The organism is Micromonospora sp. M61 (genome assembly GCF_018070245.1).
GTDB classification, from domain to species: Bacteria; Actinomycetota; Actinomycetes; order Mycobacteriales; family Micromonosporaceae; genus Micromonospora; species Micromonospora zamorensis.
Genome location: NZ_JAGPYA010000037.1, coordinates 1 through 57,671, shown reverse-complemented (window position 1 = coordinate 57,671; position 57,671 = coordinate 1). Strand labels below are relative to the sequence as shown.

49 protein-coding genes (1 of these 49 running past the window's edge) are annotated in these 57,671 nt (G+C 70.7%); 21 read left to right on the top strand and 28 right to left on the bottom strand.

Annotated features, from left to right (window positions below; all coding sequences use genetic code 11):
- The 3 genes in view from KBX34_RS21180 to KBX34_RS21170 are tightly spaced (at most 7 nt apart) and all read left to right on the top strand, a layout consistent with a single transcriptional unit that may run on beyond the window.
- Positions 1–132, top strand: partial view of an ABC transporter ATP-binding protein gene (locus tag KBX34_RS21180; RefSeq protein WP_088951676.1) — the 3' portion only. The gene continues 612 nt to the left of window position 1, outside the view; the window shows 132 of its 744 coding nt (coding positions 613–744); its start codon lies off the left edge, out of view; its stop codon occupies positions 130–132.
- A complete protein-coding gene (locus KBX34_RS21175) occupies positions 132–929 on the top strand; it encodes an ABC transporter ATP-binding protein (RefSeq protein ID WP_141909064.1) in 798 nt (265 codons plus the stop codon). The genes KBX34_RS21180 and KBX34_RS21175 overlap by 1 nt, the downstream gene beginning before the upstream one ends.
- Before the next feature lie 7 nt (positions 930–936).
- A complete protein-coding gene (locus KBX34_RS21170; RefSeq protein WP_210926474.1) occupies positions 937–1,740 on the top strand; it encodes a bifunctional 2-polyprenyl-6-hydroxyphenol methylase/3-demethylubiquinol 3-O-methyltransferase UbiG in 804 nt (267 codons plus the stop codon).
- 56 nt (positions 1,741–1,796) lie between these two features.
- Here the strand turns inward: KBX34_RS21170 and KBX34_RS21165 are convergent, their stop codons facing one another.
- The 4 genes from KBX34_RS21165 to KBX34_RS21150 form a co-directional block, all read right to left on the bottom strand.
- On the bottom strand, positions 1,797–4,172 hold the full coding sequence (locus KBX34_RS21165; RefSeq protein WP_307871456.1) for an acylase: 2,376 nt from the start codon (positions 4,170–4,172) through the stop codon (positions 1,797–1,799).
- 192 nt (positions 4,173–4,364) lie between these two features.
- Positions 4,365–5,306: a hypothetical protein gene (locus tag KBX34_RS21160; RefSeq protein WP_210926470.1), complete on the bottom strand. Its 942-nt coding sequence runs from the start codon at positions 5,304–5,306 to the stop codon at positions 4,365–4,367.
- Between the two features lie 257 nt (positions 5,307–5,563).
- Positions 5,564–6,175: a dihydrofolate reductase family protein gene (locus KBX34_RS21155; RefSeq protein ID WP_210926468.1), complete on the bottom strand. Its 612-nt coding sequence runs from the start codon at positions 6,173–6,175 to the stop codon at positions 5,564–5,566.
- 11 nt (positions 6,176–6,186) lie between these two features.
- Positions 6,187–6,765, bottom strand: coding sequence for a DinB family protein (locus KBX34_RS21150; RefSeq protein WP_210926467.1), 579 nt, complete (start codon positions 6,763–6,765; stop codon positions 6,187–6,189).
- A gap of 168 nt (positions 6,766–6,933) precedes the next feature.
- Here KBX34_RS21150 and KBX34_RS21145 point away from each other — a divergent pair, with 168 nt between their 5' ends.
- The 3 genes from KBX34_RS21145 (at position 6,934) to KBX34_RS21135 (ending at position 9,397) form a co-directional block, all read left to right on the top strand.
- Positions 6,934–7,401, top strand: coding sequence for a MarR family winged helix-turn-helix transcriptional regulator (locus tag KBX34_RS21145; RefSeq protein WP_210926465.1), 468 nt, complete (start codon positions 6,934–6,936; stop codon positions 7,399–7,401).
- A gap of 191 nt (positions 7,402–7,592) precedes the next feature.
- Entirely contained in the window at positions 7,593–8,573 is a 981-nt protein-coding gene (locus tag KBX34_RS21140) for an ATP-binding cassette domain-containing protein (protein ID WP_210926464.1), read from the top strand.
- Positions 8,570–9,397 (top strand): ABC transporter permease, encoded by an 828-nt coding sequence (locus KBX34_RS21135; RefSeq protein WP_210792815.1) that lies wholly within the window; start codon positions 8,570–8,572, stop codon positions 9,395–9,397. Before KBX34_RS21140 ends, KBX34_RS21135 begins: the two co-directional genes overlap by 4 nt.
- A 96-nt stretch (positions 9,398–9,493) precedes the next feature.
- Here the strand turns inward: KBX34_RS21135 and KBX34_RS21130 are convergent, their stop codons facing one another.
- Together KBX34_RS21130 and KBX34_RS21125 are read right to left on the bottom strand one after the other, a co-directional pair.
- Positions 9,494–10,138: a dihydrofolate reductase family protein gene (locus tag KBX34_RS21130; RefSeq protein WP_210926463.1), complete on the bottom strand. Its 645-nt coding sequence runs from the start codon at positions 10,136–10,138 to the stop codon at positions 9,494–9,496.
- 92 nt (positions 10,139–10,230) lie between these two features.
- The gene (locus KBX34_RS21125) at positions 10,231–13,458 is read right to left on the bottom strand and encodes a BTAD domain-containing putative transcriptional regulator (RefSeq protein ID WP_210926462.1); all 3,228 of its coding nucleotides are present in this window, start codon (positions 13,456–13,458) and stop codon (positions 10,231–10,233) included.
- 112 nt (positions 13,459–13,570) lie between these two features.
- On the opposite strand from KBX34_RS21125, the gene KBX34_RS21120 reads away from it, so the two are divergent.
- The 6 genes from KBX34_RS21120 (at position 13,571) to KBX34_RS21095 (ending at position 20,545) form a co-directional block, all read left to right on the top strand.
- Positions 13,571–14,404: an ABC transporter ATP-binding protein gene (locus tag KBX34_RS21120; protein ID WP_210926461.1), complete on the top strand. Its 834-nt coding sequence runs from the start codon at positions 13,571–13,573 to the stop codon at positions 14,402–14,404.
- Positions 14,405–14,436: 32 nt separating this feature from the next.
- Complete coding sequence (locus tag KBX34_RS21115; protein ID WP_210926460.1) at positions 14,437–15,420, top strand: ABC transporter substrate-binding protein; 984 nt, start codon at positions 14,437–14,439, stop codon at positions 15,418–15,420.
- Between the two features lie 5 nt (positions 15,421–15,425).
- Complete coding sequence (locus KBX34_RS21110) at positions 15,426–17,525, top strand: iron ABC transporter permease (RefSeq protein WP_210926488.1); 2,100 nt, start codon at positions 15,426–15,428, stop codon at positions 17,523–17,525.
- 28 nt (positions 17,526–17,553) lie between these two features.
- Positions 17,554–18,459: a siderophore-interacting protein gene (locus KBX34_RS21105; RefSeq protein WP_210926459.1), complete on the top strand. Its 906-nt coding sequence runs from the start codon at positions 17,554–17,556 to the stop codon at positions 18,457–18,459.
- Between the two features lie 102 nt (positions 18,460–18,561).
- Positions 18,562–20,022: an SDR family NAD(P)-dependent oxidoreductase gene (locus KBX34_RS21100; RefSeq protein ID WP_088947777.1), complete on the top strand. Its 1,461-nt coding sequence runs from the start codon at positions 18,562–18,564 to the stop codon at positions 20,020–20,022.
- A 46-nt stretch (positions 20,023–20,068) separates the two neighbouring features.
- Positions 20,069–20,545 carry a heme-degrading domain-containing protein gene (locus tag KBX34_RS21095; protein WP_210926458.1) on the top strand — a complete coding sequence of 159 codons (477 nt, stop codon included), beginning with the start codon at positions 20,069–20,071 and terminating at the stop codon, positions 20,543–20,545.
- A gap of 63 nt (positions 20,546–20,608) precedes the next feature.
- Here the strand turns inward: KBX34_RS21095 and KBX34_RS21090 are convergent, their stop codons facing one another.
- Positions 20,609–21,985 carry an NAD(P)/FAD-dependent oxidoreductase gene (locus KBX34_RS21090; protein WP_210926456.1) on the bottom strand — a complete coding sequence of 459 codons (1,377 nt, stop codon included), beginning with the start codon at positions 21,983–21,985 and terminating at the stop codon, positions 20,609–20,611.
- A gap of 351 nt (positions 21,986–22,336) precedes the next feature.
- Here KBX34_RS21090 and KBX34_RS21085 point away from each other — a divergent pair, with 351 nt between their 5' ends.
- Positions 22,337–23,605 carry a serine hydrolase domain-containing protein gene (locus tag KBX34_RS21085; RefSeq protein ID WP_307871455.1) on the top strand — a complete coding sequence of 423 codons (1,269 nt, stop codon included), beginning with the start codon at positions 22,337–22,339 and terminating at the stop codon, positions 23,603–23,605.
- A gap of 88 nt (positions 23,606–23,693) precedes the next feature.
- Positions 23,694–25,025 carry an alpha/beta hydrolase gene (locus KBX34_RS21080; protein ID WP_210926454.1) on the top strand — a complete coding sequence of 444 codons (1,332 nt, stop codon included), beginning with the start codon at positions 23,694–23,696 and terminating at the stop codon, positions 25,023–25,025.
- A 27-nt stretch (positions 25,026–25,052) separates the two neighbouring features.
- Here the strand turns inward: KBX34_RS21080 and KBX34_RS21075 are convergent, their stop codons facing one another.
- A complete protein-coding gene (locus KBX34_RS21075; protein ID WP_210926452.1) occupies positions 25,053–26,279 on the bottom strand; it encodes an MFS transporter in 1,227 nt (408 codons plus the stop codon).
- Positions 26,280–26,320: 41 nt separating this feature from the next.
- Between KBX34_RS21075 and KBX34_RS21070 the strand changes: the two genes are divergently transcribed.
- On the top strand, positions 26,321–27,415 hold the full coding sequence (locus KBX34_RS21070; RefSeq protein ID WP_210926451.1) for an ROK family transcriptional regulator: 1,095 nt from the start codon (positions 26,321–26,323) through the stop codon (positions 27,413–27,415).
- Between the two features lie 30 nt (positions 27,416–27,445).
- Here the strand turns inward: KBX34_RS21070 and KBX34_RS21065 are convergent, their stop codons facing one another.
- Positions 27,446–27,898 carry a hypothetical protein gene (locus KBX34_RS21065; protein ID WP_210926449.1) on the bottom strand — a complete coding sequence of 151 codons (453 nt, stop codon included), beginning with the start codon at positions 27,896–27,898 and terminating at the stop codon, positions 27,446–27,448.
- Between the two features lie 57 nt (positions 27,899–27,955).
- A complete protein-coding gene (locus tag KBX34_RS21060) occupies positions 27,956–29,206 on the bottom strand; it encodes an Ig-like domain-containing protein (protein WP_210792805.1) in 1,251 nt (416 codons plus the stop codon).
- A gap of 217 nt (positions 29,207–29,423) precedes the next feature.
- Here KBX34_RS21060 and KBX34_RS21055 point away from each other — a divergent pair, with 217 nt between their 5' ends.
- Together KBX34_RS21055 and KBX34_RS21050 are read left to right on the top strand one after the other, a co-directional pair.
- The gene (locus KBX34_RS21055) at positions 29,424–29,966 is read left to right on the top strand and encodes a hypothetical protein (RefSeq protein WP_210926447.1); all 543 of its coding nucleotides are present in this window, start codon (positions 29,424–29,426) and stop codon (positions 29,964–29,966) included.
- Positions 29,967–30,223: 257 nt separating this feature from the next.
- Positions 30,224–31,369 carry a DUF1996 domain-containing protein gene (locus KBX34_RS21050; protein WP_210926445.1) on the top strand — a complete coding sequence of 382 codons (1,146 nt, stop codon included), beginning with the start codon at positions 30,224–30,226 and terminating at the stop codon, positions 31,367–31,369.
- A 190-nt stretch (positions 31,370–31,559) separates the two neighbouring features.
- Here the strand turns inward: KBX34_RS21050 and KBX34_RS21045 are convergent, their stop codons facing one another.
- The 14 genes from KBX34_RS21045 to KBX34_RS20980 form a co-directional block, all read right to left on the bottom strand.
- Entirely contained in the window at positions 31,560–32,537 is a 978-nt protein-coding gene (locus KBX34_RS21045) for a hypothetical protein (protein ID WP_210926443.1), read from the bottom strand.
- A 32-nt stretch (positions 32,538–32,569) separates the two neighbouring features.
- Positions 32,570–34,096 carry an OmpL47-type beta-barrel domain-containing protein gene (locus tag KBX34_RS21040; RefSeq protein WP_210926441.1) on the bottom strand — a complete coding sequence of 509 codons (1,527 nt, stop codon included), beginning with the start codon at positions 34,094–34,096 and terminating at the stop codon, positions 32,570–32,572.
- 8 nt (positions 34,097–34,104) lie between these two features.
- On the bottom strand, positions 34,105–38,040 hold the full coding sequence (locus tag KBX34_RS21035; RefSeq protein WP_210926440.1) for a ThuA domain-containing protein: 3,936 nt from the start codon (positions 38,038–38,040) through the stop codon (positions 34,105–34,107).
- Positions 38,041–38,058: 18 nt separating this feature from the next.
- Positions 38,059–39,063 (bottom strand): multicopper oxidase domain-containing protein, encoded by a 1,005-nt coding sequence (locus tag KBX34_RS21030; RefSeq protein WP_088947765.1) that lies wholly within the window; start codon positions 39,061–39,063, stop codon positions 38,059–38,061.
- 296 nt (positions 39,064–39,359) lie between these two features.
- Complete coding sequence (locus KBX34_RS21025; protein WP_210926438.1) at positions 39,360–40,199, bottom strand: amino acid ABC transporter ATP-binding protein; 840 nt, start codon at positions 40,197–40,199, stop codon at positions 39,360–39,362.
- 4 nt (positions 40,200–40,203) lie between these two features.
- A complete protein-coding gene (locus tag KBX34_RS21020; RefSeq protein ID WP_088947763.1) occupies positions 40,204–40,998 on the bottom strand; it encodes an amino acid ABC transporter permease in 795 nt (264 codons plus the stop codon).
- 76 nt (positions 40,999–41,074) lie between these two features.
- Positions 41,075–41,893, bottom strand: coding sequence for a basic amino acid ABC transporter substrate-binding protein (locus KBX34_RS21015; protein WP_088947762.1), 819 nt, complete (start codon positions 41,891–41,893; stop codon positions 41,075–41,077).
- 174 nt (positions 41,894–42,067) lie between these two features.
- Entirely contained in the window at positions 42,068–42,739 is a 672-nt protein-coding gene (locus KBX34_RS21010; RefSeq protein WP_210926436.1) for a hypothetical protein, read from the bottom strand.
- Between the two features lie 107 nt (positions 42,740–42,846).
- On the bottom strand, positions 42,847–43,725 hold the full coding sequence (locus KBX34_RS21005) for a sulfite exporter TauE/SafE family protein (RefSeq protein WP_210926435.1): 879 nt from the start codon (positions 43,723–43,725) through the stop codon (positions 42,847–42,849).
- Positions 43,722–44,321 carry a rhodanese-like domain-containing protein gene (locus tag KBX34_RS21000; protein ID WP_210792796.1) on the bottom strand — a complete coding sequence of 200 codons (600 nt, stop codon included), beginning with the start codon at positions 44,319–44,321 and terminating at the stop codon, positions 43,722–43,724. Before KBX34_RS21000 ends, KBX34_RS21005 begins: the two co-directional genes overlap by 4 nt.
- A 95-nt stretch (positions 44,322–44,416) precedes the next feature.
- Positions 44,417–45,817, bottom strand: a complete 1,401-nt coding sequence (locus tag KBX34_RS20995; RefSeq protein ID WP_210926434.1) for a rhodanese-like domain-containing protein — start codon at positions 45,815–45,817, stop codon at positions 44,417–44,419.
- Positions 45,818–45,947: 130 nt separating this feature from the next.
- Positions 45,948–46,217 (bottom strand): metal-sensitive transcriptional regulator, encoded by a 270-nt coding sequence (locus KBX34_RS20990; RefSeq protein ID WP_091406954.1) that lies wholly within the window; start codon positions 46,215–46,217, stop codon positions 45,948–45,950.
- A gap of 167 nt (positions 46,218–46,384) precedes the next feature.
- Entirely contained in the window at positions 46,385–48,661 is a 2,277-nt protein-coding gene (gene katG, locus KBX34_RS20985; protein ID WP_210926433.1) for a catalase/peroxidase HPI, read from the bottom strand.
- Positions 48,658–49,113 carry a Fur family transcriptional regulator gene (locus tag KBX34_RS20980; RefSeq protein ID WP_269458571.1) on the bottom strand — a complete coding sequence of 152 codons (456 nt, stop codon included), beginning with the start codon at positions 49,111–49,113 and terminating at the stop codon, positions 48,658–48,660. Before KBX34_RS20980 ends, katG begins: the two co-directional genes overlap by 4 nt.
- Positions 49,114–49,312: 199 nt before the next feature.
- Here KBX34_RS20980 and KBX34_RS20975 point away from each other — a divergent pair, with 199 nt between their 5' ends.
- The 3 genes from KBX34_RS20975 to KBX34_RS20965 all read left to right on the top strand — a co-directional run bounded on the left by KBX34_RS20975 (position 49,313) and on the right by KBX34_RS20965 (position 52,319).
- On the top strand, positions 49,313–49,720 hold the full coding sequence (locus KBX34_RS20975; RefSeq protein ID WP_088947759.1) for a YciI family protein: 408 nt from the start codon (positions 49,313–49,315) through the stop codon (positions 49,718–49,720).
- Positions 49,717–50,859, top strand: coding sequence for an RNA polymerase sigma factor (locus KBX34_RS20970; protein ID WP_210926432.1), 1,143 nt, complete (start codon positions 49,717–49,719; stop codon positions 50,857–50,859). The genes KBX34_RS20975 and KBX34_RS20970 overlap by 4 nt, the downstream gene beginning before the upstream one ends.
- Before the next feature lie 428 nt (positions 50,860–51,287).
- The gene (locus KBX34_RS20965) at positions 51,288–52,319 is read left to right on the top strand and encodes a glycoside hydrolase family 11 protein (RefSeq protein ID WP_088947757.1); all 1,032 of its coding nucleotides are present in this window, start codon (positions 51,288–51,290) and stop codon (positions 52,317–52,319) included.
- Positions 52,320–52,447: 128 nt separating this feature from the next.
- Here the strand turns inward: KBX34_RS20965 and KBX34_RS20960 are convergent, their stop codons facing one another.
- The gene (locus tag KBX34_RS20960; RefSeq protein ID WP_247672047.1) at positions 52,448–53,827 is read right to left on the bottom strand and encodes a serine/threonine-protein kinase; all 1,380 of its coding nucleotides are present in this window, start codon (positions 53,825–53,827) and stop codon (positions 52,448–52,450) included.
- 193 nt (positions 53,828–54,020) lie between these two features.
- Positions 54,021–55,004 carry an NAD(P)-dependent alcohol dehydrogenase gene (locus tag KBX34_RS20955; protein ID WP_210926430.1) on the bottom strand — a complete coding sequence of 328 codons (984 nt, stop codon included), beginning with the start codon at positions 55,002–55,004 and terminating at the stop codon, positions 54,021–54,023.
- A gap of 113 nt (positions 55,005–55,117) precedes the next feature.
- Here KBX34_RS20955 and KBX34_RS20950 point away from each other — a divergent pair, with 113 nt between their 5' ends.
- Complete coding sequence (locus KBX34_RS20950; RefSeq protein ID WP_210926428.1) at positions 55,118–55,831, top strand: TetR/AcrR family transcriptional regulator; 714 nt, start codon at positions 55,118–55,120, stop codon at positions 55,829–55,831.
- A gap of 64 nt (positions 55,832–55,895) precedes the next feature.
- Here the strand turns inward: KBX34_RS20950 and KBX34_RS20945 are convergent, their stop codons facing one another.
- Together KBX34_RS20945 and KBX34_RS20940 are read right to left on the bottom strand one after the other, a co-directional pair.
- Positions 55,896–56,789 carry an SGNH/GDSL hydrolase family protein gene (locus KBX34_RS20945; protein WP_088947753.1) on the bottom strand — a complete coding sequence of 298 codons (894 nt, stop codon included), beginning with the start codon at positions 56,787–56,789 and terminating at the stop codon, positions 55,896–55,898.
- A gap of 132 nt (positions 56,790–56,921) precedes the next feature.
- Positions 56,922–57,536 carry a dihydrofolate reductase family protein gene (locus KBX34_RS20940; protein WP_210926426.1) on the bottom strand — a complete coding sequence of 205 codons (615 nt, stop codon included), beginning with the start codon at positions 57,534–57,536 and terminating at the stop codon, positions 56,922–56,924.
- Between the last annotated feature and the right edge of the window lie 135 nt (positions 57,537–57,671).

Here is a 57,671-nt window from a genome sequence, read left to right as displayed (position 1 = left end):
CTGGACCTGGTGTACGCGCTCTCCGACACCGTCACCGTCCTGCGCGACGGTCGGACGTTGGCCGCCGGCACGCCGGACGAGATCCGCACCTCGCCGCTGGTGCGGCAGGCGTACGCCGACGGGGTGGCCTGATGCTGTCGGTGGATCGCCTGTGCGCCGGCTACGCCGGGGGGATCGTGCTGCACGAGGTCAGCCTGCGGGTCCGCCCGGGCAGCATCCAGGCCGTGGTGGGTCGCAACGGCGCGGGCAAGAGCACGCTCGTGCACACGATCGCCGGGCTGGTGCGAGCCTCCAGTGGTCGCATCGAGATCGGCGGTGTGCACGTGGCCGGTCGGCAACCGCATCGCATCGCCCAGTCCGGCGTCGGTCTCGTCCCGCAGGGCCGGCGGGTCTTCTCCCGGTTGACCGTGGCCGAGCACCTGCACCTGGCGGCCGCGCCGTGGCGGGCACCCGTCTCCGGTGGCGAGGGCTGGACGGTGGCTCGGACCCTCGAACTGCTGCCCAGGTTGGCGGCGCGGCTGCGACACCGCGGTTGCGAACTCTCCGGCGGCGAGCAGCAGATGCTGGCGATAGCGCGGGCGCTCCTCGGCCAACCACGGGTGCTGCTGCTCGACGAGCCGTGTGAGGGCCTCTCACCTGATCTGGCGGCGCGGGTCCGTGAGCTGGTCAACGGTCTCGCCGCCGACGGCCTGACCGTGCTGCTCGTGGAACAACAGCTCCAGCACGCGATCGACGTCGCGGACCGGGTGGCGGTGCTGGAGTACGGCCGGGTGGTCTACGACCGTCCGACGGCCGAGGCGCGCGTCGACCCGGCCCCACTGGCGGCGATGTTGAGCGTCGCCGCCGCCCCACCGCCGCCGCCACCCAACCGACCGGCCCCTCGGCTCTGGGCCGACACCCCCACGTCACCCGACCCCTCGGAGAGGTAGACACCCGATGGCAACCGCTACCAGCGATGGCACGTACACGTTCGACAACGGCCAACCGGATGCCGTTCCCCAGATGCAGGCGCTGGAGTCCTTCCTGGACCCGATCACGACGCGTCGACTGGCCCAACCGGTGCTGCGACCGGGAGCGACCTGCTGGGAAGTGGGGGCGGGCGGCGGCTCGATGGCCCGGCGGATCGCCCGCGCGGTCGGCGACGACGGCCGCGTGCTGGCCACCGACATCGACCCCACGCACCTCGCGGCGGAGGGCAACCTGCACGTACGCCGGCACGACGTGCGCACCGAACCGCCACCCGGGGACGCGTTCGACCTGATCCACGCCCGGCTGGTGCTGCTGCACCTCCCCGACCGGCGACGGGTCCTGCGTACGCTCACCGGCGCGCTGGCTCCCGGCGGGTGGCTGGTGGTCGAGGAGTTCGACTGCACCGCGCCGCTGCGGGTGCTGACCGCGCCGACCGACGACGCCGCGAAGCTCTTCGCGCAGGTCATGGACGCCATGATGGGTGTCCTGGCGGACCACGGCGCCGACCTCGGGTGGGCGCAGGACGTGCACACCGAGATGGCCCTCGCCGGTCTGACCGACCTGGACACCATCACCCACTCGCAGAGCTGGGCTGGCGGCTCGACCGGAGCGTCGCTCTACGAGACGAACTCCCGCCAGTTGGAACCGGACCTGCTCGCCGCGGGGTTGTCACCGAACCAGCTGAACGCCTTCCGGCGGCTGGTCCGCGATCCCGGGTTCGCCGTCATGTCGTACCACTTCGTCTCCACGCGGGGTCGCCTGCCGAAATGAGCAACCGCACCGGCCGGGCTCCCCGCCAGGGAGCCCGGCCTCCGCGTGCTCGCGGGTCAGTGGTGGCGGCCCTCCACCACCCGGTAGGTGCGCAGGTTCGGGTCCGCCTTGATCTGCGCCTCGGTGTATTTGATCGTGTCCCAGCCCTTGCCGGAGTAGAGCGCGGTCTGGTCGCCGTACCAGGGTGAGTTCGGGTTGGTCGACTGGGAGTAGGTGAGGATCTGGCGCCCGGACGGCCCGTGCGGGCCCAGCTCCACGGCCATCACGAACGACGAGCCGTGCACCACCTTCGGGTAGCCGACGCCGGGCACCCGGTTGTTGACGATCATGTTGAAGATGCCGGCCTCGGCGCGCCCGCCGTGAATCGGAATACGCCGGTCGCCGCGCTGCTCGGTCTGGACGTCGCCGAGACGCGCGTCGAGCGGGATGCCAGCGAGCCGCTGTACGGCGTCGGCGAGCGCGGTACGTACGCCCGGGTTGGCGGTGTCGAGCCGGCGTGGCGTGTGCACCGGGTCGCTGACGGCGAAGGGCTCCGCGAAGCGCAGCCCGTTGGCCAGGGCGAACTCGGTGAACAGGTGTGCGCCGCGGCTGTCCAGGTCGGCGTGCAGATCCCAGCGGGCCAGTGTCGTGCAGGCGGCGCGCAGGTCGACCGTCGCGCCGTTCGAGGCGGTCCCGGTCGGCTGGGCGGTGCAGAGCGCCACCAGGTCGTCGCGGACCAGTTCGCCGCCGTACACCCGGTTGCCGAAGACGGTCCGCCACAGACGGTCGGTGGTGAACCCGCGGCCGGGTAGCCCGTCGGTGCCGTCGAGGCGCTGCTGCACCTGGTCGAGGCCGAGACGGGTACGCAGGCTGCGGGGGGTGCGTTCGTCGCCGATGATCCGCGCGTAGCCCTCCAACGGGGCCTCGGGGTTGGCGAGCCAGAAGCTGTCGTTGGAGTTGGTGACGTAGTCGGTGCGGAAGCGGACGGGCAGGTTCGCGGGGCCGAGGATCCCGGGCACGGCGGCGTCCGGGTCGGCGCCGAGCGCGCACGCCGACCGGGAGCCGTCCAGGACAGCCTGGCCGCTGCTGGCGTAGAGCGGCTGGAACGGTGCCGGAATGCAGGCGGCGGCGAGGGCGTCGGTCACCCGGGGCACGACCGAGTGGTCGGCGTAGAGCGCCTCGCCCCTGGCGTCGGCGGCGATCACGTTGACCCAGGGCAGGAATTGGTAACGGTCGAGGACGCGCTTGAGGTCCCGGACCGTCTCGGCGCGGCCCATCTGCAGCCAGCCGTCGAAGGCCCGGTTGTTGGTCGCGTTGATGTCGGTGATGGCGTACGCGGTGCTGGCGGTCCAGTCGAAGCTGCCGGGTACCACCACGACCGGCCCGTAGTGGGTGTCGTGGAAGGTCCGGCTGACCGGCACCGTGCCGCCGTTCGGGCCGGCCACCCGCACCGTGACGGTGCGGGTGGTCATCTTCCGTGGTTGACCGTCCACGTAGTAGGAGGTGGGATCGCCGGGAACCAGCGCGAGGCGGTGCCAGACGAACCGGCGAGCGGTGGAGACGGTGTGGCTCCAGGCGAGGGTGCGGTTGTGCCCGATCTCGATGATCGGGTCGCCGATCAGCGCGGCGCCCTCGACGTCGTAGCGACCGGGCACCTTGAGGTGCATGCGGTAGAAGCGTTCCGCGCCCTCCCACGGGAAGTGCGGGTTGGCCAGCACCATGCCGCCCCGGTTGGCGGTCGCCGCCTCGCCCAGCCCGTACGCGTTGCTGCCCACCCCGGCGGGTGCGCCGTCGACCGACGCGAGCACGGCGGCCGCACCGGTCGCGTCCTGGACGGCCGCCGGGCCGGTGGCGGTGGGCGGGGCGGCGGCGACGATCCCGTCGAGCAGCGCCCCTGAGCCGGCCCGGATCATGCTGTCCCAGGTGGTACGCCAGATGTCCAGCTCGGTCAGCGGGCGAACCCACGGCTTGGCCCGGCATGCCGGGTCGGTGAGCCTCGCCGCGCCGGTGCGGCGCAGGTAGGAGTTGTAGCCGGCGACGAATCCGCGAATCTGGTCACGGACGTCGTTGGACGGGGAGTGCACGCCGTCGCGGCGACCGTCGAGCAGCCGCTCCACCGTCCGATCCTCGATGGCCTTGCGGAAGAACAGGTCGCTGCGCACGTTCGCGTCGGTCGGGCCGGTCGCGCCGAAGTAGCGGGAGCGCTCGCCGCTGACCGTGACCGCCTTCTCCGCGATGACGCACAGGTTGTCCTCCGCCTGAACGTACCCGACCCCGAAGCCGAGGTTGGCGTAGCTCGTGGCGGTGATGTGCGGGACGCCGTACGACGCGCGTCGGATCTCGGCCGAGTAGCCCCGGTCGCGCTGGTGCGCGCCGGCCGGGGGCCCGCTCAGGCCCACCAGGACCAGGCCCAGGACCACCCCCGCCGCGCCGAGGCGTGCTGATGCTGTCACCGGTTCTCCCCCCGTCGCCCCCGGGCGCCGCTGCCCGAGGGACATTCACGTTGGTCGCCATTCTCGTCACTGCCGTGCCATCTCGTACACCCCCGGCGCGCCGACCGCGCGCCGAGCTGCGGCCAGCGGCCGTCCGCCGCGAGGTCGCACGGGCTCGGCCGCCTCAGCTAGCCGACTCAGCCGGGCCCTCACTCATCGAGGAAGCGACTCCTGATCGGCCAGGACGATCAGGTCGTCGGCGCGGACCGCCAGCGGCGCCGTCGTCGCGTCGGGCCACACGAGATAGCCCACCGGGGGACCCGACGACCCCCACGTGGCCTCGATGATCGTGGCCAACCCCACGTCGTCCGGATGCCTGCGCAGACGTACCCGGGTGCCCGGCGCGTGTCCGTCGTCGGCGACGATGAGCAGCGCGTCGAGGATCTGCCGGACGCCGGCGACGGGCAGCCCCGGCACGTACGGCTCGCCCGCGTAGCCGATCCGCGGCGTCATCATCGTGCGGAGAAGCGCGGCCTGCCGGATCGCTTCCTGGCGGATCTGCCAGTCCGCGGTGTGCTCGGCGACGGCCAGCGCCGCCTCGATGACCGACCAGAGCGCCAGGGGCTCCCGATCGAGCACCCGGCGGGCCTCGCGGTCGACCTCGGCGCAGGCTGTGTCGAGCGCGGTGTCCTCGCCGAGCTCCGCGATCCAGACGAGATCCCCCACCTCGGGCAGCAGCCCCGGGGACTCGGCCGCGATCACCACGTACACCATCGCGAGCAGTTCCACCCGGCCCTCGCCGTGATAGAGCGCGCCCACCCCGCTGCCGGTACGACCACGGCTGGGCGGGAACCGCTCGACGAGGTGCTGCGCGCGGCCATGAGGCAGGACCGCGGCCCGCCTGGTGTCCGGCACCCGTTCCTCGAACGACCGCCGCTCACGGCGTTCGACGAGCAGTTGGCGATGCGGATCGAACCCGATCGGATAGATCGTCCGCCCGTACGTGGCGAGGATTTCGCCGGGTCGCAGCCCCACCGACTCAAGGTGGCGGGCAGCCACCGAGTAGGCGACACCGGCCTGGGCGGCGTGCTCCCGGATGGCGCGCTTGCGAGCACGTCCCGGGGTGGGGGTCCGCCGTGGTTGGTGATCAGACATGACGCCTCCGGTGCAGCCCCACGCACTCCACCGAGCAGGCGGCATGACCGGCACGCCGGGAGTCGACACAGCGGCGCGGAGTCGGAGACTCTTGGCCCCAGCATGCGGTCGGGCGTGGGCCACCACATCGGGCGCGGGCAGGCGCTCTGCCGCCGCCAGCATATCGCGACTTCGACCACTGGTGCGGCAGCGCAGGCGTCGGTCGGCCTGCACGGCGGAAGTCGAGTCCGCACCGCGGGCCGGCCGACGCCGAGCGGTCACCTCGGGACGTGGAAGCGCAGGTGCGTGACGTGCGGTGATTCGATCACCGCGGTGCGTTCGAGTTCGATGTGGTCGGTGCCGAGGTGGTCGAACAGGCGCGTGCCGGTGCCGAGGAACACCGGCACGAGTTGCACGTGGATCTCGTCCACCAGCCCGGCCCTGACGAACTGTTGTCCTGTGGTGGGCCCGCCCATGATGAGGACGTTCCGGTCGCCTGCTGCCTGTCGCGCCTGGCGCAGCGTGCTGTGGAGGCCGTCGTTCACGAACGTGAAGACGTCGCTCCTCATCCGCAACGGGTCGCGCGACTCGTGCGTGACCACGAAGCACGGCACCGGAAACGGAGTGTCCTGCCACAGGTCCACACCGACATCGAACGTCCGTTTGCCGATCACCACGGCGCCGGTCGTGGCATGACGCTCTCGTACCTGCGCGGCGTCGACCCCGACCGGGGTGACGCCGTCAGCCGCAACAGCGCGATCCCCGTCGGCCTGGAACAGCCACTCGTGCAGCCGCTCGCCGCCTCTGCCCATCGGTTGTCCGGCGGTGACCTCAGGGCCGGCGGCGAAGCCGTCCAACGACACGCTCATGCTCAACACCGTGCGGCCCATCGGTTCCCTCCTCAACGTTGAAGCTGCGCCATCTTGGAACCGACCCCGCCGTCCTGCCAGCGGTAGAGGTCGCGCAGCAGGGAAATCTCGGCGCCGTGATGGATCAGCTCCCTGTTGACGTGCAGGACGATGCCCTCCATCGGAAACCGTTCGGGACCCACGGTGGGCGGATTCTCCAGGTCGGCGTCCGAGAGCTCGCGGACCCCCGCGTTCCATCTCCCGTACATCTCATCGAGCTGTTTCAGCGCCTCGTCAGCGGTCCCCGCGTAGGCGAATGTCCGGGAGTCCACATCCTGGCCGCCGAAGTGCCATCCGACCCGATAACCCAGGCAGGAGACGATGATGTGCGCCAGCCGCCAGGCAATCGTGGTCACCGGCGCCGGGACCGGGTCAGGGGACGCGGAGTCCATCGCCCATTCCCCCGAACCTGCCGACATCGGCGTGGCCGACGTGCCACGTGGACGGATGCTCCAGCAGTCACGCACCGGCTCCCAGAAGTACTCCTCATCGGCAAGACCGTGCAGCCGCGGCCGCAGGTTCTTCTGCCAGTGCCGGTCCAGCTGGTCCGCGATTCGCTCGCTTCTTGTCACTTCCGCAACCTACACACAACGGAGACCGGGCTACGACCCTCGCGAACCCCGTCGCCGGCCCGTCTGCGCCGTAGCGGCTCGTGCACGGGGACAGCCGGGTGACCTCATTGACCTCAACATGACTTGAGGTTTTAGGGTCGCTCAGTCGAACACTCCCAGGAGGCACCCGTGGCAACCCAGCGCCTGTCCGACGCCGAACTCGCGACGCAGCCCGCCGCGTACTGGACCGGCGTGGCCTACGAGGCCCTCATCGCCTTCACGCGGGCTCGCCACGCCGAGTTCGGCTTCACCCAGCCCCAGTTCTGGTTGCTCCGCAACCTGTCGGGCAACGACATCTCACCCGACGGGCACGGCATGACCATCGCCGAGCTTGAATCGGCCATGAGCACCTACCTGAGGTCCGAGGACGATCTGGAGGCCGAGGCCGACGTTCTGCTGGATCGGGGTTGGCTCACCCGGGACGACCACGAGCGACTGTGGATCACCGAGGCGGGTGAGGCGGCCCGCGTCGACCTCAAGCAGCATGCTCCGGCGATCCGCGCCCGCATCCATCAGGGAATCGACGACGCCGACTACGTGACGGCACTGAAGGTGCTCCGGCAGATGATCCGGAACACGGACGGCCCGGCGGTCTGACCAGGCCCGGTGCGCACGCGGCTTGATCGACTCGGTTTTGCTGATGTCGGGGCGTCGCGGGCGTGTGGATACCGCGCCTTTGCGAAAGTCGAGTCGATCACTGCCCTCGCCGTGACCGCTCGCAGCGCCCGTGTCAGCCGGTGTCGGTGGCTTGTCAGGGCGGTGTCAGCCGACCCGCGCAGGCTGCACGCATGACAGCTGACCTGGTGATCGAGGCCGAGGGCCTCGTGAAGAACTTCGGGAAGACGAGGGCGCTGCAGGGCGTGGACCTCACCGTTCCCCGCGGGACGGTGCTCGGGGTGCTCGGCCCCAACGGCGCCGGCAAGACCACCGCCGTGCGCATCCTCTCCACCCTGCTGACCCCGGACGGCGGGACCGCCCGAATCGGCGGTTTCGACGTGGTACGGGACGCCGAGCGCGTCCGGCAGAGCATCGGCCTCACCGGCCAGTACGCCTCGGTCGACGAGGACCTGACCGGGCGGCAGAACCTGGAACTGTTCGGCACCCTGCTGGAGCTGGGGCGCACAGGCGCCCGGCGGCGGGCCGCCGAACTGCTCGACTGGTTCGACCTGACCGACGCCGCGAACCGGCAGGCCAAGACCTACTCCGGTGGCATGCGGCGGCGGCTGGACCTGGCCGCCAGCCTGGTCGGCTCTCCCGACGTGATCTTCCTGGACGAGCCGACGACAGGGCTCGACCCGGCCAAGCGCGAGGACATGTGGGACGTGGTCCGCTCGCTGGTCGGCAACGGCTCGACGGTCCTGCTCACCACCCAGTACCTGGAGGAGGCCGACGCGCTCGCCGATGCGATCACGGTGATCGACCACGGCCGGGTCATCGCGCACGACACCCCCGAAGGGCTCAAGCGGGTGGTCGGCGGGCAGACCCTGGAGGTCCGGCCGTCCGACTCGGCGCAGCTGGCCCGCACCGCGGCGATCCTGACCCAGGTCGGCTCCGGCGCGCAGGCCGACGAGATCCGCAAGGGCGTGCTCGCGGTGTCGGTCACCGACGACGCGGCCCTGACCGAGAGCGTCGCGCGCTTCGCCGCCGCCGGCATCGCGGTCACCGAACTCTCCCTGCACCTGCCGAGCCTCGACGAGGTGTTCTTCACCCTCACCGGGCGTACGGCATCCGACGACGACACCACCCGCCCCACGGAGGTCGCGGCATGAGCACTCTGATCGACACGGCACCCACGAGAAGCCGCGCGCTCTCGACAACGACCCCGAACCCCCGCCCGTTCCGGCTGGTCCGGCACTCGTTGGCGCTGGCCAAGCGCAGCCTCATCAAGACCTGGCGCACGCCCGAGGCGCTCATCGACGTCACGCTGCAACCGGTGCTGTTCCTCATCATCTTCGTGTACATCTTCGGCGGCGCGGTCGCCGGATCGACCCACGACTACCTGCAGTTCCTGCTGCCCGGCATCCTGGCGCAGACCATCGCCACCGGTGCCATCGCGATCGGCGTCAACCTCAACACCGACATCGCCAAGGGCATCTTCGACCGGTTCCGGTCCCTGCCGATCCCCCGCTCCGCACCACTGGTCGGTGCGGTCCTCGGCGACGTCGTCCGGTACGTGATCGTCACGGTCTCGACCCTCGCGATCGGCTACGTGATGGGTTTCCGGATCGACACAGACCCGTTCCGGGCGATCGCCGGGTGTCTGCTCGCGGTGCTGTTCGCGCTCTGCCTGAGCTGGCTGCCGGTGCTGGTATCGATGAAGGTGCGCACCCCGGGTGCCGTACAGGGTCTGATGTTCGCGCTGATCATGCCGCTGAGCTTCGCGTCGAACGTGTTCGTCGGCGCCGACACGCTGCCGGGCTGGATGCAGGCGTTCGTGGACGTCAACCCGATGACCCACCTGGTGGCGTCGGTACGCGGACTGTTCCTCGGCACGCCGGTCGGCAACCACGTCTGGTGGACGCTCGCCTGGTGCGCCGGCTTCGTCGCGGTGTTCATGCCGCTGGCGCTGCGCGCGTACCGCAAGAAGATCTGACCTGGTCACGGCGTCGGCACCTCGACCTGCCGACGCCGTGGCCGAATGCTGGCCCGGCTGGATGCAACGCCGACGGCAGCAACACCCCGGACGGCGTCAGTCGTCGCGCCCGACACCACGATCGGGCGCGGACATGTCGCCCGTCCGGGGTGTGCCGTCGGCGATCCCGTAGCGCAGGTGAACGGTGCCCTTCGGACTCGCGACCGGCGGTTCGAGGAGCGTCACGTTGGTGGGCACCGCGCCACCGTCGAACACCTTCTTTCCGACGCCGAGCACGATCGGGTGCACCCAGAGGTCGAGTCGGTCGAAGAGTTGCTCGCGCAGCAGGGTCTGCACCAGGTTCAGGCTGCCGACGACCTTGATGTGCTGGTGCCGGTCACGGATCTCGCGCACCGCGCCCGCCAGATCCGGGCCGAGCTGTGTGGAGCCTTCCCAGGAGAGGTCGGGTGCGCCCCGGGAGGCCACGTACTTGGGGATGCGGTTGAAGAGGCTGGCGATGGCGTTGTCCTCGCCGCCCTCCTGGTGCGGCCAGTAGGCGGCGAAGATGTCGTAGGTCCGCCGACCGAGCAGCAGGGCGTCCGTGCCCTCGTACGCGGCGGCGACCTGCGCCCCGGCGACCTCGTCGAGCAGGGGCGCCTGCCAACCGCCGAACGCGAACCCCTCCGGGTCCTCCTCGGGGCCGCCAGGCGACTGCCCGACCAGGTCGAGGGTGGCGAACAGCTCGATGTGGATGAGGCCCATGCCCTGCTCCCGATGATTTCGTCGGCCGGCCGGAAGGTGGACCAGCGGCTCACCAGCACACCGGTCCGGGACGCCGCACCGTCACTTCCCGCTCACGATAGACCAGGGTCCGCGCCCAGCTGCGACTTCGACACAGGCCCTTGGGCGAGCAGTTCGTCCATCAGCTCGCGGACCCGGGCGACGGTCGCGGAGACCGACCGACCGCGCCACACGGCCACCAACGACTCGCGTTGCTCCTCGTCCCCGAGGGCGGCGTTGAGTCGTTCGGCGTCGCCGGGTGGGAAGAACGTCCCGGCGTGGGTGCCGATGCGTGTCGCGAGCGCGAACAACTCGCGAGCCGCCGCCACGTCGCCCCGGTGCGCGGCGAGTTCGGCGCCGCCCTGCGCCCATGCCCCGATGACCGGCAGGTCCCGTGAGGAGAGCGCCTCGTCGCTGGCGAGGGTCAGTGCGGCGGCCGCACGCGCGTCGGCGTTCTCTCCCGGCACCGGTCGCACCTGCGCCACCCGCAGGTGCAGGACCGCCACCGCGACCCGGAGCATGGCGCGGGGCTGCGGCGGCGGGCCGGTCCAGCCGGCCAGGATGCGGATCACCCCGTCGCCGTACGCCCGGGCCTCGTCGTACCGCTCGCGCTGCCACGCCACGTGGGCCAGCCCGAGGCACGCTACCGCAGCGTCCACGGCCTCGGCCTCGCCCGGCGCCGCCGTCTCGACCAGTCGCCGCTCGGCGTCCGGGTCGCCGGCCAGGGCGAGCTGCACGTCCAGCCGCACCCGGATGGACCGGGCATCCTGCGTGGCACCGATCAGCTCCATGTGGCGGACGCTGCGCGCCAGCCACTCGGCGGACCGCGCACCCTCGCCCGGCACCAGGAACTGCCCGACGGCACCCGCCGCCATCGCCATTCCCCACTGGTCACCGGCCACCTCGAAACGACGGTAGGCCTGCTCGGCGTCGACGACCGACGCCTCGTACATGCCACCGTTCTCCCGGACCGCGGCGCGGGCGAACAGGCCGAGCCCCTGCACGTACGGGTCGGGATGCCCGACCATGCCGACGGTGCCCTGCATGCTCTCCTCCGGGTCGACGGCGTCGAACAGGGGTAGCGCAGTCGCGATAACGGTCAACCGGGACGACACCTCGTCCGGCCGTTCGGCGAGGACTGTCCGAAGTGCCCGACGGGCGAGCACGGCGAGCCGGAGGTCGCCGCTGATGCCGGCGTTGACCCCGATCAACAGGCACATCCAGGCCAGCCGGTCGGCGTTGGGCAGCGGTCTGCCACTGCGACGACCCTTGGTGATCGCGGAGTGGAGCCGTCGCTTCGGGTCCTCGACGTGCAGCAGACCCGCCGCCCACCCGGACACCTCCAGGTGCAGTCCGCGAACCGCCCAGAGGTGGAACAGCGCGGTGGCGATCTCGACGGCGGCCGGCTCGTCGTCCTGCCCGAGTGCCCAGCGCAGACCCGCGAGCAGGTTGTCCTGCTCGTCGGCGCAGCGGGTGAGCGCGTCGATCTGGCCAGGGCCGACGAACTGGTCGGCGAGCGCGACCGCCTGCTCCCGCGCCCACTCGACCAGGCCGTCCATGGCCAGACCCCGTGCACCCACCGCGTCGAGGCGGGCTTCGCCGTACTCACGGACCGTTTCGAGCATGCGGTAGCGCGGTGGACCGTCCCCCTCGACCAGGGTCAACAGGGACTGTTCCACGAGTGTCGCCAGGCCACGACGGACGTCCGGGGTCTGGGCGACCGCCGCGGCGAGGTCCGCGGTGAACGGCGCGGGGACGACCGCGACCCGCTGGAGCAGGTCACGGTCGTCCTCGGCGAGCAACTCCCTGCTCCAGTCGACCATCGCCCACAGGCTCGCGTGCCGCTCCGGCAGGCCACGCAGGGCGTCGTCGAGCAGCGCGAAGCGGTCGCTCAGACCGGCGAGGACGTCGTCGATCGGCATGCTTCGCAGTCGCGCGGCGGCGAGTTCGAGTGCCAGCGGCAGGTTGTCGAGCCGGTGGCACAGTGCGAGTGCCCGCGTCGTGTCCCAGGTGGGCACCGCGCCACCGGCCCTCGCCCGGGTCTCGATCAGGGCGAGCGCGTCGCTGTCCGGCAGGGCGGTCAGCCGGTGGACCAGTTCGCCGGCGAGGCCCAGCGGTGCCCGGCTCGTCGCGAGCACGGTGACCTCGGGCGAGGTCACCGCGACCAGGTCCGCGACGACGGTGGCCACCGCGTCGAGGACGTGTTCGCAGTTGTCCAGCACCACCAACCCGTCGAGGTCGGGTGCCACGGCGCGAAGCCGTTCCTCGGGGCTGAGCACCCGCCGCTCCAGGCCCAGGTTGCCGCCGGTCGCCGAGGTGTCCGCGCCCCCGAGGGCCGCGAGCACCGTGGGCAGCACCTCGTCGGACGAGCGCAGGCCGGCCAGTTCGATCACGCGTACCGACCGTCCGGCCGCCGCCGTGCGACGCGTCACCTCGGCGGCGAGACGGGTCTTGCCCGCGCCGCCGGCTGCCACGATCGTCACCAGAGGCGCGTCGGCGAGCCCTTCCACCACGGCCGCGACGTCGCGTTCCCTGCCGACGAGGGCGGTCATCGGCCGGCGCCACGCGGCGGGCAGGGCGATCCGCATCGGCTGCCGGGGCGAGGGCCCGACGGCCGGGGTGGTCAGCTCGCCGCGCAGCAGCGCCAGGTGGGCCTGTGTGATCACGGGTGACGGGTCGGTGCCGTACCGGTCGGCGAGTTCGGCCCGGAGTCTCTCCACCACCTCCAGCGCCTCCGCCTCCCGCCCCTGAGCGGCGAGGATCCGGACGAGCAGGGCGGCGGACGGCTCGTCCGGCGGTGTGCGCGCGACGAGCCGACCCAGGTCGACCTCGTCGAACGGGCCCGCGCCGGCGAGTGCCGCCTGTGCGCGCAGCGCGGCGACGTCCGCGAACAGGCGGGTGTCCTCTGTGGTGTCGAGTTCGGGGACCTCGGGGAACAGGGCTCGCGCCTGATCGGCAGCGCTGCGGGCGGCACCGGCGTCGCCGGCCTGGAGCGCGGCCCGCGCCCGGTCGACGAGCGCGCGCGCCTCGACCGCGTCGACGGTGATCTCGTCGGCGGGCAGCCGGTATCCGCCCGGCACCGCGACCACGGGCAGACCGAGACGACGTACCCGGGACACGAGCGCCTGGACGGCACCGGTCGCGTCGTCGGGTGGCGCGCCGTCCCACACGGCGTCCATGAGCAGACTCGTCGACACCGCCCGTCCACGCGCGTCGACGAGCGCGCGGATCACCGCGGCGAGCCGTTCACCCCGGACCGGTCGGCCGTCGACGGCGAGTGGGCCGAGGGTCGTGATCTGCACGGAACCAGCATCCCCCACGCGTGCACGGACCCGACCACCGACGCTCTCCCCGCGGACCACGACTCCGGGACCGGCTTGACACGCGGGCATTTCCTTAGGTTAGCCTCACCTAATGCAGAGCGAGTTGGCGTCGGCCAACGGGGAGCGCAGCCTGTCCGGCGTCGACCTCCGTCTGGGCTACCACGGTGTGCCGGTGGTGCACGGTGCCATGATCAACCTTCGTGCGGGTGCCGTGACCGCGCTGGTGGGACCCAACGGCAGCGGCAAGTCCACCCTGCTGCGGGCCCTGGCCCGGCTGCACCCGATCCAGTCCGGCACGGTCCACCTCGCCGACGGCGTCACCGCCGCCAGCCTCCCGTCCCGGGAGTTCGCCCGTCGGGTCACGCTGCTCGCCCAGAGCCGGCCGGTGCCCAGCGGGGTCACCGTCCACGACGTCGTGGGATACGGCCGCCACCCCTACCGAGGGCGCTGGCGCGCGGAGGATCCGAACGGTCCGGCGGCCATCGCCCGCGCCATGGACGTCACCGGCGTCGCCGCGATGGCCGATCGACCCGTCGACGAGCTGTCCGGCGGCGAGTTGCAGCGGGTGTGGCTGGCCACCTGCCTGGCCCAGGACACCCCGGTGCTGCTGCTCGACGAGCCCACCACGTTCCTCGACCTGCGCTACCAGGTGGAGATCCTCGACCTGGTCCGTGACCTCGCGGACGACCACGACGTCGCCGTCGGCGTCGTGCTGCACGACCTCAACCAGGCGGCCGCCGTGGCCGACGAGGTGGTCCTGCTGCAACAGGGCCGGGTGCGCGCCACCGGCACCCCCGCGGCGGTCTTCACCGAGGACGCCCTCACCGAGACCTACGGGATCCGCATCGAGGTGACCACCGATCCGATCAGCGGACTGGTCACCACCCGCCCGGTCGGACGCCACGCGATCCGCGCCCTGGTCTGAACACCCCTCATCCCCAGCAGAGAAAGACCGTCATGACCCGTACCCGTTTCACCGCCCTCCTCGCCGTCGTCACCGCGCTGACGCTCGGCGCCTGCGGCACCACCGAGAACGCCGCAGCCCCCGAGACCTCCTCCTCGGCGGCCGGCGGCCCGGTCACCCTCACCGACAGCCGCGGCAAGGAGATCACCCTCAAGGCCCCGGCGACCAAGGTCGTCGGGCTCGAGTGGGGCGAGGTCGAGATGCTGGTCAGCCTGGGCGTCATGCCCGTCGGTGTCGCCGACCCCAAGGGCTACGGCACCTGGGTCACCTCCGCGAAGCTCGACCCGGGCGTCAAGGACGTCGGCACGCGCGGCGAGCCCAGCGTCGACTCGATCGTCGCCCTCCAGCCCGACCTCATCGTGATGGAGGACGACCGGGGCGCCAACATGGTCAGCCAGCTGGAGAAGTACGCCCCCGTCGTGGTCGCCAAGGGCAGTGACGCCACCGACAACCTCGGCCGGATGCGCGCGGACCTCAACATGATCGCGAAGGCCGTCGGCAAGACCACCGAGGCGGAGAAGCTGCTCGCCGACTTCGACGCGGCCATCGCCGACGGCAAGAAGAAGATCGCCGACGCGGGCGCCGCCGGCCGGCCGTTCGCCATGGCCGACGGCTGGAAGGAGGGCAGCACCGTCAGCATCCGGATGTTCGGCAAGGGCTCTCTCGTCTCCGAGATCGGCACCCAGCTCGGCCTCACCAACGCCTGGACCGGCAAGGTCGACGAGGCGTGGGGTCTCGGCCAGACCGACGTCGAGGGCATGACGGTCCTCAAGGACCCGAACCTGCGCTTCTTCTACAACGCCTCCGACGGCGACGACGTGTTCGCCGACGGTCTCGCCGGCAACGCCATCTGGAAGTCGCTGCCCTTCGTCCAGAAGGGCAACGTGCGCAAGATGCCCAACGGCATGTGGACCTTCGGCGGCCCGCTGTCCGGCAAGCAGTACATCGACGAACTCGTCAAGACGTACGCGGTGTGAGCGTGCTGAGCGCACCCCCACGTCCGGAGCCGGCCACCCGGCCGGCTCCGGGCGGACGCCTGGCCGTACCCCGCGTCGCCGCTGTCTTCGTCGCCGCGATCCTGCTGCTGCTCGTGGTGGGCGCGGTGCACCTGACCCAGGGCACCTCGACGGTCGGCGCACTCGACCTGCTGCGGCTGGCGACGGGCGCCGACGACGAGGCGGCCCGCGTCCTGCTCGCCTCCCGGTTGCCCCGGCTGCTCGCCGGGTTGGCGATCGGCGTCGCGCTCGGGTTCGCCGGCGCCGCGTTGCAGTCGATCGCCCGCAACCCGCTCGCGTCCCCCGACACCCTCGCTGTCAACGCGGGCGCCCACCTGGCGATCGTCGCCGTGGCCGCGTTCGGCGTCTCGCTGCCCGCGCTGCCCGCCGGTGGCCTCGCCTTCTGCGGAGGGCTCGCCGCCGCCGGCCTGGTGATGGCGATGTCCTCCGGTGGCCAGGCCGGCACCACCCGACTCATCCTCGCCGGCTCGGCGACCGCGCTGGCCCTCGGGTCGGTGACGACCCTGCTGCTGCTCCTGTTCGAGCAGGCCACCATCGGTCTGTTCGCCTGGGGAAACGGCTCGCTGGTGCAGAGCGACCTGACGGCGCTGACCCAGTTGGCCCCGGTGATCGTCGGCGCCGTCGTGGTGCTGATGCTGCTCGGGCACCGCCTCGACATCCTCGCCCTCGGCGACGACACCGCCACCGTGCTCGGTCTCAACGTGCGGCGTACCCGGCTCACCGTCATGGTGCTGGCCGTGCTGCTGTCCGCCGCGGCCGTCACCCTCACCGGCCCGGTCGGTTTCGTCGGCCTGTGCGCCCCGGTGATCGTCCGGCTGCTCGCCCCCGTGGTGCCGGGGGTGCACCGGCACCGGATCCTGCTGCCGTTGTCCGGCATCGCCGGGGTCATCATCGTCCTCGGCTCCGACGTGCTGCTGCGCGCCGTGATGGGCGGGCAGGCCGGTGTCGACATTCCCACCGGCGTGGTCACCACACTGTTCGGCGCGGCGATCCTCATCTGGCTGGCCCGCCGGCACCGCGACGCGGGCCCCACCCGCCGCCCGCCCGGCGGGCACGCGGCCGTCCGCTCCGCCGCCTTCCACCGCAGCGTCCTCACCGTCACCGCCGTCCTGACCGTCGCCGCCGTGGCGGTCGGCATGCTCGCCGGTGACACCTGGGTGCTGCTCGGTGACGTGCTGAACTGGCTCAACGGCAGCACCGGGCCCGCGTACACCTTTGTGCTGGACCAGCGGTGGCCGCGCGTCGCCGCGGCGGTCCTGGCCGGCGCGGCGCTCGCGGTGGCCGGCACCACAGTGCAGGCGGTCTGCCGCAACCCGCTGGCCGAACCCGGCATCCTCGGCATCACCGCCGGCGCCGGGCTGGGGGCAGTCTCACTGCTCACCTTCGTGCCGCTGGCCGGGGTGTGGGCAGTCTCCGGTGTCGCCGGGCTCGGCGCGATGCTGGCCTTCGCCCTGGTGTACGGCCTGGCCTGGCGCGGCGGACTGAGCTCCGACCGGCTGGTGCTGATCGGCTTCGGCGCCTGGCAGGGCGGCATGGCGGTCATCACCTACCTGGTCGTCGCCTTCGACCCGTGGAACACCGGCAAGGCTCTGACCTGGCTGTCCGGCTCCACCTACGGCCGGATGCCCACCCAGGTGCTGCCGGTGCTGATCGCCCTGCTGGTGCTCACCCCGGCCGTCGTCGCCGCCCGTCGCGAACTCGACCTGATGGCACTGGACGACGACACTCCCCGGGTCCTGGGCGTCCCCCTGGAACGCACCCGTCTGATCGCGCTCGGCGCGGCGGCGCTGCTCACCTCCACCGCGGTCTCGGCCGTCGGGGTCATCGGCTTCGTCGGGCTGGTCGCCCCGCACGCCGCCCGGGCGCTCGTCGGTGGCCGGCACTCCCGGGTGCTCCCGGTGGCCGCGCTGCTCGGCGCGGCGCTGGTCAGCATCGCCGACACCGTCGGCCGGACGCTCATCGCTCCGGCCCAGATTCCCGCCGGCCTGGTCACCGCCATGATCGGCGCCCCGTACTTCGTCTGGCTGCTGTGGCGGTCACGCGCAAAGACGACCAACACCCGGTAGACGCCGGACCGAACCCGGAGAGGCACCCATGACCAACACCCTGCCCATCGCCCCGTGGCGCGTGTTCACCGTCACCGTCCGTGCGGTACGCCGGCTCAGCCCGTCCTTCCTCCGGGTGACCTTCACCGGGGTGGACCTCGACCGCTTCGCCGACAACGGCTACGACCAGCGCATCAAGTTGGCACTGCCGCTGCCCGACCAGCGCGGGGTGGATTTCCCGGAGGGGGTGGACTGGTACGCGCAGTGGCGGGCGCTGCCCGAGCACCGGCGTAACCCGATCCGCACCTACACCGTGCGGGCCGTCCGACCGCACCTGGCCGAGGTCGACGTCGACCTGGTGCTGCACGGTGACGGCGGGCCGGCGACACGCTGGGCGCGGCGGGTGGGCGCCGGCGACCAGATCGCCATCGTCGGGCCGGACTCCGGCTTCGACGGCAACCACGGCGGGGTCGAGTTCCGACCGTCGGACGGGAGTTGCCTGCTGCTGGCCGGGGACGAGACCGCCGTGCCGGCGATCGGCAGCATCTGCGAGCGACTGCCCCTCGACACCCGGGGGGTGGTTCTGCTGGAGGTGCCCCACGCCGACGACGTGCTGCCGCTGGTGGCGCCTCCCGGCGTCGAGGTCCGCTGGATGACCCGGGGTGTCGACGGGTACGGCAGCCGGCTGGTTCCCGCCGTCGCCGCCGCGGCCGACCAACTGCTGGTGCCCCGCGCGTCGGCGACCAGGCAGCCCGTCCCGGACGTGGACGTGGACACCGAGATCCTCTGGGAGGTGCCCGAGGAGGTGGCCACGGCGCCGCTGTACGCGTGGCTGGCCGGGGAGGCCGGCGTCATCCGCACACTGCGCCGGCACCTGGTCGCCGAGCGAGGTCTGGACCGGCGGGCGGTGGCCTTCATGGGCTACTGGCGCCTCGGCCACGCCGACGCCAACTGACGCACGACGTGCGTCGCGGGCCGCACGGTGCGTACAGTTTCGGGTCGGACTTGGGGCGAGCCGGCTGGATCCGGCACGGGATACGGGACGAGACAAAGACGCATGACGGTGGACAACATTACCGAAAACGGTCAGGACGGCATTGACCGAAGCCGGCTGGAGGCCTGCCTCAGCGTCTTCGAGGCGTTGGAGGCACTGCCCTCCGACCATCCCGACGTGGTGCGGGTGCAGCGGGCCACCGCGCGGCTCTACAAGGTGATCAAGCAGAGACGACGCGAGGAACGGCGGGACGCCATCCTCGCCGCCGACCGGGCGGTGACGGAGGCCACCGCCACCGGCGCTCCGGGACGCATCGACGACGAGACCCAGGGCATCCCGCTCGCCACCTCCGTCGCGGGCGAGACGGCGGGCTTCCTGCACAACCCGCGCGGCTGCTATGTCTGCAAGCAGCGCTACCGCGAGGTGGACGCCTTCTACCACCAGCTCTGCCCGTCCTGCGCCGCGCTCAACCGGGAGCGCCGCGACGCCCGTACCGACCTGACCGGGCGGCGCGCCCTGCTCACCGGCGGCCGGGCCAAGATCGGCATGTACATCGCTCTGCGGCTGCTGCGCGACGGCGCCCACACGACGGTGACCACGCGGTTCCCGCACGACGCGGTCCGCCGGTTCGCCGCGATGCCCGACAGCGGGGACTGGCTGCACCGCCTGCGCATCGTCGGGATCGACCTGCGCGACCCCGCCCAGGTGATCGCCCTCGCCGACTCAGTCAGCAGCCAGGGCCCCCTCGACATCCTGATCAACAACGCGGCGCAGACCGTCCGCCGCTCCCCCGGGGCGTACGCGCAGCTCATCGCCGCGGAGGCCGCGGCCCTGCCGGACGGCCCGCTGCCGGAGCTGATCACCTTCGCCAAGCCGGACGGCCAGGGCGGCCCGGTGGGGAGCCTGACCGCCGCGCCACAGTCGACGGCGCTCACCCCGCACGCGCTCACCGCACTGGCACTCACCAGCGGTTCCGCCTCGCCGGAACGCATCGCGGCGTCCACGGCCATCGACGCCGGTGGCCTCGTACCGGATCTCGACTCGGTCAACAGCTGGGTCCAGCGGGTGCAGGAGGTGGACCCGGTCGAGCTGCTCGAGGTGCAACTGTGCAACGTCACCGCGCCGTTCGTGCTGGTCAGCCGGCTGCGCCCGGCGATGGCCGCGGCGGCGGCCCGCCGCAAGTACGTGGTGAACGTGTCGGCGATGGAGGGCCAGTTCGGCCGGGGCTACAAGGGGCCGGGGCACCCGCACACCAACATGGCCAAGGCCGCGCTGAACATGCTGACCCGCACCAGCGCCGAGGAGATGCTGACCGACGGCATCCTGATGACCAGCGTCGACACCGGCTGGATCACCGACGAACGCCCCCACCCGACGAAGATGCGACTGGCCGACGAGGGCTTCCACGCCCCACTGGACCTGGTCGACGGCGCGGCCCGGGTGTACGACCCGATCGTCCGCGGCGAGCTGGGCGAGGACCTGTACGGCTGTTTCCTGAAGGACTACGCGCCCTGTGCCTGGTGATCGCCCCGCGCCTGGTGATCCGCCCTGTTCGACGAGGAGAAGAAACATGTCAACTGACCGTGACGCGTGGCCGACCCTGGACGAGCTGAGACGCGAGGAGGGCGAGCTGGAGCTCACGGGCCTGTCCGAGACGGACGCGTACGAGCTGGGGATGCTCGCCGTCACCGCCGCGACCGAGCAGCGGCTGCCGGTCTCGGTCGGGGTGTGGCGGGCCGGGCGCCAACTGTTCCACTGTGGCCTGCCGGGGTCGACGGCCGACAACGACGCGTGGCTGCGCCGCAAGGGTCGGGTCGTGATGCGGTTCGAGCACTCGTCGCTGTACATGGCCCGGTTGTGCCAGGACAAGCAGGTGACGCTGGCCGAGACGTACGGCCTGCCGGCCTCTCGGTACGCGGCGGCCGGTGGCGCGGTGCCGCTGCGCGTCCGTGGCACCGGCGTGGTGGGTTGGGTCGGTGTGTCCGGGCTGCCGCAGCTCGACGACCACCGTTTCGTCGTCGACGTCCTGCGCAAGCTCCCCCGCTAGACGATCGGACCCGGCGGCCTCGTCACGAGGTCGCCGGGCCGTCAGTGCTCAGGTGCGGGGTCGTCAGCGCGCGCGTCGGTTGGCGCGCAGCGCGCCGAGGAGCACGCCGGGCCGGGCCAGCGCCCGTGGGTGCTCGCGCATGGAGACCACGTCGTTGAACCGGCGGGCGGTCGCCACGTCCGTGACGGTGGCGGCGATGATCTGCCGGCTCGCCCAGCTGGAGATCCGGTAGCCGCGCGGGTAGGGCCCGTCGACGTGGGGCAACGCCAGGTCGGCGGAGGTCGAGATCGACCACGCCGCGTCGACCACGACCTGTTGCAGCGCGAGGAAGTGGCGCGCGGGCGCCCGCAGATCCGGGCCGGACCGCAGATACATCGACAGGCAGGCCGCGTGCAGGGCCGCCGAGGTCATCCCCTGCCCGTACACCGGGTTGAACGACGCGACGGCGTCGCCGACGCTGACCAGGCCGGCCGGAAACCGCTTCAGCGCGTGGAAGTCTCGCCGCCGGCTGTCGGCGTGGTGGTAGGTCTGGACGTCGCCGAGCATCTCCTGGTCGGCGAGCTCGCCGAACTCCGGTGGGAACTGCTCCCGCAGACGGCGGACGAAGTCCTCCGCGGTGCGCCCCGGGCGGTTGTCGCCGTAACCGGCCATCATGGCCATCCACCGGCCGTCCTCAATGGCGAAGAAAGCGGCCCCGGCCACGTCCAGCCCCACCTTCGGGGTGTGCAGCGCCAGCACGACCGTCGAGGGCGGGGTGACCGCCGGGCGTCGGAACAGGGCGGTCGCGTAGTTGAGGTGCGTGGTCATCCGCCGGGTGACCGGCCGGTCCCAGCCAGCCTGCTCCAGCCAGTCCGAGAGTCGGCTCGACCGCCCCATGGCGTCCACCACGAGGTCGCCCCTCTCGACGCCGAAGACCCCGCCGACCTCGCAGCGGACACCGGTGACCGCGGCGCCCTCGAACACGAGGCCGGTGGCTCGGGCGGTGACCGTCTTGACGTTGGGCAGCCGCAGCACCTGCTGACGGATCAGCCCCTCCAGCAGCGGCCGGCTGCCCGCCAGGCTGTCGGCGTCGTCGGGGACGACGACCTTCGCGCGGCCGTCGAGGTAGTTGCGCCGGGCTTCGGGTGGCGCCTCGATCGCCCCGTGCGCCAGCGCCTCTTCGCGGAATCCGGGGAAAAGGCGCTCCAGCTGGAGGAGGCCGCCGGGCAGCAGCGCGTGCAGTTGCGTCCCCTGGGGGACGCCGGGCCGCGCGCCGGCCACCTGGGGGTCGTCCCGGTCGATGATGACGACGCTGTCGGCGTGATCGGACAGCACCCGGGCGGCCAGCAGGCCGGCGATGCTGCCACCGACCACGACGGCCGTTCCCATCATCGGGGCGGCCTGGTCAGGGGGTCGAGCCGCGTTCAGCTCTGCGAAGACCCGGGAAGGGGAGAGGGACATCGTGCTCTCCAAGGGATGCGAGGTGTGTGCCCTCCGCCGTGCCCGCCAGCGTTCGGTGCGCGGTCGGACCGGTGGACGGTCGTTCGGCGTGACGCTCGCCGATCGTCGCACAACCCCACGGTTGTCGACCGACCGTGTCCGGCAGGTGACCACTTGTCGGCCGATGGGATGGACGACATCGACGTTCGGCCGGTCCGGTTGGCGTGCGTCAGTGTCAACTGTCACGATCTCCGGCATGCCCGTTGCGCGTCGTACTCTGCTGGGGGCCGGCCTGGCCGCTGCCACCTCCGCCATTGCCGGGTGCGGCGACAGTGGCTCGCCGGACCCGGTGTGGCCGGTCCCGGTGACGCGGTGACCGCGACCGACGCCGCCGGCAACAGGGTGGGTTTCGGCGCGGCCGGGAACGCCACGTCGCCGTCGGGCTCTCCGAGCGCCACCGCGTCCCCGAGCGGCGCCGCCGCGCCGGCCGGGCAGGCCCGCTACGCGCAGGACGTGACCGCGCTGCTGCGGCGGCACCTGCCCGCCACACCGCAGACCGTCCAGCACAAGGGCTTTCCCGGTGCTGTCGCTGTCGTCCTGGTCGACGGGAAGACAACGGTGCACACCGCGGTCGGGGACGCGCTGCGCTACGGATCGGGCCCCAAGCTGCTCGCGGCGGGCCAGCGCGTCGAGATGCGTCCCGACTCCGTCTTCGACCTCGCCTCGGTCACGAAGGTGTACACGGCCATCCTGCTGTTGCAGCAGGTCGACAAGGGACGCGTCGACCTGGGTGCGCCGGTCCGCGACTACCTGCCCGCCTTCACCGGCGCGGGCACCGAGCGGGTCACCGTCGAGATGCTGCTCACCCACACCAGCGGTCTGCCCGTCGGCGCCAAGGTCACCGGGCTTTCCGACAACGCGGCTCGCTGGAACGCCGTGCTCACCACCGGGCTGGTCTCCGGTGCCGTGCCCGGCAACACGTTCCGCTATTCCAGCGTCGGGCTCATGGTCGCCGGCAAGATCGTCGAGAAGGTCACCGGCCAGCGTCTCGACCAGGCGCTCAAGAGCGGCCTCACCGGCCCGCTCGGCCTGCGCGACACCGGCTTCAACCCGAACACCTGGCTGTCCGGCAGCGCGAAGGCCGGTCGTCTCGTCGCCACCGACGCCCGCTCGTCGCGGGGTCTGCTCCGGGGCACCGTCCACGACGACGTCGCCAACCACCTCGGCGGTGTGGCCGGCCACGCCGGCATCTTCGCCACCGCCACCGACCTGGCGGCGATCGGTCAGATGCTCCTCGACGGGGGCACTTACCAGGGCAAGCGGGTCCTCTCGGCGGCGACCGTACGCCGGATGCTCACCAACCAGAACTCCGGGAAACCCGCCGTCGACCCGGAGCGGCCCAATCGGACCGCCGCCCACGGTCTGGGAGTGGTGCTCAACCAGAGCTGGTTCATGGGTCGGCTCGCCTCGGCCCGGACGTTCGGCCACACCGGTTTCGCCGGCCCCTCGCTCCTGGTCGACCCGGGCCGCAGACTCGTCCTGGCCCTGCTCACCAACCGCGCGCATCCCAACTGGAGCTGGGCGAACCCCGACCCGGTCCGCGCCGCCGTCGGCGACCTGCTCGCCAAAGAGGTCAACTGACCGAGGAAGGTGTGGACCGCCGCGCCTCACCCTGACACGATACTTGCGCTAACAGTGCACATACTTTGTCGCTCAGGGTGGAGGACCGATGCACACGTTCCGCCGGAGACTGCTCTGCGTGCTGGCCGGAGGCGCCCTCGCAGTCGGCTTGTCCGTCGCCCCCGTTCCGCTCGCCGCCGCCGACGCCGCAGCCACGCCGACGTACCGCCCAGTGATCTTCGTGCACGGCAGCGCCGGGTCGGCCTCGCAGTTCCAGACCCAGGCCAAACGACTCGCCAGCAACGGCTACCCGGTCGACATCATCGAGGCCCACGAGTACGACTCGCCGAACATCGCCACGATCCTCCCCCAGGTGTACGCGGGGCTCGACGCGCGGATCTCCCGCCTGCTGGCGACGACCGGCGCGGACCGGGTCGACCTGCTCGCGCACTCCCTGGGCACCTTCGTCCTGCAGGCTTACCTCACCAGCTCACCGGCGCGTGCCGCCCGGGTCGCGCACTACGTCAACCTGGACGGGCGCACCGCGACGTCCCCGCCGGGCGGTGTGCCCACGCTCGCGATCTGGGGTGAGGGCGATCCGGCCCGCGCCATCGTCGGCGCGACGAACGTGCACCTCCCGGACCAGTCCCACACGCAGACCGTGTCGTCGGCGGAGTCGTTCGGCGAGATCTTCCGCTTCCTTCAGGGTCGCGCGCCACACACGACGCGGATCGTGCCGCAACTCTTCGGCACGGCCCAGGTCTCCGGTCGCGCGGTGCTCTTCCCGAGCAACGTCGGCGTCACCGACGCCACCCTGGAGGTCTACCCGGTCAACTCGCTGACCGGCGGTCGATTGTCGGATCGACCCACTCATCGGCTGCCCCTGAGTGGCGACGGCGCGTTCGGTCCCGTCCCGGTGCTCGCCACGGCCCGCTACGAGTTCGCGATCGTGCGCGCCGGCGCGCCGACGCACCACTTCTACGCCCAGCCGTTCCTCCGCTCGGACTCGTTCGTCCGCCTGGCGACCAGCATTCCCGGCGAGGGGCTCGGCGCGCTCGTGGACACCAGCGACCGGCACACCGCGCTGACGATCCAACGCCAGAAGGAGTGGTGGGGTGACCAGGGCGACGCCGGTGACAACCTCTGGATCAACGGCCGGGATGTCCTGAACGCGGCGAACACGCCGCGGGTCAAGCGGACGATCGCCATCTTCGCGTTCGACGACGACAGCGACGGCGTGACCGATCTGACCGCTCCCCTGCCGGAGTTCTTCAGCCAGACCTTCATCACCGGCGTGGACCTGTTCATCCCGTCGACGCCGGCGCACCTCGGCCTGGTGCGGATCACAGTGGGTCAACGCGGCGGCGGGTACGACGTGATCAACCTGCCGAACTGGAGATCGAGTGCCCATCGCGTGACGGTCAGCGTCGACGACTTCTGACCCCCGGCCGCGGGCGGCCCGGCCACGTCAGCTCCCGACGGTGGCCGGGACCCGCTCACGCGTGCGGCGTCCGACGGCGAAACTGACCATCCCCAGGGCCAGCCCGACGATCGCCAGGACGACGCCCACCCGGGCCGGCGCGAGGTAACCGAGCCCCGCGGCGATGGCGACGCTGCCCAGGGCCGCGCCCAGACTGTTCGCGATGTTCATGGCGGACTGGTTGAGCGCCGCGCCCATCATCTGCGCTCGGGGGGCGACCGTGATCAGTCGCGCCTGGAGGACCGGCCCGAGATAGAGGCTTGTCGCGCCGACCAGGAACGCGCCGACGAACAGGCCGACGCGAGTCGACGCGACGAGGCTGAACGCGGCGATGCTCACGGTCATCGCGACGAAGCCGATGACCATGCTCCGTTGCAGGTCACGGTCGGCGAACCAGCCACCCAGGGCATTTCCCACGGTCATACCGAGCCCCACCGCGACCAGAGCCCACGGCACCGTCGTGGCCGAGAGGCCGGCCACGTCGGTGGTGACCGGGGCGATGTAGGTGTTGACCGCGAAGAACCCGGCAAACCCGACCGCCCCCGTCGCCGCGACCAGCCAGACCTGCGAGGACCGCAGCGACCTCAGCTCGGCCGCCGGCGAGCCGTCGACCGTCGCGGCGACCTCCGGCACGACCGCCAGCACCGCCAGCAGCGTGAGCACGAAGACACCGGCGATGACCAGGTACGCGACGCGCCAGTCGGCCGCCTGCCCGAGCCGGGTGATGAGGGGTACGCCGACCACGTTGCTCACGGTCAGGCCGCTGAGCACTGTGGCGAAGCCACGGGCCTCGTTGCCGGGGCCCATCAGGGTCGCCGCGAGCAGACCGGCCGCACCGAAGTACGCCCCGTGCGGCAACGCCGCCGCGAACCGGGCCACCAGCACCAGGTCGAAGGTGGGGGCGATCGCGGAGGCGACAGTGCCGACGGCGAAGAGCGCGAGCAAACCGAGCACGAGCTTCTTGCGGGGCAGGCGGGCGCTCAGCGCGGCGATCAGGGGCGCGCCCACGACCACGCCGAGGGCGTAGGCGGTGATCGTCCATCCCGCTCGGGCGACCGCGTCCGAGGACGACCGGGCGTACTCCTGCGGGAGCAGGCCGCGCGCGATGTCGGGCAGCAGGCCCATCGCCGCGAACTCGGTCAGGCCGATCGCGACGCCACCCAGTGCCAGCGCGACCAACGCCGCCGCCCGTCGACCTCTGCTCAACTCGATCACCGAAAAAATTTAGCAACAGCGTTGCGTAATAGGCTGGTGAGATGACCCGCATCACTGCCGACGTGAGCTTCCTGCGCGGCTACAACCAGGCACGGGTCATGGCACTGGGGCGCACCGTGCGAACGTTCGAGCGGTCGACCGTGGTCGAGGCCACCGGGCTGACGCCGCAGGCGGTCTCCAAGGTCATCGGCCGCCTGAGCGCCGACGGCCTGATCCGTCCCGCCGGTGTGCGCCGCACGGGCATCGGCAAGCCCGCGGTCGTCTACGAACTCGTCCCCGACAGCCGGTACGCGATCGGCGCGCACGTGGCCCGGCGCACCCTGCGGCTGGTCCTGGTCGACCTGGCCGGCACCGTGCACCACTCGACGGTCAGCCCACTGCCCGGCGACTTCACCCCGGAGCAGCTGCTCGACGCCCTGATGGCCGGCATCGACACGATGACCGGCAGCAGCGACGTCCGGGGCCGGCTCACCGGGGTGGGCATCGGCATGATCGGCCCGCTGGACCACGCCCACGGCCTGGTCCGTGACGCCCACGGCCTGCGGCACTGGCACGACGTACCGCTGCGCGAGATCGCCGAGAAACACCTCGGCCTGCCCGTCCACCTCGACAAGGACGTCACCGCCGGGATCACGGCCGAGGCCTGGCGCCACGGCGCCACGTTCGGCGACGCGGCACTCATCATGATCGAGTCCGGCATCGGTGGCGGATTCTGGCTGGGCGGTACGGCCCACCGGGGCGCGCACACCAACGCTGGCGAATTCGGCCACACGGTCGTCGACCTGAACGGACCTCGCTGCGTCTGCGGTCGCCACGGGTGCCTGGAGATCATGCACAACCAGGCCGCCGATGCCGGAGACATCGACCGCGCCGCCCGCGTCGTGGGGGTGGGCGTGGTCAACCTGCTCCAGACACTCGACCTCGCCCACGTGGTGCTCGCGGGCGCGGATCTCCTACGGCATTCGCGGACCTATCTCGCGGCGGTCACCGAGGCCGTCCAGGCCGACGCGCGACGCGCGGACTGGCTCACCACGAAGGTGACCCTGTCCAGCCTCGGCGCCGACGTCATCGCCGCGGGCGCCGCCATGCAGGTCCTCGACCAGCACTACGGCGTGCCGGAACTCGCCCCGGCCTGAGCCCCGACCACCGACTCGCGGGGTCGTCGCTCACTGGCAGACGCGCCACTCACCGTCCTCCTTGACCAGCACCATGGTCTGCGTCATCCGTGCACCCGTGGCCTCCTGGACCATCTCGACGGTCGAGGTCCCGGTGACCCGCCCGTTGGAGTTGTTGACGTACACACCGACGATCTTGTAACTGCCGATCTTCAACTGGGCGGCCTGGATCCGGGCGAAATCGGCCTGCGTCATGGTCTCGCGCACCTTTCCGCACAGCCGCCCGTACGCGCCCGGGTAGTTGCCGGCCTGCACGTCGTCGATGTACGCAGCCGTGGCCACCCGGACCGGTTTGACGGCGTCCTTGATGGAGCGGTAGAACCAGAACCCGCCGCAGACGCCGACAACGCAGCACACCGTCAACACCACGCCGACGACGATCATGACGGTACGAGTCGTCCGGTTGGGCTTCCGGCTGGGAACCATCATCGGCTCGTACGTCATGACCCGGAGGGTAGAGACGTCCGGCAAGTGCGTTGAGCCTGTCGGACACCTGCCGGTTCAGCCGCCGGAGGCGGAGGGACCGGACGTCGGCGAGCCGCCGCCCGCCGCGTCCGCGTGCGGCACCGGGGTCGGAGCCGGTCGAAGAGCGGCGGGTACCGGCAGTGCGCTGCCCTTGACGAACTGCTCCCAACTGGTGTTCCAGGCCGTCCACCCGTTGCCCGGTTGCAGCCGGACCTCGGTGCCGGTGAAGGTGACCAGATCACCGACCTGCGTGACGCCCATCAGCCAGTCGGCGGCGGCAGCCGAGACGTTGGTGCAGCCGTGCGACACGTTGCGGTGTCCCTGATCCGACACCGACCAGGGCGCTCCGTGGATGAACTCGCCGCCCCAGGTGAGCCGTTGGGCGTCCTGGACGTCCACCACGTAACCGCCGTTCGGCTCGCCGCGCGTGTCGAACCTGGTGCGCTGGTGCTTCTCCATGATCACCATCTTGCCGCTGGAGGTCGGCGTACTCGGCTTGCCGAGGCTGACGGGGATCTTGCGGATCAGCTTGCCGTCGCGTAGCACGCGCATCTGCTTGGTGGCGTTGTTGACCTCGATCGCCACCTGCCGCCCGATCGTGGACGTCGCGGTGCGGTCGGCGTCACCGACCCGGTTCCGGCCGATCGGCAGACCCTGCAGACCGGCCCGGACGCTGATGGTCGTGCCCGGCCGCCAGAAGTCCGGAGCGCGGTAGTAGACCTGGCTGCCGTCGTCCACCCAGGACCAGACACCCGGCTGCGGTGGGTTCGTGGTGACGAACAACCGGCGCTGCACGTCGGCACGAGCCGCCTTGGCGATGGGCGGATCGAAAGCGAGGGTCACCGGCATCGCCGTGCCGTACGTCCGTTCGTCGGCGAAATACAGCGTGCTGGTCACCTGCGGCTTCGTCGACGTCGCCATGGTGGTGAAGGTCGTCGTGCGGGTGGTGGTCCCCCCGGAGTCGCCGGTGGCGATCACCTCGGCCGTGTAGGTGCGCTGGGGCTGCAGCGGCACGGTCGGCACCCACGCCGAGCCGTCCTCCCGTGGCTGAGCCCTGACCAACATCCCGTTGTCGTCGGCGATACGCACGGCGGTGATCGTCCCGCCCTTGACGAGCACCGCGACCTCGGCGCTGAGCGGCACGTTCCGGGACCGGTCGGCGGGCGTGAGGGTCAGCTCCGGCGACGGCACCTCCCGTTCGGCCGGCCGGGCGGCGGGCTTCCGCTCGACGGTGCATCCGCCGAGGACCAGAGGTGTCGCCGCGACGATCACCACCGCGAGCGCCATTCGCCTTCGTAAACCCATCGAACGTCTCCCGGCTCTACGTGCTTTCCGTGGCCGCAATTCTCTCCACGTCCACGGCGCCGCGCGCTGTTTTTGGAAATCACGAAGCGAAGGTGGGAAGGCGCGGCCGCACACCACCCGGCCGGGGTTCGTCGCCGCTGTCCGCCTTTCGTGACCTGCGGGGCATCGAAGCGTGATACCGACGTGGAATGCTGCGGACATGCGCAGAAGACGACGTTCCTGGATTGTCCTGACGCTTCCCCTCCTCCTCCTGACCGCCTGCAGCCCACCTGACGAGCCGGTGGTCGCGCTCGCCGTCCGCGATGGCCAGCCGGTCGGCGTACTGGTCCCGTGCGGTGGCAGTTTCGGGCAGCTCGGCGTGCACGTGAACCACGACGACCAGGGTGACCAGGCCAACCGGCCACCACTGATCACATGGGACGTCCACGGCCGATCGACGAGCGAGGTCGTGGAGGCCACCCTGCTGGGTCAGCCGCCGGAGGGCTGGGAGGTCGCCGACGCGGTCGACCTCACCGCCGCCGAGGCAGGCATGGATGTAGACGTCGAGCCGCTCACCGAACTGCGACCCGGGGTCACCTACACCGTCAGAGGGTCAGCCGGTCGTGACTCCATCCCGGTGGATTTCACCCTCGCGGATCTCCCGCGGATCGGCCCGGACGAGGTGCTCGCCCCGCGCGGTCGGGACGCGACGACGGTGGTGTCGCGCAAGGCCTTCCTGCGCAAGGCACGCAGCAGCTGCTGACGAGACGCGGTGCTGGCCATCAGCTCGTCGCGCCCGGCAACCCCGGACGCCCAGAAAAGTGGAGTGCCGCCGGAGTCGCCGATTACAGTTTTTTGGAGAACAATCAGGGAAATGAGATTGAAACGACGGCGCGGCGGCTCCGCAAAGCTGACCGGGCAATTGCTGGGCGATATTTAAGGCAGATTTAATCGTTGCGGCTGTGAACGAACAGGTGGGCGACTCGTACTCTTCCTTCTCGGGAGAAAGGTGCGCCCCCCTTGATAAATCTGCGATCCACCCCTCGACACCGTCGTTCCGTTACCGCCCTGCTGCTGGTGAGCCTGGCGCTCGCCGGCGGATGCAAGGAGATCCCGGGCACTCCCGGTGCGTCCGGCCCATCCGGCGACACCGGCATCGACTCGTCCGGCCCTGAGGCGCCGACGGACACCGCCCCGACCGACCCGTCGGTCACGGCGAGCGCCCCGGGCACGTCCGCGACGCCGTCCACCCCGTCCACCCCGGGTAAGCCGACCACCCCGTCGGCCGGCACCGTCCCACCCACCGCGTCCGGGGGCTGGATCACCATCGACGCCGCCGCGCAGGCAGCCGCGACGAAGACGTTCTTCGCGCGCAAACCCAAGGCGGTGACCGGCAACCCGGTCAAGGTCCCCGAGTTCAATGTCGGCTGCAAGACCAGCCACCACAACAGCGACGACCCGATCGTGCTGCCCAAGCTCGTCGGCGGCTCACACAACCACACCTTCTGGGGCAACCGGTCGACCGACGCCAACTCGACCGCCGAGTCGCTGCGGGCGTCGAAGGCGACCACCTGCAACTCGCCGGATGACCAGTCCGCCTACTGGGTGCCGACGATGTACCAGAACGGCAAGGTCGTCGACCCGACGGAGGTGACCGTCTACTACGGTTCCCGGCTGAAGGACCCGAGCCGGACCCAGCCCTTCCCGTTCGGCCTGCGCATGATCACCGGGAACGCCAAGAACCAGGTCGACACCCCGGACAAGCAGGGCAACCACTTCTGGTGCGCCGGCATCGGCGGCGAGATCGGTCGCAGCGCCGACAAAACCTTCCCGGTCTGCGCCAAGACCGCGAACATCGTCCGGCAGATCACCTTCCCGGACTGCTGGGACGGCAGGCACCTGGACAGCCCGGACCACAAGGCGCACATGGCCAACGGTGACCACACCGGGGCCTGCCCGAAGAGCCACCCGGTGCCGGTCCCCTCGGTGTCGTTCGTGATCTCGTACCCGTTGAGCGCGAACACCGACGGCATCACCCTGGCGTCCGGCACGTCGTTCTCCATGCACGCGGACTTCTTCAACGCGTGGAAGGACGAGGCGCTTGCCGCACGGGTGCGCAACTGCCTCGACCAGGGCGGGAAGTGCAACTCGGCCGGCAACTTCTAGGCAGGGCTGACGGCGTGGGCCGCGGCTGGCCCGCCATGCCGATGTGCTGTTGAGCGGTATACCTCAGAGGCATAAATATGCCTCTGAGGTATACCGCTCGCTACCGTATCCACCCCGACGGTGGTGACCGACGATTACCACCGGCCGCCAGCTGCGCCCACCGTCCCAGCCAGGGTTGGGGCTTGCTCGGCTAGAGCCTCGCGGCGCCGGCCGCGGTGGCCTCCAGCACGGCCGAGGTACGCCGGACCTCCGCCCGCTGGTCACCGGCGTCGTCCCGGTCCGCAGCGGCCATCCGGGCAGCCCGGTTGGTGGTCGTGGCCGCCTGGTCGCCGGTCACGCCACCACGGATCCGGTTGTTGGCGGCCACCTGGGCGACCGGATCGTTGCCGGTCACCGTCAACTGACCGTTGATGATGTTGTCGTCGACGGTGACGCCACCGGTGGTGCTGGTGATGCTGACGTCCCCGCCCCAGTAGCCACCGGAGGCGCAGCTGTCGAGGGCGCCGTTCGGGCCGACCTGCACGCCGCCCACGTTGCCGGCGAACGTGGCCCTGCCGCGTACCGCACTGCCGCACACGACACTGCCGGTGGCGCTGTTGAGCACCGACAGCGTGCCGTCGACGAACGAGTCGTGCAGGTCGGTGTAGTAGGTGCCGGTGCTGCTGAGGTTGCGCTGCACCTGGGTGCCCCGGTCGAGCCGGACCTCACCCGCGCCGACGGTGACGTTCCCGGCGACCGTCGACTCCTCGGCGAACAGGAAGCTGTCGATGGTCGCGCTGCCCTTCGGCCGCACGGTCACGGTGCCGGTCTGTGCGTCCTTGAGGAAGATGCCGTATCCGCCGGCGGCCAGCACCACCTGGCCGTCGACTGTGGTGTCGGTGGCGTCGAGGTAGCCGTCCGCGGCGACGCGTACCTCGCCGCTGACCCGCCCACCGGTCACCACCAGGTTGCCGCCGGCGGCGACGGTGACGTTGCCGGTGATCGTGGTGCCGGTGAGCGCGCAGGACTCGCCCGCCGGCACGTACAGGTCGTTGGGCACGGTCACCGCCCCACCGGTGCCGATGCAGTGGGTGACCAGGTCGGCGTGGGCGGTGGGTGCCACGGCCAGCACCGAGGCGGCGACGACGGCGCTCACGGTGGCCAGCTTGGCGACGGTACGTCCGGGCATCGTTGTACTCCCTGTCGATGAGATTCGAGGACTCATGCGCCGACGTCCGATCGGGCCGCGGCCCGGACGATGGCGCCCTGCTGCCGCCGGTCGAGCGTTCCGTCGGCCACCAGCGCGGTGGTGACCGCCTCGACGTGCCGGACGAAGTGGGCGTGGCCGGGGTAGTCGGCGTGTTCGTCGATCAGATCGTTGATGGTGCAGCCGTCGCCGGTGTCGACGTTGCCGACCCCGGTGTCGTCACCGTCGATGACCACTGTGGCCCGGGTGTCGGACCCGGGGCAGGCGTCGGTGCCGTCGGCCACCACGGTGAACGTCGTCGACTGCTCGGTGGAGGCGTTGCCCGCGGCGTCGGTCGCCCGGTACCGCAGGGTGTGCGCGCCGGTGGTGCGGACCGTGACCGGTGTGGCGTACGCCGTCCAGCCGCCGGTGTCGAGCGCGTACTCGACCGACGCCACACCGGAGCCGTCGTCGGTCGCGGTGACGGTGACGGTCGCGGCACCGACGTACGCGCCGTCGCCGTTGCGCTCGCCGGTCACCGTGACGGCCACGGCCGGCGGTGTGTCGTCCTCCTCCGGCGGGGCGACGACGGTGAAGTGGGACATCTGCTCCGCCGACGTGTTGCCGGCGACGTCGGTGGCCCGGTAGTGCAGCATGTGCATCCCGGCCGCGTTCACGACGACCGGATTCGTGTACGCGGTGAAGGCTGCCCCGTCCAACGCGTACTCGATGGTGGCGACACCGGATCCGGCATCGGTGGCGGTCAGCGTGGCGGTGGCCGTACCGATGTAGTTGCCGTCGCCGTCCTGCTCGCCGGCCAGTGCGGCCGTGACCACCGGCGCGGTAGTGTCCTCCTCCCCCGGCTCGACGATCCGGAACGACACCGAGCCGACCGCACTGACGTTGCCGTCCTGGTCGGTGGCCCGGAACTGCACCGAGTGGTCACCGATCGCGGTCACCCGCACCGGCTCGGTGTACGGCAGGAAGCTGGTGTCGTCGACCTGGTACTCGACGGTCTCCACACCGGAGCCGGTATCGGTGGCCGTCACGGTCACCGTGGCCGCGCCCAGGTAGTTGCCGTCGCCGTCGCGGTCACCGGCCACGGCGGCGGTCACCGTCGGCGGCGTGGTGTCGTCGCCTCCGCCGCCGTCGGTGACCACCAGCTCACCGACCATCTGGCTGTGCCCCGGGATCGAGCAGAAGTAGCGGTACCGGCCCGGGGTGAGCGTCACTGTCGCCTGGTGGCGGCCGTTGTTGGCGTCGAACGGGCTGGCCAGGATGTTCAGTGTGACGTCGTGGTTGTAGCCCTCGGTGCTGGTGTCGAAGGTCAGCGTGTGCGGCATCCCGATGGTGTTGCCGGTGGCCTCGCTGTTCTCCCAGATGATCGTGGCCTCGCCGGCCACCGCCTGGGCGGGTGCGGACTTGTAGCGGGTGATGTCGCCGTCGGCGGTCCAGGTCAACACCTGTTCCGCGACGCGCGGGGCGGCGGAGGCGGGCGTCGCGGCCCACGGGATCACCGTGAGCAGGAACGCCGCCAGCGCAGCCGTCAGTCGTCGGGTCATCGTCTCTCCTAGAGCTCGCGCACGCGGACGTTGCGGAACTCGGTCAGGTCGTTGTCACCGTGGTTCTGCAGGCCGATGAAGCCACGCAGGAACTGCCGCAGGTCCGTCGGCGGGTCGCCGGCGCGGGACGACTGCTTGCCCGGCGTGTTGTCGAACTCGTTGATCACCACACCGTTGCGGACCATCGTGTAGTGCTGTCCGACAACGCGGATCTCGTAGTCGTTCCACTGCTCCTTCGGGGTCACGCCGGCCTGGGCGAGCGGCACCGGGTCGAAGTTGTAGACCGAGCCGGTCTTCTGCGGCTCGCCGGTCTCACCGTCGTAGATCTGGATCTCGTGTCCGCAGTAGATCGCCACCCACGCCTGCGAGGTGCGGGCCGATCCGACAGTGCCGCAGCTGCCCGGCGGGCGTTGCTCCAGCGGGATCCGCGGGTCCGGGAAGCGGGTGAAGACGCCGGTGTTGGCCCGGCCGGTGCCCGGTGCGATGTCGCGGAACTGCACCTTCAGCGAGAAGTCGCCCAGTTCCTTCGTGTGCCAGAGCATGCCCAGGCCGCCGCTGGAGCGCAGCGACCCGTCCGGCTGGATGGCAAACGAGCCCGTCGGCGCCTGCTCCCAGCCGCGCAGCGACTCGGCGGTGCCGTCGAAGAGCGGCTCGTAGCCGGTGCGCCCGTTCCGACCGACCTCCGACGCCGCAGCCAGGCGGGTGAGGGTGCCGGACTCCCGGGCCGTGAGCAGGTCGTCGTCCTGCAACGCGCGGGTCACCGCGCCCACGTGTCGGACGAAGGCGTCGTGGTCGGCCCAGGTGCTCTCGTCGTCGATCAGGTCGTTGATCGTGCAGCCCTGCCCGACCGGGCGACTGGGCACCCCGGTGTCCGTGTCGTCGAGCCACACGTTCTGCCGGCTGTCGGGCACCGCGCAGCCCACCGTGACCGTGCTCTGCACCGTCGCGGTCTCACCGTCGGCGTACGTGACGGTCAGCTTCGCGGTGTAGGTGCCGACAGTGGCGTACGTGTGCCGGGGGTTCGCCTCGGTGGACGTGGTGCCGTCGCCGAACTCCCACCGGTGGCTGACGCCGCCGGAGCGGGCGCCGTCGAAGGCGATGGTGAGCGGCTTGTTCTGCACGGCGACCGAGTTCGCCGCCGGCACCGGGGTGGGCGCGCCACCGGTGTAGGTGATCCGGATCAGCTTCTGGTTGGGGTGCAGGCTGAAGAACCCGCCGCCGTAGTCCAGCAGGTAGAGCGCGCCGTCCGGGCCGAACTTGGCGTCCATCCAGCTCTGCAGCCGGGCGTCGCCGTTGCCGCCCGGGATGATGGCGCGCAGGGACTCGGCGTACACCGGTGGGGTGGCCTGCGGCACGCCGGCCGGGTCGACGGTGACCGCTACCCGGTTGGCGGCGTTGGACTGGTCGCCGATGAACCACTTACCGTCCCAGTGCTCCGGCCACGCCACACCGCTGGTGGTGTCGACGAGTTCCCGGTGGTACGTCGGACCGGACATGATGGCCTGGCCGCCGCCGCGCAGGTATGGCTGGGTGTAGGTGGCGTCGGCCGCGACGTAGGTCGGCAGGCCGCTGCCGTCGGTCCGCTTCGGGAAGACCGGGCCGCCGCCGTCTGGCGAATACCAGATCATGTTGTCCCGGGCGGCCGGGATGTCCACCAGACCGGTGTTGCGGGGCGAGGTGTTCTTCAGGTTGTCGCAGTCGTACCAGCCGGTCAGCACCGTCGCGTCGGTGCTGCTGCGGTCCCGGTACGGCTGCCGGTTGCCCATGCAGTACGGCCAGCCCTGGTTACCGGCGGAGGTGATGATGGTGGCCGTCTCGTACTTGGCCGGGCCCAGGGTGGGGCTGGGCGACGAGGCGTCCGGGCCGACCCAGCCCGCGGTCAGCCACTGGTGCACCGGGTCGATCTGGAGGCGGGCGATGTTGCGTACGCCCATCACGTAGATCTCCGGGCGGGCCTTCTCGGTGCCCGGTGGGAACAGGTTGCCCTCCGGGATGGTGTACGTCCCGTCGGCCTCCGGATGGATCCGGATGATCTTGCCGGCGAGGTCGTTGGTGTTGCCCGAGGTGCGGCGGGCGTCCTGGAACGAGATCCCCTGGTACTCCTGGGTCCAGTTGTTGCCGGAGTAGCCCTGCGACCCCTCGGAGGAGTTGTTGTCGCCGGAGCCGACGTAGAGGTTGCCCTTGGCGTCGAACGCCATGCCGCCGCCCGCGTGGCAGCAGCTGTGCACCTGCACCGGGAACTGCAACAGGTCCTTGCGGGTGGCCTGGTCGATGGTCTGCGCCTGGCGGTCGTAGGTGAACCGCGAGATGGTGCGCTGCCCGACCCGCTGCACCCGGTCGACCGACTCGTGCGGCATCCAGTAGACGTAGAGCCAGCCGTTGTCGGCGAACTTCGGGTCGGGCACGATGCCGAGCAGGCCCTCCTCGTTCTTCACCAGCTCCGAGCCGCTGCCCCGGTTGCCCATCACCTCCAGGGTCGTGAGCAGTTTTGCCTGCTTGGTCCGTGGGTCCCAGGAGTGGATGGTGCCGCAGCCCAAGCCGACCTGCGGGTTGTTCCAGTCCGCGATCGGGCCGCTCGGGCAGGCCGCCTTGCCGACGTAGAAGACCGTGCCGTCCGGCGCGATGGTGAGCCCGTGCGGCTCGCCGATCTGGTCCAGCTGCCCGGTCTGGTTGGCCGCGGTGAGCCGCTCCACCTTGTAGTTCGCGGCGATCGTGGCCTGGCAGTCACCGCGTACGCGGCCGGTGGTCCAGTTGAGAGCCCCGGTGAGGTGCGTGCGGAACGCCTCCTCGCCGTAGCTGCCCTCGGTGTGACCCATGCCGGTGTAGAACGACCGGCCGCCGTCGTAGTCCCGGCACCAGGACACCGGGTGGAAGGCGCCGTTGGCGGCCGCTCCCGGGTTGTAGTGCCGCTCCTCGACCTGGGCGAGGGTGTGCACCGTGCCGATCGGGTTCGGGTCCCAGTTCTCCCAGCGGTCCGAGCGGGTGATGGTCAGCGGCAGTGACGCCGTGGCCGGGTGTTTCCGGTCCAGGATGTCGACCACCGCGCGGTTCACCGCGGGCGGCTCCGGAGCGGTGGTGCTGCCGGTGAACAGTCGCAGGTCGGCGAGCTGGACCAGCGGTTCGCCGCTGTTCGCGGTGACGTTGAGCCGGTAGCGCGTGAACTCCTGCGGGGTGGCGATGTCGAACCGGCGGGTCTGGTACCGGTCCGGGAAGCTCTGGCCGGTGCGCCGGTCCAGATCGGTCCAGGTCTGGCCGTCCGTGGAGCCTTGGAGGGTCCAGTCCTTCGGGTCCCGGCCGGAGGAGTCGTTGGCCGACGTCAACGCGTACCCGGTGATCCGCTTGGCTGCGCTCAACTCGTACGCCACCCAGGCGGTCGGGGTGCGGACGAGCCACTTCGTGTTGGCGTCGCCGTCGGTCAGCTTCTCCTTGGTCTCGTTGGGTGGGTTCTCACCACTGGCGGTCACCCGGGCCACCGGCTCGGCCACCGGGATGGCGCCCGCCGGGCGGGTGCCGATCAGGCCGGTGAACCAGGTGGAGTCGACCTGGGCGCGGGCGGCGTCGGCGATGCCGACGAAACCGCCGCCGGCCTTCATGTAGCTCTGCAGCGCCGACTCCTGGTCGCGGTTGAGCGCGGCGCCCGTCGCGGAGAGAAACACCACGCTGCGGTACGCGGACAGCTTGGCCGTGGTGAAGACAGCGGGGTCCGTGGTGGCCGTGACATCGATGTCATGACCGGCACCAAGCTGTTTGATGGTGTCCACCGCACGGGCCACCGGGTCCTGCTGCTCAGCCACCGGCCCGTGGAACACGAGGACGCCGGTCCGCTGCGCCTGCGCTGCCTGCGGGGCGGCTGCCGGTGGCGGCGCGGCTGCCGCCGTCGTCGCGGGAATCAGTGTCGCGAAGGCCGCTACCGCGGCAAGAACTCGTCGTATTTTTCTGGTCATCCCCGTCCCCACTTTCGGTTAACTTCCGTGCGTGTGGGTGTGGCCCTGGAACCGGTGGATCGCCTCCTCGGCGCCCGGTGGCATGCTGCCGTCGGCGTTGCGCACCAGGAAGATCCCGGCCATGCCGCCGTCGGAGTGGGTCTGCACGTGGCAGTGGTACATCCACGCCCCGGGTCCGACGCCCTCCCCGGCCAGCACCTGGAAACCGAACGAGCTGCCCGGGTTGAGGTCCTTGTTGTCGACGACCAGGCTCGGGTCGCTCGGGCCCTCCAGCATTCCGGTGCGGTTGTCCGCCCAGCGGTGGGCGTGCAGGTGGAAGGTGTGGAACAGGTTGCCGTGGCCGATGGCGATCCACTCCACCCGCTGGCCCAGGTTGGCCTCGAACATGGGCGTGGCCGGCGCCATCCGGTTGTTGATCATCATGTCGTGGAACACGACAGTGAACTGCTTCTCCGGCAGGATGTCGCCACGGCGCCGGACGATCAGCGCCCCGTAGAGTCCCTTCGCGACACCGGCGGTGCCGTGGTCGGTGCCCATCGCGTGATCGTGGTAGTGCCAGTAGCCGGCGCTGCCCGGCATGTACCGCCGACCCGCCGCGGCCACCATCTCGTGGGAGCGCCAGACGTACGTCCGTGTCTCACCGGGATTGTTGAACGAGGCGTTGAAGGGGCTGCCGTCGGACTCGGTGCTGTAGTCCACCCCGTGCGGATGGATGGACAACCGCTGGTCGGTCGTGTTGACCAGGGTGATCTCCAGGGTGTCGCCCTCGTACATCTCCAGCAGTGGTCCGGGCACGGTGGCCTGACCGGGCGCGAGGCCGTAGCCGAACAGGTTGCCGGGCAACTGCTCGGCGTAGATGGTGATCTTCTTGGTGACGCCGGCGGCGGCCCGGGCGGGGCTGCCTCCGAACGCGGTGCCGATCGTCGGGGCGGACGCGCCCAACGCCCCGGCGGCGAGCGCGCCGGTGGCGATCAGCGATCGGCGGGACAGGTGGCGGTGGGAGCCAACGGCGTGATCGTCCATGGGTCTCCGTTCCCAACCGGGCGAAGACGCGACGAGGACAGGGTGCATCGACCCGAGCACGGGGGCGGTAGCACGACTGAGGGTGAGGCTCGTCGCGAACTTTGCTCGGAAGACTCAAGACTTTCGGTGGATGACAGCAACTTATGTAATCCATCGACGAAAGTACAGGGTCTGATTGCAGGAAGATTACCTTGACATCACGACGACCGTCGATTGACATGAAGCTGACACCCGGCCGCCAGAACGACGTCGGGCCGCCACATCGCTGAGGCGGCCCGACGTACAGGATCAGTTGGTCAGAGGTTGTGGCGGTCGTCAGCCGGCAGGCCGGGGGCCTCCAGCGGCTCGGGCGACTGGTCGGTCTGACCGAGCTGGGCGACCCGGGTCGGGTCGAGGACCCGGGAGAGGAACGCACGGGTCCGCTCGTGCTTCGGGGCGCCCAGCACCTCCTGCGGTGGCCCCTGCTCGACCACCACCCCACCGTCCATGAACACCACCCGGTCGGCGACGTCGCGGGCGAAGGCCATCTCGTGGGTGACCACCATCATCGTCATGCCGTCCTCGGCCAGTTTGCGCATGACGGTGAGCACGTCGCCGACCAACTCCGGGTCCAACGCGGAGGTGGGCTCGTCGAATAGCATCACCTTCGGCTCCATCGACAGCGACCGGGCGATGGCCGCCCGCTGCTGCTGCCCACCGGAGAGCTGCGCCGGGAACACGTCGGCCTTGTCGGTCAGCCCGACGCGTTCCAGGTTGGCCCGGGCGACGCGCTCGGCCTCGGCCCGGCCGCGCTTGAGCACCCGACGCTGGGCGATGGTGAGGTTGCTCAGCACGGTCAGGTGCGGAAACAGGTTGAACGACTGGAAGACCATGCCGATGCCGCGGCGTACCGCGTCGACCTCGACATCCGGGTCGGTCATCTCGACCCCGTTCACCCAGATCCTGCCGGCCGTCGGCTCCTCCAACAGGTCGACGCAGCGCAGCAACGTCGACTTGCCGGACCCGGACGGCCCGATCACGCAGACCACCTCACCCTGGCCGACCTCGAAGTCGATGCCCTTGAGCACCTCGAGCGGCCCGAAGGACTTGTGCAGGTCGCGGATCTCGATGGCAGGGCGGGATGGAGTCGTCGTCATGCGGTCACCGGGCCTTGGCGTAGCGGAGTTCGAGGCGACGTACCACCTGGGACAGGGGCAGAGTGATGATCAGGTAGGCGAGGCCGGCCACCAGCAGCGGGGTGGCGTTCACCCGGTCGTTCAGCATGTCCCGACCGAACTTGGTGATCTCGATGGTCTGCGCCGTCACGCCCAGCACGTACGCCAGCGACGAGTCCTTGGTGAGCAGGATGAGCTCGTTCGTCAGCGGCGGGATCACGATCCGGAACGCCTGCGGGATGACGATCGTGCGCATGGCCGTGAAGTGCGACATGCCGAGAGTGCGCGCCGCCTCCATCTGCCCCTTGGGGACGGCCTGGATGCCGGCGCGGATGGTCTCGGCCATGTAGGCCGCCGCGGTCAACCCGAGGCCGATCGCGATCGAACCGAACACCCCACCCGGGATCTCCCGCTCCGGGAAGGCGATCGGGATGCCGTACCCGACGAGGAACAGCACCAGCAGGGCGGGCAGACCCCGGAACAGCTCGATGTACGCCGTCGCCACCCAGCGGTACGGCGCGACCCGGGACAGCCGCATCAACGCCAGGATGGTCCCGAACACGAGACCGAAGGCGAACGCGCCCAGCGTGTAGAGGATGGTGTTGCGCAGCGCCACGGTGATGATCGTCGGGAACATCGACTTGATGATGTCGACGCGGAAGAACGCGTCGGCCAGCCTGTCCCAGTCGGCGGCGAAGAGCACCGCGGCGATGACGGCGATGAAGACCAGGTACTGGAGCCCGAGGGACAACCGCTCCCGCTGGCGGCGTCGCAGCTTCACGTTCGCTCGTTGCCTTCCCGGAGATTACCGACACGGAGGGCGCGCGGGACGCACGCCCTCCGGTACCACGCGATGATCAGGCGCTCGGCCGCTTGCCGATCCACTTCTCGTAGATCGTGTCGTACGTGCCGTCCTGCTTGGCCTTGGCCAGCACCTCGTTGATCTTCTTGAGCAGCTCCGGGTTGGCGTCCTTCTTCACGGGGAAGCCGTACTGCTCGCCGGTGTCGAACTCGGCGGAGACCTCGAACCCGCCCGGGTTCTTCTTGAGGTACTCGCTCCAGACCGGCAGGTCGTTGATGGCGGCCTCGACCTGGCCGTTGGCGACGGCCTGCTGCAGGGCGGCGAGGTCCTCGAACTCGACGAGCTGAAGGCCCTTCTCCGCCTCGAACTTCTTGGCGTAGTCACGACCCGTGGTGGCCGCCTGGACACCGAACTTCTTGCCCTTGAGGTCGTCGAGCGACTTGTACGGCTTACCGGTCTTCACCAGCAGCGCCTGCGTGGCGTCGAAGTACGGGTCGGAGAAGTTCATCACCTTCTGCCGTTCCTCGGTGATCGTCATGCCGGCGGCGGCCGCATCGCACTTGCCGGTGTTCAGGTCCTGGCCGGACTTGATCCCCTCGAACGGGGTGTCGATGATCGTCTGCTCGACACCCAGCTCCTTGGCCACCAGGTCCATGATCTCGACGTCGAAGCCGGTGACCTTGCCGCTGGCGTCCTTCGACTGGAACGGCGGGTACGGCAGGTGGGTGCAGACGGTCAGCTTGCCCGCCTCAACCAGCTTGACCCCGCTCGCCTGGACCTCGCTGTCGTCCTTCTTGGCGCAACCCGCGCTCAGCGCGAGGGCGGCGATGGCCGCGACGAGACCGGCCCGACGGACGGCAGTTGGGAACCTCACGGCTGTGTCCCTCCGATGCGGCTTCCCTTGCACAGAAAGCCAATCTGGTTCATAGACTTTGCGATAAGCGACCGTACCCGATCCGGCCGACCACTCCCAGATCTTGAGCGGCCGTCCGGCCGCCACGGCAGCAGCGCCCGCAGTCGAACCAGACATCAAGCAGCAAAGCGCCGCTCAGCCGCCGGTCCCCTCGGGCGCCCCGTCCGGCGTGAGCGCCCCCTCGTGGGAGTCTGTGTCGAGGAACACGTGCTGATGGCCGTGCCCGGCGTCGACGCTGACCTGGTCGAGCTGGGTCGCCGCTACAGACCACATCGTCACCGCCTGGGCCGCCTGTCGCGCCGTGACGGCCAGCAGGGCCGCGCGCTGCGCCGCAGGGACGTCGGCGGCCAGCGCGTACGCGTCGACGGCCAGCGACGCCTGCTGGATCGCCGCGCGCAACCCTCCACGCGCCACGTTGGTGGCGGTGGTGCCCGACGGTGGGTCAGCGAACGGCTCGGCTGCCTGGCGCATGATCTCCTGCCATTGGCGCGCCTGGCCCGGATCCGGCGCACGCGACGTCTCCGTCTTGATGGCGGCCAGGACGGGGGCGATCTGGTCGCGGACGCGTCGGGCCGTCCCGGTCAGCTCCAGGATCTGTTGAGCGTCCCGCTTCGCCTCGGCCTGCTGGATGGTCGCGATGGCCGCCTCGGTGGCGTCCGGGCGACCCACCTGGTAGCCGACCAGCCCACCCAACAGGGCGGTGACCAGCGCGACCGCCCCCGCGACCGCCACGAAGCGTGTCGCGCGGCGATGGCGCACATCGGCTTTGTCCGACAGGTAGGAAGGCCGGCCGGTGCGACGCGCCATCGCATCTCCTCACATCGATGGAGTGTGGGGCAACAGATTAGTCGCCTTTCCGGACGCCCGTCGATGGTGCCGGCCGGCCGGCTCGCTCTGGTCGAGCCTGCGAGACCTCAGCGGTTGGCCGGCTCGCTCTGCGTCCGCACCTTCCTCCGGCCCGTCAGCACGGTCAGCGCGACGGAGATGGCCGCCGCGACGCCGACGCCGGTCCACAGCAGCGGGTTTGTCCGCAGCTCCGTGGGCAGTTGCTGGACGAGAACGAGGACGCCCATCACCACGACGAACCAGCCGAACGACTTGCGCAGGACGTCGGCCGGGATCCGACCGGCGAGCCGCCCTCCCGCAACGCTGCCGACGATGGCGGCGGCGGTGACCGCTGCCGCGAGGCCCCAGTCAATGCTCACGCTGGACAGGTAGCCGGCCAGCCCGGCGAACGACTTCATCGCGATGACCACCAGCGAGGTTCCGACCGCGACGGGCATCGGCAGCCCACCGAGCAGCGCCAGGGCGGGCATCACCAGGAAACCGCCGCCGGCGCCGACCAGGCCGGTCACCAGTCCGACCACCAGACCGTCGAGGATCACCCGCAGGATCGGCAGCTCGTGCGGCACCGCCCTGCCCTCGGCGTCGCGCCGGCCGCGGATCATCGTGACCGCGGTGGCCAGCATCATCACGGCGAACCCGGTGAGCAGGAACCCAGCCGGGACGAACCCGGCCAGGCGTCCGCCGATGTAGGCACCGATCATGCCGGCGAAGCCGAAGAGGAGGCCGGTACGCCAGCGCACCCGATGGGCACGAGCGTGCGGAAGGACGCCCACCATGCTGGTGGCGCCGACAACGAGTAGCGAGGTCGCGATGGCTTCTTTCGCGGGCAGGTCGGCGACGTAGACCAGCAGCGGCACGGCGAGGATCGATCCGCCGCCGCCGAGGAGCCCGAGGCTGACGCCGATCAGCACGGCCAGTCCGATGGTCAGTGCCAGGACTGGTGTCATCCTCGGCCACTGGTGCTGTCGCGCAACTGGCCGACGATGGTGTCCACGTCACAGTTGGCACCCCGGTTGTACGGCAGTTTGCCGAGCATCATGCCCATGGCGCAGGTGTTGCTGACGGCGGCAAAGGTGAGGCCGGCGCCGATGAATCCGGCCACCCACTTCAGCTGCGGCACGAACACCGAGCCGAGGACGCTGACCAGCACGATCGCCCCGGCGACAAGGCGGACCTGGCGTTCGAGGTCCCAACGGGGGGCACCCTGGCTGATCGGCGCGTTGACCGCCTGCCAGGCCATGATGCCGCCGTCGAGGACCTTGAGGTTCGGAAGACCCACCCCGGCCAGGGTCTGCTCGGCCTGAGTGGCGCGGGCACCGGTGCGACACACCAACACGACATCCTCGTCCAGGTGGTTGCGCAGCTCCTGGCGGTGCTCCCTGAGCAGGTCGAGTGGCACGTTGTAGGAGCCGGGGATATGCGACGTCTCGAACTCCGCCGGGGTACGCACGTCCAGCAGGCGCGGCCCGTGGCCGGAGTCGATCAGCTCCCGCAGCCCGCTGGCATCGACGGTGGCGGGGCGGGCGGTCTCGGAAGGTTTCATTTCTCCTCTTTCAGGGGCAAACTGCTACGCGACAGGGCAGGGGGTGCCCGGCCGACGCTGGGCGGCGGCGCCAGCCGGTGGTCCGTGCTGTTCGGTCAGGCGTCAGTGGCCATCTGCACGCCCGCGCTCTCGGCCCGGTCGAACTTGTCGTCGATGACGACCACCTCGCGGCCGGCGTTGGCCAGTAGCGACGCCGCCGCCGTGGCACGGTAGCCGGAGCCGCAGTGCACCCAGACAACGCCGGTCGGCACGTCGGCCAGCCGCCTGGGCAGCTCAGGCAGTGGGATGTGCAGGGCGCCGTCGATGTGGCTGGTCCGCCACTCGTTTGTCATTCGCACGTCGAGGACCACGTCCGCGGCAGGGAGGCCGGCAGGGACATGCCCGGCGCGGGCCGCCGCGAGGGTCACGAAGTCGGCCATCCGCAGCTCCCGCAGCTGACCGGGCTCGGCTGCCCAGCGCTCCACCTCGCCGGTGACCTGCGCGGCCGGGCGGTCGATGCCGATCCGGACCAGCTCGCGCTGGGCATCGGCGACCTGGCCCGGGGTCTCGGCGAGCAGGGTGATCGGCACTCCCCAGTCGATCAGCCAACCGAGCCAGGTGGACATCGGGCCGTCCAGGCCGAGGCTGACCGTGCCGGCCAGGTGCGAGGTGGCGTACGCCTTGCGGTGCCTGAGGTCCACCACCCACTGCCCGTCGGCCATCCGCTCGCGCAGTTCGGCAGCATCGGCGAGGCTCACCGGGGTGAGGTCGACCGGGGCCGGTCCCGCGAGGTTCTCCACGCCCATGTGTGCGTAGTACGCCGGGTAGGCGTCGAGGCCGGCGAGGGTCTCCGTGACGAAGTCCTCCGCGGCCAGCCGGAGAACCTGGTTCTTCTCCTTCTCCCGGCCGATCGTCGACTCCGCGGCGTCCGACTGACTGGCCGAGCAGAAGCTGCCGAAGCCGTGCGTCGGCCATACCTCGGCCCCGTCGGGCAGCAGATCCGCCAGCCGCTTCGCCGAGGCGTGCTGCTGGTGGGCCAACTCGTGGGCATGCTGCTTGCCCAGGAGGTCCGTCCGACCCGTCGTGCCGAACAGCAGTGAACCACCGGTGAAGACACCGGCCGACCGCCAACTGCCGCCTACGGCCTCATCGAGGACGTATGACAGGTGGTGGAAGGTGTGACCCGGCGTGGCGATCACCCGCAGCCGTAGCGAGTCGGAGACAGCCACCTGGTCGCCGTCGGTGACGGGCGTCCGCTCGAAGCCGACCTCGTCAGCCGCGGCCACCAGGTAGTGGGCGCCGGTGATTCGTGCGAGCTCCAGCCCGCCGGAGACGTAGTCGTTGTGGATGTGCGTTTCCACGACATGGGTGATGCGGACCCCCAACGCTCCCGCGAGGTACATCACGCGGTCGATGTCGCGCTGGGGGTCGACCACGATCGCCACCCGCCCGTCTGAGGCGAGGTAGCTGCGGTCACCGAGGGACGACGTCGCGACGACGGAAACCTCAACTGCCATGTCCACTCCTTAAAGTTCAACAAACTCTGCATACCCCCGGGGGTATGCAGATGACACACTGCTGCCGTGTTCTTCATGTGCACGCCGTCACCCACAGTGCGGCCAGCGCCGTGGGTGACGTCGTGCCGCGTCAGGCGAGAGCCAGGAAAAGCTTCTCCAGCTCCTCCTCGGTCATCTCCGGCTCCTCGCCACGTTCGCGCGCAGCCCCGCAGTGCCGCATCCCCGAAGCAATGATCTTGAAACCCGCTCGGTCTATCGCCTTGGACACCGCAGCGAGCTGGGTCAGGGCCTCACGACAGTCCTGACCGCTCTCCATCATCTCGATAACCGCGTTGAGCTGCCCACGGGCCCGCTTGAGCCTGGTCAGCGCATCCGACGTCATCTCCGGTCGAAGTTTCACCGCCACCTCCTGCGTTCGACTATACCCCCGGGGGTATGCGATCCGCCAAGGTCACCCAGAATACGGGCGATCGGCGCGGTACGGCATACCTGCTCAGGGGCGTGCAATGGCCGACGAGCCCCGGCCAATCACTGATGGATTGACCGGGGCTCGTCGGTGTCAGGCGGTCAGGCGATGTCGAAGCGGTCGAGCTCCATGACCTTGGTCCAGGCTGCCACGAAGTCGGCCACGAACTTGTCGCGGGCGTCCTGGCTGGCGTAGACCTCGGCGAGGGCCCGCAGCTGCGAGTTGGAACCGAAGATGAGGTCGACCGCGGTGGCGGTCCACTTCACCTCGTCGGTGGCCAGATCGCGGATCTCGTACACGTGCTCCTCGGACTTCGACGCGCTCCACCGGGTGCCCGGGGACAGCAGGTTGGCGAAGAAGTCGTTGGTGAGCACGCCCGGCTGGTCGGTGAGGACACCGTGCTGGGCACCAGCGGTGTTGGCGCCGAGGGAACGCAGGCCGCCGACCAGGACGGTCATCTCGGGCGCGGTCAGGTTGAGCATGTAGGCGCGGTCGATGAGCAGCACCTCCGGCTGGGTCTTCTCGCCGGGACGCAGGTAGTTGCGGAAACCGTCGGCGCGCGGCTCGAGGACCCGGAACGACTCGACGTCGGTCTGCTCCTGCGTGGCGTCGGTGCGGCCCGGCCGGAACGGCACTGTCACCTCGACGCCGGCGTCACGCGCCGCCTTCTCGACGGCTGCCGAACCGGCCAGCACGATCAGGTCGGCGAGCGAGATCTTCGCGCCGCCGGCCTCGTTGAACTCCCGCTGGATGCCCTCCAGAGTGGTCAGGACCGTCGCGAGCTGCTCCGGCTGGTTGACCTCCCAGTTGCGCTGCGGCTCAAGACGGATCCGTGCGCCGTTGGCGCCACCACGCTTGTCGGTGTAGCGGAAGCTCGCGGCGGACGCCCAGGCGGTGGAGACCAACTGGGCGGTCGTCAGACCGGACTCCAGGACCTTCGCCTTGAGCGCGGCGATGTCGGCGTCACCCACGAGCTCGTGGTCGACGGCCGGCACCGGGTCCTGCCACAGCTGCGGCTCGGCCACCCACGGCCCGAGGAAACGCTCGATCGGACCCATGTCGCGGTGCAGCAGCTTGTACCACGCCTTGGCGAAGGCCAGCGCGAACTGGTCGGGGTTCTCCAGGAAGCGGCGCGAGATCTTCTCGTACGCCGGGTCGACACGCAGCGACAGGTCGGTCGTGAGCATCGTCGGCTTGTGCTTCTTCGACGGGTCGTGGGCGTCCGGGATGATCGCCTCGGCGTCCTTGGCGACCCACTGCTTCGCGCCGCCCGGGCTCGTGGTGAGCTCCCACTCGTAGCCGAACAGGATCTCGAAGAAGCGGTTGCTCCACTGCGTCGGCACGTCGGTCCACGTCACCTCGAGCCCGCTGGTGATCGTGTCACCGCCCTTGCCGCTGCCGTGGGTGCTCAGCCAGCCCAGGCCCTGCGCCTCCAGCGGGGCACCCTCGGGCTCCGGACCCACGTGGTTGTCGGCGACGCCGGCACCGTGGGTCTTGCCGAAGGTGTGGCCACCGGCGATGAGGGCGACGGTCTCCTCGTCGTTCATCGCCATCCGGGCGAAGGTCTCGCGGATGAAGTGCGCCGCCGCGAGCGGGTCGGCGTTGCCGCGAGGCCCCTCCGGGTTGACGTAGATGAGACCCATCTCGGTCGCCCCGACGCCAGCCGCCATCTCCTTCTCGGAGGCGTAGCGCTCGTCGCCGAGCCAGGTGTCCTCCGGGCCCCAGAAGATCTCCTCGGGCTCCCACACGTCCTCGCGACCGAAGCCGAAGCCGAAAGTCTTGAAGCCCATCGACTCCAGGGAGACGTTACCGGCGAGCACGATCAGGTCGGCCCAGGAGATCTTCTGGCCGTACTTCTGCTTGACCGGCCAGAGCAGCCGGCGGGCCTTGTCGAGGTTGGCGTTGTCCGGCCAGCTGTTCAGCGGAGCGAAACGCTGACCGCCGTCGCCGGCTCCACCGCGACCGTCCTCGATGCGGTACGTGCCGGCGGAGTGCCAGCTCATCCGGATCATCAGGCCGCCGTAGTGGCCGAAGTCGGCCGGCCACCAGTCCTGCGAGGTGGTGAGGGCCTCGGTGATGTCGCGCTTGAGGGCCTCGACGTCGAGCTTGGCGAACTCCTTGGCGTAGCTGAAGTTCTCGCCCAACGGGTTGCCCTTGGACGAGTGGGCGTGCAACACCGAGAGGTCGAGCTGGTTGGGCCACCAGTCCCGGTTGTTGCGCGGACGACCGCCGGTCTTCGGGGTCGGCGAGTCGATCGCCGGGTTCTCGCTCTCGCTGCCGTGCGCGGTCACCGAGTCGTGCGCGACCGGGCAGCCGGCCGCTGCCTTCTGGTCCACGCCCTGCGCACTGGTGGGGCCGTTGTCCTGGGTGTCGCTCATGTAATTCCTTCCGAGCTTGCGGATCTCTGGGGCGTGCGTTCGGTCGCGCAGTCGGGACAGGTGCCCCAGTAGACGACCTCCGCCTCGTCGACCACGAAACCATGGTCGTCGGAGGCGGTGAGACAGGGAGCGTGGCCGACGGCGCAGTCGACGTCGGCGATGGCGCCGCAGGAGCGGCACACGATGTGGTGGTGGTTGTCCGCGACCCGGGACTCATAGCGGGCGGTCGCCCCGGCCGGCTGGATGCGCCGCACCAGACCAGCGTCGGTGAGCACCCGCAGCACGTCGTACACCGCCTGGTGGGACACCGTGGGATGATCCGCCCGGACCAGCGCGATCACGGCGTCGGTGCCGACGTGCGGGTGGTCGCGCAGCGCCGCGAGCACCGCCAGTCGAGGCCGGGTCACCCGCAGCGAGGCGGCCCGCAGTTGCGCCTCGAAGTCGGACATCACCCGACGAACACTAGCTCACTATTTTGGAACGAATCAAGTTTCACGCCGGTCCCGCACCACCGTGTCCGACCGGTTCCACCCACGCTCCTGAGCCAGAGTAAAAATAATCCGGACGGCCATGTCGAGAACCGGCGACCAGCTCCGTCCCCGGGGTGAAGGCGGCCACGAAGGGCCTCACACCCGCACCGAGGAGAAGACGATGGCGAAGTACCTGCTGCTCAAGCACTACCGCGGCGCCCCGAGCGGGGTCAACGACGTACCCATGGACCAGTGGACGCCGCAGGAGATCACGGCGCACATCGCGTACATGAACGACTTCGCGGCACGGCTCGAGCAGACCGGCGAGTTCGTCGACGGCCAGGCCCTGGCCCCCGACGGGGTGTTCGTCCGGTACGACGGTGAGGGCCGCCCGCCGGTCACCGACGGCCCGTTCGCCGAGACCAAGGACCTCATCGCCGGCTGGATGGTGATCGACGTCGACAGCTACGAGCGCGCCGTCGAGCTGGCCGGGGAGCTGTCCGCCGCCCCCGGAAAGGACGGGAAGCCGATCCACGAGTGGCTCGAACTGCGCCCGTTCCTGACCGAGCCGCCCACCATCACGGAGTGAACGAGGCACTGATCCGGAGCCTCACGCCGAGTGTGCTCGGGGTCCTCGTCCGCCGCGGAGCTGACTTCGCGGCGGCCGAGGACGCCGTACAGGACGCGCTGGTCGAGGCGTTCCGCGTCTGGTCGACCGACCCGCCACGGGACCCGAAGGGCTGGCTCGTCACCGTGGCCTGGCGCCGGTTCCTCGACGCGACCCGGGCGGACGCGGCCCGCCGTCGACGTGAGGACCTCGTCGACGAGGAACCCCCGCCCGGCCCCACCCCGGCGGTGGACGACACGCTCCAGCTCTACTTCCTGTGCGCCCACCCGTCGCTGACGCCGTCGTCAGCGGTCGCGCTCACGCTGCGCGCCGTCGGCGGGCTGACCACCCGCCAGATCGCCCAGGCCTACCTGGTGCCCGAGGCGACCATGGCGCAGCGCATCAGCCGGGCCAAGCGCACCGTCTCCGGAGTGCGGTTCGACCAGCCCGGTGACGTCGCCACCGTGCTGCGCGTCCTCTATCTGGTCTTCAACGAGGGCTACTTCGGCGACGTCGACCTCGCCGCCGAAGCCATCCGGCTCACCCGGCAGCTCGCGGCCGCGATCGACCACCCCGAGGTGGCGGGGCTGCTCGCCCTCATGCTGCTGCACCACGCTAGGCGCGCCGCCCGGAGGGCGGCCGACGGCAGCCTGGTGCCGCTGGCCGAGCAGGACCGCGGCCGATGGGACACCGCGTTGATCGCCGAGGGCGTCGGAATCCTCCAGGCGGCCCTCGCCCGGGACCGACTGGGCGAGTTCCAGGCCCAGGCCGCCATCGCGGCGCTGCACGCCGACGCGCCCACCGCCGGGGAGACCGACTGGGTGCAGATCGTCGAGTGGTACGACGAACTCGCGCTGCTGACCGACAGCCCGATCGTCCTGCTCAACCGCGCGGTCGCCGTCGGCGAGGCCGACGGCCCGCGCGCCGGCCTCGCGGCGCTCGCGGCACTGGACGACGCACTGCCCCGCTACACAGCGGTCGCGGCCTACCTGCACGAGCGCGACGGCAACGCGGCGACGGCGGCGCGGCTGTACGCCGAGGCGGCCCGCAACGCCGCCAACCTGGCCGAGCGCGACCACCTGACCCGCCAGGCCGCGCGGCTCAACGCCCTCCGGAGCTGACCGGGCTCCTGCCTGCCTCGCACCCTTTGACCGCCGGGTGATTGCGGTCCGGAAAGTCTCCGGAAGTTCTCGGCAGGTTCTTCTCACGTCCTCGTCGGCCGCCACAGCTCCCCGGGAGAGCGTCTCGGCCCTGATCGACTACTGACCTGGATAGATACCGCTCCCACGGCAGGCGGCCGGTCGCCGCGACGTTGCCAGCGTGTTTCCGGAAATTGTTGACAAGTCGACGGCCGGGTTAATACGGTCGCCATCGACGGCGCTCAATTGCCGTCAGCACCAGTCACCGCGACCCACTCCTCCGGTCGTCGCGCAGGACGACCGGCCACCACCACGCGGTACGACGCCGATGGCCGTCCCGGGCCACCGACAGCCTGCGGGCCGTATCGCACCGCTGGCCCCCGCCAGCCGCCACAAGGAGGAACACGTTAATGATCGACACCGGCGAGATCCCCACCAGACCCCGGAGGCGTGGCCGCATGCGGCTGCTCCTCGGCGCCGCCTGCGCCGCCGTCCTGGCCGTCACCGGCACGATGACCGCCACCAACGCGTACGCGGAGGCCGACCGGACCCTCACCTCGAACCTCACCGGCACGCACAACGGCTACTTCTTCTCGTTCTGGAAGGACAGCGGCAACGCCAGCATGACGCTGCGCGCCGACGGCCGTTACACCAGCAGTTGGGACAGGAGCACCAACAACTGGGTCGGCGGCAAGGGTTGGGCCACCGGCAACCGACGCACGGTCACCTACTCGGGCAGTTACAACCCGGGCAACAACAACACCTACCTCGCCCTGTACGGATGGACGCGCAACCCGCTCATCGAGTACTACGTGGTGGAGAACTTCGGCAGCTACAACCCGAGCAGCGGCGCCACCCGGATGGGCACGGTCACCACTGACGGCGGCACCTACGACATCCTGCGCAGCCAGCGGGTCAACGCCCCGTCGATCGACGGCAATCAGACGTTCTACCAGTTCTGGAGCGTCCGCCAGCAGAAGCGATCGAGTGGCACCATCACCACCGCCAACCACTTCGACGCCTGGGCCCGTGCCGGCTTGAACCTCGGCACCAACCACAGCTACCAGATCATGGCCACCGAGGGCTACCAGAGCAGCGGCAGCTCCGACATCACCGTTCGGGAAGGCGGCGGCAGCAACCCGGACCCGACCACCACCACCAGCCCCCCGCCCGGCAACGGCAACTGCAACGCGACGCTCTCCGCCGGCCAGCAGTGGGGCGACCGGTTCAACCTCAACGTCGCGGTCAGCGGCACCAACAACTGGGTCGTCAGCCTCGGCCTCGGCGGCGGCCAGAGCGTGCAGAACAGCTGGAACGCCTCCGTCAGCGGCACGAGCGGCACGGTAACCGCGAGACCGAACGGCAACGGCAACAACTTCGGGATCACGATCATGGCCAACGGCAACTGGAACTGGCCGACGGTCACCTGCCGCACGGGGTGACCTGATCAGCTCCTGACAATCACACTCTGGCGTGGCGGCCCCGGCCGCCACGCCAGAGCCGTGCCACGGGTACGTCCCCACCTCGCCTCGGCGTTCCCGGCGCAGGCCGGCCAGCGCTTCCGCACGCCCTACACCTGCGGTTGCGCGGTCTGCCCCGCCGCCGACTCATCCCCCGCCGCCGACTCCTCGGTCGACGGCTCGTCGGTCTCATCCGAAACTGGTTCGTCCGTCGGTTCCTCCGTCGTCTCACCCGTCGGGGCTCCCGTCGGTTCAGCCGGGGCACTCTCGGACGTGGTGGGCTCGGGCGTATCCACAGTGCCCCCACCAGGCGTCGCCGACGGGCTCGCCGCGGCCCCGCCCGCTGAGCCGGTGGCCGTCGGGGTCGGAGATCCGGGTGCCCGCACCGGCAGACCCGCGGAATCGCGGGTGGCCGGTTCGCCGCCGCCGGCACCGGGGCCGGGCTCCCCCTGCGGCGGCACCGTTGGCGACACCGCGGGCGGCACCGCGGGAGGCGTCGACGGCCGCCCGGTCGGGCCCGTCATCATCCCGGTGGGATCGGCGAACACCAGGACGGCAGCCGCGGCGGCCAGCGATCCGAGGAGTACCGCGAGCCCGGTGGTCCCAGGGCTGCCCGCCCGACGCGCCCGCCGCTCCGCGCCGCCGAGGGCTGAGCGCCGGGCAACCCGCTGCTCGGCGGGCACCGCGATCGAGGTCGCCGCGGTGGCGGTCCGCAGCAACTCATCTGACGGGTCGGTGACCGCCTGCGCCGCCGTGGACATGGCCGCCGCCGTCGGAAAGCGGTGGGCGGGCTCCTTGGCCATCGCGGTGGCGACCAGCCGCCGGACCGCGTCCGGAACGTCCTCGGGCAGCGGAGACGGTTCCTCTCCGAGGTGCCGCAGCGCCACCGCGAGGGCGGTCTCGCCCTGGTGCGGCGGCCGGCCGGCGAGGCAGTGGTAGACGACGGCGCCCAGCGCGTAGATGTCGATCGCCGGGGAGGTCTCGTTCTTCGCGATCTGCTCCGGGGCCATGTACAGCGCGGTGCCGACGACCTGGTTCGTAGCGGTCAGGCTCACCGCCTCCTGCGTCACCGCGACGCCGAAATCGACGAGGACGACGTGCCCGTCCGGCTCGATGATCAGGTTGCTGGGCTTGACGTCCCGGTGGACGACCCCGGCGTCGTGCGCCGCCTGGAGGGCACGGGCGGTCTGCGCGGCGATCGACATCGCCTCGGCCACATCCAGCCGGCCGACCTCGGCGATCCGCTGCGACAGGGGCTGCCCCTGCACGCATTCCATCACGATGTAGGCGAGGACCGGCGCTCCGGCATTCGACACCTCGCCGTAGTCGTAGACCTGGGCGACGCCCGGGTGACGCAGGGCCGCCATCGCCCGGGCCTCGCGGCGGAATCGCTCGCCGAAGCCGGCGTCGGTGACCAGCCGAGGTTGCAGCATCTTGATCGCCACACAGCGGTCGAGGGTTTCGTCGACGGCTCGCCACACGTCACCCATACCGCCACTGGCGATGCTTTCGACCAGACGGTAACGGTCTCCGACGACTTGCCCCACACTCGGCATGAAGCTTTCGGTACCCCGGACTTCCCGATCTCAAGCACCACCCGGTCGGTCGACAGTCCTCGTGGGTGCGCGCGACCGGCCGCTTCCTGACCGCCCCCACCGTCGACACCGATGGCGAAACAGCACGTCAGACGGTGATGACGACCTTGGCCCGCGCGTGTTCGGTCTCCAGGTAACGCATGGCCTGGGGCACCTCGCGCAGCGGATAGGTCCGGTCGATGACCGGGGTGAGGCGGCCGGTTTCGACGTGGGCGCGGAGCGCGTCGAGGTGCTGCCGACCGGGCACCGCCGCGAGGACGACGATGCGCTGTCGGACGAAGGGTGCCAGCAGCCGCCCACGCGCGATGAGCCCGACCGGGCCGATGAGGCTGCCGCCCCGGTACACACCGCCGCCGGAGAGCACCAGCGTCCCGGTCGGGGTCAGGACCCGTCGGAGCGCCGCGAGGGCACGGTTGCCGACCAGGTCGAACACGACGTCGTAGCGGCGGGTGTCGCGGGCGAAGTCATCACGGGTGTAGTCGACGACGTTCTCGGCGCCGAGCGACCGGACCAGATCGACGTTGCGGGTGCTGCACACGGCGGTCACGCTCGCGCCGAGCACCGTGGCCAGTTGGACCGCCAGCGTGCCGACGCCGCCGGAGGCGCCGTTGATGAGAACGCGGTGGCCTGGCTCGACCCGCCCGGCGCTGGTCAGACCCATGAGCGCGGTGATGCCGGCCAGCGGCAGGGCCGCCGCCTGCTGCGGCGTCAGGTTCGCCGGCGCCGTCGCGACCAGGGTCTCGGACACGCACACGTACTCGGCGAACGCGCCGTTGGCGTCACCGAGGTCGCCGAAGACGGCATCACCCGGGCGGACCTGCCGAACGCTGGCGCCGACGGCCTCGACCCGCCCGGCGAAGTCCCGGCCACGGATGCGCGCGCGGGGCCTCGACCGGCCCATCGCCAACCGGGCCATCCATGGGTCGCCTCGCATGGCATGCCAGTCGTACGCGTTGAGCGCGGCGGCCTCCACCCGCACCAACACCTCATCGGCGGCAGGCACCGGCGTCTCCACGTCCGTGAGTGTGAGCGTTTCCGGCGGACCGTATCGGTCCTGAACGATGGCCTTCATCCCTCTCCCCTCTCCCGGTGTACGCCGTACACCTTGCAGAGAACGGTAGGTATACGGCGTACACCTGTCAAGGGGATTAGGGTTCGAATGCCCGCCCGACGACGAGGAGCGAGATGGCTGAGCAGGCTGAGACGCTGCGCCGTACGCCGCTGAGCAGGGACCGGATCCTGCGCGCCGCCGTCGCGCTCGCCGACGAGGCCGGGATCGAGTCCCTCAGCATGCGCAACCTCGCCCAGGACCTGGGCGTCGTGCCGATGGCCCTCTACAAGCACGTGGCCAACAAGGACGAGTTGCTCGACGGCATGATCGACGTGGTCGTCGGTGAGATCGACCCGCCCGTGCCCGCGGCCGACTGGAAGCACGCGGTCCGCCAGCGCATTCTCTCCGCGCGGCAGGTCCTGCTGCGCCATCCCTGGGCGCCGCTGGCGATCGAGACGCGGAACATGGCGACGCCGGCCGTCCTGGCCTACCTCGACTCCATGATCGGGGCGTTCCGGGCCGGCGGATTCTCCGTCGATCTCGCGCACCACGTGATGCACGCGATGGGCAGCCGAATTCTGGGCTTCAGCCAGGAACTCTTCGACGACTCCCGGCGCGCCGGTCGGTCCGGCAGGACCGACCCTGCCCCGTCGGCGGCGGCCCTACCACCGGAGATCGCGGCCAGGTTCCCGCACGTCGCGGAGATCGCCATGGCCGCGTCGCACGACGACGGGTCCGTCCTGGGGCAGGGCTGTGACGACCAGTTCGAGTTCGAGTTCGCGCTGGACCTGCTGCTGGACGGCATCGAACGCCTGCACCAGCGCGGCTGGGCATCGCCACGTCGCTGAGACGGCAGCCGCGAACCTGCCCCGCCGTTGCCGACGGGGCAGGTTCAACCGATCGCGGGCCGGGTCAGCTGTTCAGCTTGGCGAGCACGGCCGTGGCCATGCCCTGCTCACCCCGGGCGTTCGGGTGGAACGGGGCGGCCGCGTTCTGGGGCACGAGCCCCTCGACCCACCGGGTGCCACTGCTCTTGCACGTGTCGCGGCCGATCGACGGGGTGTAGACGTCGGCGTAGGTGGCACCGTTGGCGCCCGCGGCGCTGGCCAGCATGGCGTTGAGCGACTTCTCGACGCCCCGCAGGTACGGCACGTCCTGGTAGGCGATCGGAACGACGGGCCAGCACCCGTACCCGGAGTCCGGCAGGATCGCCGGGTATCCCAGCACCACGACCCGGGCGCCCGGCGCGGCCCGGCGGACCGCCTGGAGCACCGCTGTCACCTTCGGCGTCGCGGCCACGATCCTCGCCTGCAACTGGTCGACACCTCCGGCGGTGAAACGGTTCTTGCACGGCGAGCCGAGCGGGCTGCTGAGGCTCGCCTCCGCGCAGTCGGTGATGATGCCGGAGAAGCCGATGTCGTTGCCGCCGATCTGCACCGTCACCAGCGACGTGTTCGACGTGACCGCGTTCAGTTGTGGCGGCAGTGCGATGCCCAGCGCGCCGCTGCCGCCGGAGAGGATGTCCTCCGTGGTGGCCCCGGAACAGCTCACGTCGGCAAACGACGACGAGCTGGCGGCCGTGGCCACCAGCGACGGGTAGTTGCGGTTGGACCGCAGGCAGTTCAGGTCTACCTGGGTGGGGATCAGCGGACCAGCGGCGTACGAGTCGCCCAGCGCGACGTAGCGGCCGGCGGGCACGGCCGCGCTGGCGGGTGTGGCGACGGTGAGCAGCACGCCGGCGGTGGCCAGTGCGAGTGCGGCCAGCCGGGTGGCTGACCGCAGGAGGGGCAGGCGAGGACGGTTCATGGCGTCTCCCAGACGGGATCACAGTGGGGGTGGTGCCAAGATCCTGTCGTTGCCAAGGCCGAACGTCAATATAGATGGTGCTAATTAAATGGTGGGTCAGGGTGTGGGACAGCCCGGGGCACCCTCCGCGCACTAGTTTCCGGCCGGCACCTGGTCCTTGACGTCGTCGTAGCCGGCCGCGTTCGGGGCCACGCCCGGCGCGTAGATGACGCGCAGCACTCCCGTCGGAAAGGCTTCGGACGCCACCAGACGCAGGTGGTACGCGGCATCGCCCTCGTCGAACAGCTTGCGGCCCTTGCGGGCCGCGACCGGATGCACCAGCAGACGCAGCTCGTCGACCAACCCCGCGGCGAGCAGTTGCTGCACCACCGAGATCGACCCGGGGATGAGGATGCCTCGGACACCCGCGTCGGCCTTGAGCGCGGCGACAGCATCGAGGAGATCGCCCTGGATCAGCTCCGAGTTGCGCCAGGGCAGGTCGAGCGACTGACGCGAGACGACGACCTTGCGGACGTCGCCGAGTTGTTTGGCGAACGAGGCGTCGTCGCCACCGGCGGCCTCACGGTCGGGCCACGCCCCGGCGAAACTGTCGTAGGTCTCGCGGCCGATGAGCAGCACGTCGGCGGTGTCGTAGTCCTCGCTGACGGCGCGACCCATGTTCTCGTCGAAGTACGGGAAGTGCCAGTCCGGGTCGATCTCGGCCACACCGTCGGCCGAGATGAACAACGTGGAGATGACCTTTGCCATCGCGGAGGTCCCTTCGATTCAGGTGATGTCGGCTGGATCGACCGGCGCATCATCCCAAACTCGTCGGCCACAGACCCGTACCGATGACGGATGTCGTGGCGTGGGTCGGGCGGGCTCGGCGCGAACGCCGAGCCC

Bases quoted from the DNA above. Each gene is read 5' to 3' on its own strand.
- KBX34_RS21175 (WP_141909064.1), top strand. From the start codon at position 132: ATGCTGTCGGTGGATCGCCTGTGCGCCGGCTACGCCGGGGGGATCGTG.
- KBX34_RS21170 (WP_210926474.1), top strand. From the start codon at position 937: ATGGCAACCGCTACCAGCGATGGCACGTACACGTTCGACAACGGCCAA.
- KBX34_RS21160 (WP_210926470.1), bottom strand. From the start codon at position 5,306: ATGTCTGATCACCAACCACGGCGGACCCCCACCCCGGGACGTGCTCGC.
- KBX34_RS21155 (WP_210926468.1), bottom strand. From the start codon at position 6,175: ATGGGCCGCACGGTGTTGAGCATGAGCGTGTCGTTGGACGGCTTCGCC.
- KBX34_RS21140 (WP_210926464.1), top strand. From the start codon at position 7,593: ATGACAGCTGACCTGGTGATCGAGGCCGAGGGCCTCGTGAAGAACTTC.
- KBX34_RS21135 (WP_210792815.1), top strand. From the start codon at position 8,570: ATGAGCACTCTGATCGACACGGCACCCACGAGAAGCCGCGCGCTCTCG.
- KBX34_RS21130 (WP_210926463.1), bottom strand. From the start codon at position 10,138: ATGGGCCTCATCCACATCGAGCTGTTCGCCACCCTCGACCTGGTCGGG.
- KBX34_RS21120 (WP_210926461.1), top strand. From the start codon at position 13,571: ATGCAGAGCGAGTTGGCGTCGGCCAACGGGGAGCGCAGCCTGTCCGGC.
- KBX34_RS21115 (WP_210926460.1), top strand. From the start codon at position 14,437: ATGACCCGTACCCGTTTCACCGCCCTCCTCGCCGTCGTCACCGCGCTG.
- KBX34_RS21105 (WP_210926459.1), top strand. From the start codon at position 17,554: ATGACCAACACCCTGCCCATCGCCCCGTGGCGCGTGTTCACCGTCACC.
- KBX34_RS21100 (WP_088947777.1), top strand. From the start codon at position 18,562: ATGACGGTGGACAACATTACCGAAAACGGTCAGGACGGCATTGACCGA.
- KBX34_RS21095 (WP_210926458.1), top strand. From the start codon at position 20,069: ATGTCAACTGACCGTGACGCGTGGCCGACCCTGGACGAGCTGAGACGC.
- KBX34_RS21090 (WP_210926456.1), bottom strand. From the start codon at position 21,985: ATGTCCCTCTCCCCTTCCCGGGTCTTCGCAGAGCTGAACGCGGCTCGA.
- KBX34_RS21080 (WP_210926454.1), top strand. From the start codon at position 23,694: ATGCACACGTTCCGCCGGAGACTGCTCTGCGTGCTGGCCGGAGGCGCC.
- KBX34_RS21070 (WP_210926451.1), top strand. From the start codon at position 26,321: ATGACCCGCATCACTGCCGACGTGAGCTTCCTGCGCGGCTACAACCAG.
- KBX34_RS21065 (WP_210926449.1), bottom strand. From the start codon at position 27,898: ATGACGTACGAGCCGATGATGGTTCCCAGCCGGAAGCCCAACCGGACG.
- KBX34_RS21060 (WP_210792805.1), bottom strand. From the start codon at position 29,206: ATGGCGCTCGCGGTGGTGATCGTCGCGGCGACACCTCTGGTCCTCGGC.
- KBX34_RS21055 (WP_210926447.1), top strand. From the start codon at position 29,424: ATGCGCAGAAGACGACGTTCCTGGATTGTCCTGACGCTTCCCCTCCTC.
- KBX34_RS21045 (WP_210926443.1), bottom strand. From the start codon at position 32,537: ATGCCCGGACGTACCGTCGCCAAGCTGGCCACCGTGAGCGCCGTCGTC.
- KBX34_RS21040 (WP_210926441.1), bottom strand. From the start codon at position 34,096: ATGACCCGACGACTGACGGCTGCGCTGGCGGCGTTCCTGCTCACGGTG.
- KBX34_RS21035 (WP_210926440.1), bottom strand. From the start codon at position 38,040: ATGACCAGAAAAATACGACGAGTTCTTGCCGCGGTAGCGGCCTTCGCG.
- KBX34_RS21030 (WP_088947765.1), bottom strand. From the start codon at position 39,063: ATGGACGATCACGCCGTTGGCTCCCACCGCCACCTGTCCCGCCGATCG.
- KBX34_RS21025 (WP_210926438.1), bottom strand. From the start codon at position 40,199: ATGACGACGACTCCATCCCGCCCTGCCATCGAGATCCGCGACCTGCAC.
- KBX34_RS21010 (WP_210926436.1), bottom strand. From the start codon at position 42,739: ATGGCGCGTCGCACCGGCCGGCCTTCCTACCTGTCGGACAAAGCCGAT.
- KBX34_RS21005 (WP_210926435.1), bottom strand. From the start codon at position 43,725: ATGACACCAGTCCTGGCACTGACCATCGGACTGGCCGTGCTGATCGGC.
- KBX34_RS21000 (WP_210792796.1), bottom strand. From the start codon at position 44,321: ATGAAACCTTCCGAGACCGCCCGCCCCGCCACCGTCGATGCCAGCGGG.
- KBX34_RS20995 (WP_210926434.1), bottom strand. From the start codon at position 45,817: ATGGCAGTTGAGGTTTCCGTCGTCGCGACGTCGTCCCTCGGTGACCGC.
- katG (WP_210926433.1), bottom strand. From the start codon at position 48,661: ATGAGCGACACCCAGGACAACGGCCCCACCAGTGCGCAGGGCGTGGAC.
- KBX34_RS20975 (WP_088947759.1), top strand. From the start codon at position 49,313: ATGGCGAAGTACCTGCTGCTCAAGCACTACCGCGGCGCCCCGAGCGGG.
- KBX34_RS20965 (WP_088947757.1), top strand. From the start codon at position 51,288: ATGATCGACACCGGCGAGATCCCCACCAGACCCCGGAGGCGTGGCCGC.
- KBX34_RS20960 (WP_247672047.1), bottom strand. From the start codon at position 53,827: ATGGGTGACGTGTGGCGAGCCGTCGACGAAACCCTCGACCGCTGTGTG.
- KBX34_RS20955 (WP_210926430.1), bottom strand. From the start codon at position 55,004: ATGAAGGCCATCGTTCAGGACCGATACGGTCCGCCGGAAACGCTCACA.
- KBX34_RS20950 (WP_210926428.1), top strand. From the start codon at position 55,118: ATGGCTGAGCAGGCTGAGACGCTGCGCCGTACGCCGCTGAGCAGGGAC.
- KBX34_RS20945 (WP_088947753.1), bottom strand. From the start codon at position 56,789: ATGAACCGTCCTCGCCTGCCCCTCCTGCGGTCAGCCACCCGGCTGGCC.
- KBX34_RS20940 (WP_210926426.1), bottom strand. From the start codon at position 57,536: ATGGCAAAGGTCATCTCCACGTTGTTCATCTCGGCCGACGGTGTGGCC.